Raw genomic sequence first — 47,140 nt, 5'->3', positions numbered from 1 at the left:
GGTGCTGGCGGTGGCGCCGGCGGCGGTGGTGGAGCYGSYGGTGGTGCCGGTGCGGGYGCCAGTGCCGGCGGYGGCGCGGGTGGTGGAGCAGGTGCTGGCGGCGTGGGTGCGGGTGCGGGCGTCGGCAGTTCCAATGGCGGTGGTGCTGGCGGTGCGCCGGCAGGAAACGCCGGCGGCAACGGCGGCGCCAACGTGGGCACGGGCAACAACGGCAATGGCGTAGGCAACACCGGCCTGGGCAACCAGGGCAGTGGCCCCAACGCGGATACCGCGGGCAACGCCTGCTGCGGCAACCCCGGTAACGGTGGGAATGGCGGCGGCACCGCTGGTGGTGGCGGCACCGCTGGTGGTGGTGGCACCGCTGGTGGTGGCGGCACCGTCGGAGGCGGCGGCACCGTCGGAGGCGGCGGCACTGTCGGCGGGGGCGGCACTGCCGGTGGCGGCGGCACGGCCGGTGGCGGCGGCACGGCCGGTGGCGGCGGTACCGTCGGTGGTGGCGGCACTGTGGGCGGTGGCGGCACTGTGGGCGGTGGCGGCACTGCAGGCGGTGGCGGCACTGCAGGCGGTGGCGGCACTGTCGGTGGCGGAAGCACTGTGGGCGGCACCGGCACCGTTGGAGGTGGCGGCTCGGTCGGTGCTGCGGGAGGAAGCACCGGCGTGACGGCTCCGGCGGCGGTTGCACCCGTGGCGATCACGCCGGCTATCCGCGGCCCCGGCGCCGGAACGGCTGCAGCAGGCGCGGCTCCGGCGAGCGTGACCGCGCTCGGCGGGCCTGCGGCGACTGCGGGCCTCCTCGGCGCGAACCTCGGCTCCGGAGCGACCGGCAGCAGCGCGCTTGGCAGCGGGTCCACGGCCAGCAACGGCAGCAGCGCGGGCAATGGATCTGCCCTGGGAGCCGGCCCGGCACGCCGCCCCAAGGCCGACCGCAACTGAGCGTTCCGGCAACGAAAAAGCGGCCCGCAGGGGCCGCTTTTTCATGGCGCGTGGAAGCTGCTCAGGCTGTCACTTCCTTCGCCGTCTCCGCGTATTCGGCGATCTGGTCGAAGTTCAGGTAACGGTACACCTTGTCGCCGTCCTTGTTGATCACGCCCATGTCGGCGTGGTATTCGCTCACCTTGGGGATGCGGCCCAGCTTGGAAGCGATCGCCGCCAGTTCCGCCGACGCCAGGAACACGTTGGTGTTCTTGCCCAGGCGGTTCGGGAAGTTGCGGGTGGAGGTCGACACCACGGTGGCGCCCTCCCGCACCTGCGCCTGGTTGCCCATGCACAGTGAGCAGCCGGGCATTTCGGTCCGGGCGCCGGCGCCGCCGAAGTTGGCGTAGTGGCCTTCCTTGGTCAGCTGCTCGGCGTCCATCCGCGTCGGCGGGGCGACCCAGAGCTTCACCGGGATGTCGCGCTTGCCTTCCAGCAACGTCGACGCCGCGCGGAAGTGGCCGATGTTGGTCATGCACGAACCGATGAACACCTCGTCGATCTTGGTGTCCTGCACCAGCGACAGCGGCTTCACGTCGTCGGGATCGTTCGGGCAGCACAGCAGCGGCTCGGTGATCTTCGCCAGGTCGATTTCGATCACGGCCGCGTACTCGGCGTCCTTGTCGCCTTCCAGCAGGTCCGGCTTGGCGAGCCAGGCTTCCACCGCCTTGATGCGGCGCTCCAGCGAACGCTTGTCGGCGTAACCCTGCGCGATCATGTTCTTCATCAGGACCACGTTCGACTGCAGGTACTCGGCGATCGGCGCTTCGTTCAGCTTCACCGTGCAGCCGGCGGCGGAGCGCTCCGCCGAGGCGTCGGACAGCTCGAACGCCTGTTCCACCTTCAGGTCCGGCAGGCCCTCGATCTCGAGGATGCGGCCGGAGAAGATGTTCTTCTTGCCTTCCTTGGCGACGGTCAGCAGGCCCTGCTGGATCGCGAAGTAGGGGATCGCATGCACCAGGTCGCGCAGCGTGATGCCGGGCTGCATCTCGCCCTTGAAGCGCACCAGCACCGACTCGGGCATGTCCAGCGGCATGACGCCGGTGGCGGCCGCGAAGGCCACCAGGCCGGAACCCGCCGGGAAGCTGATGCCGATCGGGAAGCGCGTGTGGCTGTCGCCGCCGGTGCCGACGGTGTCTGGCAGCAGCAGGCGGTTCAGCCAGCTGTGGATCACGCCGTCGCCGGGCTTGAGCGCCACGCCGCCGCGGTTGCTGATGAAGGCGGGCAGTTCGCGGTGCGTCTTGACGTCCACGGGCTTCGGATACGCCGCGGTGTGGCAGAAGGACTGCATCACCATGTCGGCGGAAAATCCGAGGCACGCCAGGTCCTTCAGTTCGTCGCGCGTCATCGGGCCGGTGGTGTCCTGGCTGCCGACGGTGGTCATGCGCGGCTCGCAATAGGTGCCGGGGCGCACGCCCTTGCCTTCCGGCAGGCCGCAGGCGCGGCCGACCATCTTCTGCGCGAGGGTGAAGCCCTTGCCGGAATCGGCGGGCGGCTTCGGCAGGCGGAAGGTGGTGGAGGCGCCCAGGCCCAGGAAATCGCGCGCGTTGGCCGTGAGCGACCGGCCGATGATCAGGTTGATGCGGCCGCCGGCGCGCACCTCGTCCAGCAGCACGTCGCTCTTGAGCGCGAAGCGCTCGACGACGGCGCCGTCCTTCTCGATCGTGCCTTCGTACGGGAAGATGTCGATCACGTCGCCCGTCTCCAGCTTCGAGACGTTCACTTCGATCGGCAGCGCGCCGGAGTCTTCCTGCGTGTTGTAGAAGATGGGGGCGATCTTGCCGCCCAGGGTGACGCCGCCGAAGCGCTTGTTCGGCACGAACGGGATGTCCTGGCCGGTGGCCCAGATCACGCTGTTGGTGGCGGACTTGCGCGAGGAACCGGTGCCGACCACGTCACCGACGTAGGCAACCTGGTGACCCTTGGCCTTGAGGTCCTCGATGAACTTCATCGGGCCGCGCTTGCCCTCTTCTTCCGGCTGGAAGGCCGTGCCGGGACGGCTGTTCTTCAGCATCGCCAGCGTGTGCAGCGGGATGTCGGGACGCGACCAGGCATCGGGCGCGGGGGACAGGTCGTCGGTGTTGGTCTCGCCGGGCACCTTGAACACGCTGACCGTGATCTTCTGCGGCACTTCGGGGCGGCTGGTGAACCATTCGGCCTCCGCCCACGACTGCATGACTTCCCTGGCGAACGCATTGTTGGCCCGGGCCTTCTCCGCGACGTCGTGGAAGTAGTCGAACATCAGCAGCGTCTTCTTCAGCCCGTTGGCCGCGATCTGCGCGACCGCCGCGTCATCGAGCAGGTCGATGAGAGGCTTGACGTTGTAGCCGCCGACCATGGTGCCGAGCAGCTCGGTCGCCTTGGCCTTGGAAATCGCCGGGACCTGGAGGTCCCCATGTGCAACGGCCGCGAGGAAGCTCGCCTTGACCTTGGCCGCGTCGTCCACGCCCGGCGGCACGCGGTTCGTCAGCAGGTCCAGCAGGAAGGCTTCTTCCTTGGCCGGGGCCGCCTTGATCAGCTCGATCAGGTCGGCGGTCTGCTTGGCGGACAGCGGCAGCGGGGGGATGCCGAGCGCGGCGCGCTCGGCAACGTGTTCGACGTAGGCTTGCAACATGGGGTTCTCCGTTCAATAGGGCGTCATTTCGCCGGTGCGCCTGGAGCGGGCTCCAGGATGTTCACGGGCGGGCGGTTCTTCATTTCCTGGGCGAAGGCAACCTGCTCCGGGCTCTGGCACTCGTCGGCCAGGCGCTTGCCTTCCTTCTGGTTCATCAGCATCGACTTGTTGCCCAGCTGCAGCCACAGCGCGCCGCGCGCCGGGTCTTCCAGGCGGATGGCGCCGGTGCGGCTTTCCACCGGGTGCATCACGAAGCGGTTGACGCCGCGCGAGACGAGGAAGTAGCCCTCGCGGCGCAGCGGCTTCACGGTGACCTTGGCGCCGAGTTCGCAGGCGATCTCGCCGGTGTACACGCGCTTGGAAATGGCCACTTCCGCTTCGGTGAGCTTGTCGGCTGGGTTGTAGTCCTCCGTCGGCGTTGCCTCCTCGACCGCCTGGCGCTTGTTCGCCGCGGGCGACTTCTTCGCGTCCACCGGCTTGGTGGACTTGGCCGCGGGCTTGGCGGGCTTTTCCGCCGTCTGCGCGGAGGCAGTGGCGGCAAGCGTTGCGATCACGATGCTGGCAAACACGATTTTCATGACGTCTCTCCTCTGGACTTAGGGACGCGCGCCGGAAAACCAGGCGCGCGCTTCTTCGGGGAGCGGCCTGCCGGTCTGGTGTGCCCTCTCCAGCACCTGCCAGTAATAGCGGTAGCTCGCCCTGTCCTCGAGTTTGCCGTCGAAGCTGATCGGCGCCCAATTCGCGGCTTCGGCGCCACGAAGAATCTGTGACGCCTTGTGAATTTCGTCAGCGCTGGGAGCAAACACTTCCACGATCGTCCTGATCTGGTCGGGGTGGATGCTCCACATGCGCGTGTAACCGAACTCGTTGGCCGCACGCGACGCCGCCGCCCGGAAAGCGGCCTGGTCCTTGAATTCCGTCACCACGCCATGCGACGGCACCTTGCCGTGGGCGTGGCAGGCGGACGAGATCTCCAGCTTGGCGCGCACCACCAGCGGATGCGTGAACTGGCCCTGCACGCCCATGCCGTGCGAGGGGATGGCCCCGCCATGCGCCGACACGAAGTCCATCAAGCCGAAGCTCAGCGACTGCATGCGGGGATGCGCCGCGATGTCGAAAGCGCGATGCACCGCCGCGGGTGATTCGATCAGCCCCTGCAACGGCAGGTCGCGGGCGCCGGCGGCATCGAGCGCGCGCGCCGCACGCTCCACGTCCTCGGGCCGCTCCACCTTGGGCAGCATGACGTGGACGAGACGGTGGCCGGCCTTGCCGGCGATGGTGGCGATGTCGCTGTCGAAAGCGGGATGGTCCACCGGATGCACGCGCACGGCGACGCGCGCGTCGGGCTTCGCATTCAGCGCGAGTTCGACGACCAGAGCAGCATGCTCCGCCTCGCCGCCGACCGGCGCGCCGTCCTCGCAGTCGAGCGTGACGTCGAAGACGCAGGCACCGAACTCCTGCGTCATCTCCTCCTGCAACTGCAGGCTCTTGCGCATGCGCGCCTCGACGCCGCTGTAGTGGTCGCACACCGGCAGCGCGCCGGTGCGCGCCTGGGCACCGAGGAGGACTTCGCGGGGATGCGCCACGGCAGCCGGCTTACAGGAGGTGCGCCACGCCCTGCTGCTCTTCCTGCAGCTCGTTCAGCGTGAGGTTGATGCGTTCCTGAGAGAAGGCGTCGATCTCCAGGCCTTCGACCAGCTTGTATTCGCCGTTCTGCGTGGTGACCGGGAAGCCGAAGAGGATGTCCTTGGGGATGCCGTACTGGCCGTCCGACGGGATGCCCATCGTGACCCACTTGCCGTTGGAGCCCAGGGCCCAGTCGCGCATGTGGTCGATGGCCGCATTGGCCGCCGACGCGGCGGAGGACAGGCCGCGCGCCTCGATGATCGCGGCGCCGCGCTTGCCCACGGTCGGCAGGAACACGTTCTTGTTCCATTCCTGGTCGTTGATCAGGTCCTTGACCGACTTGCCGTTGACGGAGGCGAAGCGGTAGTCGGCGTACATGGTGGGCGAGTGGTTGCCCCAGACCGTCAGCTTCTCGATGTCGGCGACCTTGGTGCCGGTCTTGGCGGCGATCTGCGACAGCGCGCGGTTGTGGTCCAGGCGGAGCATCGCGGTGAAGTTCTTGCGCGGCAGGCTGGGCGCGCTCTTCATGGCGATGTAGGCGTTGGTGTTCGCGGGGTTGCCGACCACCAGCACCTTGACGTTGCGGGACGCCACCTTGTCGAGGGCCTTGCCCTGCGCCGTGAAGATCTGGGCGTTGGCGGACAGCAGGTCCTTGCGTTCCATGCCGGGGCCGCGCGGACGGGCGCCGACCAGCAGCGCGTAGTCGGTGTCCTTGAAGGCGGTCATGGGATCGGAGTGCGCTTCCATGCCGGCCAGCAGCGGGAACGCGCAGTCTTCCAGTTCCATCATCACGCCCTTGAGCGCCTTCTGGGCCTTCTCGTCGGGGATCTCCAGCAGCTGCAGGATCACGGGCTGGTCCTTGCCCAGCATCTCGCCGGAAGCGATGCGGAACAGCAGGGCGTAACCGATCTGGCCAGCGGCACCGGTGACGGCGACGCGAACGGGCTTCTTGCTCATGGAAATCTCCGAAGGAAGTGGATGCGAAATGGGGAGTCGGCGTGGGTGCGAGCGGAGGCGTTGGAACCTGGAATCGCCCTGCGTGGACAGCGCGGGAGTTTACCCGTAGAAACCCGCAGGGTCAATTTGTCTTATGTCTTATATAAGATATGATTGAGGTCAAAGATGGTGCAGAAAGCACCGTCCCGCCCATGGCCACCTCCAACCCCATCACCGCCGATGCCGCCACCGCCGAACCGGCGCCGTCGGCGACCCCGGCGTTCAGTCCGCTTTACCAGCAGATCAAGGGGCTGATCCTGCAGAGCCTGCAGGCCGGCGAATGGAAACCGGGAGAGGCGATCCCCAGCGAAATGGACCTCGCCGCGCGCTTTCGCGTGAGCCAGGGCACCGTGCGCAAGGCCATCGACGAGCTGGCTGCCGAGAACCTGGTCGTGCGCCGCCAGGGCAAGGGCACCTTCGTCGCCACCCATTCCGAGCAGCACGTGCGCTACCGCTTCCTGAAGCTGGTGCCCGACAGCGGCGACGAGGGACCGGCGCAGCGCACCATCCTCGACTGCCGCCGGGTGCGCGCTTCCGCCGAGGTGGCGCGTGCACTGGCACTGCGCACGGGCGACTCGGTCGTGCAGGTGCGGCGCGTGCTGTCCTTCGGCAGTGTCCCCACCATCCTCGAGGACATGTGGCTGCCCGGAAATACCTTCCGCGGGCTCACCGCGGAGCAGATGGCGAACCAGCAGGGTCCCACCTACGCGCTGTTCGAACTGGAGTTCGGCGTGCGCATGGTGCGCGCCGAAGAGAAGATCCGCGCCGTCGCGGCCGACGCGCAGCAGGCGCAGCTGCTGTCACTGGAACCCGGCGCGCCGCTGCTCTCCGTCGAACGCCTTTCCTACACCTACAACGACGAGCCGATGGAGTTGCGCCGCGGCCTCTATCGCACCGACACACACCACTATCGCAACGATTTGAGTTAGCGCAATGGGACGGGCCGCGGGGCTCTGTTTTGCAAACCCGGTGTCAGCTTGTTGCGTTGAAATAGAATTTAGGGTTGTCCCTTAGTGGCAATCACTTCAAAGCGCAGCCCTCCAAGAAAGAAACACGCCATGACAGTCGCACACAAGCGGCCGGAATTCCGCAACATCAACGCCTTCAAGGACCTGCCCGGCTACCGCTGGCCGGTCGCCTCCCTGGTCTCCGGCATGCACCGCGCCAGCGGCGTGCTGATGCTGGCGCTGTTGCCCCTGATCATCTGGATGTTCGACACCTCGGTGTCCTCAGAGATCTCCTTCGCGCGCTTCCGGGCGGCGTTCAACACCGGCGCCTCCGGCGTGCTGCTCAAGCTGGTCGCGCTCGCCCTGCTCTGGGCCTACCTGCACCACTTCACCGCCGGCCTGCGCCACCTGTGGATGGACGTGAGCCACGCCGCCGTCAGCAAGCAGCGCGGCGCCCTCACCGCCAAGGTCACGCTGGCCATCAGCCTCGTGCTGACGGTGATCCTGGGCGCGAAGCTGTTCGGTCTGTACTGAGAAAAGCAACAGAGGAGTCCAAAACATGGCAGTCAATTACGGCTCCCGGCGCACCGTCGTCGGCGCCCACTACGGCACGCGCGACTGGCTCGCGCAGCGCGTCACTGCGGTCCTGATGGCGTTGTTCACACTGGTGGTGCTCGCGCAGGTCGTGTTCTCCCGCGGCCCGATCGGCTACGACAGCTGGGCCGGCATCTTCCACCCGCAGTGGATGAAGATGCTGACCTTCGCAACCATCCTCGGCCTCGTGTACCACGCCTGGGTGGGCGCGCGCGAGGTGCTGATGGATTACGTGAAGCCCGTGGGCATCCGACTCGCCCTGCAGATCCTGGCCATCGTGTGGCTGGTGGGCTGCGCCGGCTGGGCGATCCAGGTGCTCTGGAGGGTTTGAGGAACATGGCATACACCAAGAGCAACATCACGACGCGCAAGTTCGACGTCGTCATCGTGGGCGCCGGCGGCTCCGGCATGCGCGCCTCCCTGCAACTGTCCCTGGCGGGCCTGAACGTGGCCGTGCTGTCGAAGGTGTTCCCCACCCGCTCGCACACGGTGGCGGCGCAGGGCGGCATCGGCGCGTCCCTGGGCAACATGTCCGAGGACAACTGGCACTACCACTTCTACGACACCGTCAAGGGTTCCGACTGGCTCGGCGACCAGGACGCGATCGAGTTCATGTGCCGCGAGGCGCCCAAGGTCGTGTACGAGCTCGAGCACTTCGGCATGCCGTTCGACCGCAATCCCGACGGCACGATCTACCAGCGCCCCTTCGGCGGCCACACGGCCAACTACGGCGAGAAGCCGGTGCAGCGCGCCTGCGCAGCGGCCGACCGCACCGGCCACGCCATGCTGCACACGCTGTACCAGCAGAACGTCAAGGCCCGCACCAGCTTCTTCGTCGAGTGGATGGCCCTGGACCTGGTCCGCGACGCCGAGGGCGACGTGGTCGGCGTGACCGCGCTGGAGATGGAAACCGGCGACCTGCACGTGCTGCACGCCAAGACCGTGCTGCTGGCCACCGGCGGCGCGGGCCGCATCTACCAGGCATCGACCAACGCCTTCATCAACACCGGTGACGGCCTGGGCATGGCGGCGCGCGCCGGCATCCCGCTGGAAGACATGGAGTTCTGGCAGTTCCACCCGACCGGCGTGGCCGGCGCGGGCGTGCTGCTGACCGAAGGCTGCCGCGGCGAAGGCGCGATCCTGTTGAACAGCAACGGCGAGCGCTTCATGGAGCGCTATGCGCCCACGCTGAAGGACCTGGCGCCGCGCGACTTCGTCTCCCGCTCCATGGACCAGGAGATCAAGGAAGGCCGTGGCTGCGGTCCCAACAAGGACTACGTGCTGCTCAAGCTCGACCACCTGGGGGCCGAGACCATCCACAAGCGCCTGCCCTCGGTGTACGAGATTGGCGTGAACTTCGCCAACGTCGACATCACGCGCGAGCCGATCCCGGTGGTGCCCACCATCCACTACCAGATGGGTGGCATCCCGACCAACATCAACGGCCAGGTCGTGATCCAGAAGAACGGCAGCGACAACGAGGCGCTCAACGGCCTGTACGCCGTGGGCGAATGCTCCTGCGTCAGCGTGCACGGCGCCAACCGCCTGGGCACCAACTCGCTGCTGGACCTGCTGGTGTTCGGCAAGGCCGCCGGCAACCACATCGTCGAGTTCGCGAGCAAGACCAAGTCGCACAAGCCGCTGCCCGCCGACGCGGCCGAGCGTTCGTTGGAGCGCCTGAACCGCCTGGACAACACCACCTCCGGCGAGTACGCGCAGGACGTCGCCAACGACATCCGCTCCTCGATGCAGAAGCATGCGGGCGTGTTCCGCACGCAGGCCGCCATGGACGAAGGCGTGCGCCAGATCGCGGCGATCCGCGAGCGCGTGGGCGCGATCGAGCTGAAGGACAAGTCGCGCGTGTTCAACACCGCCCGCATCGAGGCGCTGGAAGTCGAGAACCTGATCGAGGCCGCGCAGGCCACCATCGTCTCGGCCGCCGCCCGCAAGGAATGCCGTGGCGCCCACACCGTCAGCGAGTACGAGCGGCCGGCCGATGATCCGGTCGCCCCGCTGGGCCGCGACGACGCCAACTGGATGAAGCACTCGCTGTGGTACAGCGAAGGCAGCCGCCTGGCGTACAAGCCGGTCAAGCTCAAGCCCCTGTCCGTGGACTCCGTGCCTCCCAAGGTCCGGACCTTCTGATTACGTAGTTCTGCGCACCGCAACAGCGCCTAGATTCACAGAGACGGAACCTCCATGCAAAAGCGCACCTTCCATATCTACCGCTACGACCCGGACAAGGACGCCAAGCCGTACATGCAGACGGTGGAGATCGAGCTGGAGGGCAACGAGCGGATGCTGCTCGATGCCCTGATGAAGCTCAAGGCAGTCGACCCCACCATCGCCTACCGCCGCTCCTGCCGTGAAGGCGTGTGCGGATCCGATGCGATGAACATCAATGGCAAGAACGGCCTGGCCTGCCTGACCAACCTGCTCACGCTGAAGGACCCGATCGTCCTGAAACCGCTGCCGGGCCTGCCCGTGATCCGCGACCTGATCGTGGACATGACCCAGTTCTTCCAGCAGTACCACTCGATCAAGCCCTACCTGGTCAACGACAGCATCAAGCCCGAGAAGGAGCGCCTGCAGTCGCCGGAGGAGCGCGAGGAGCTCAACGGCCTGTACGAGTGCATCCTGTGCGCCAGCTGCTCGACCAGCTGCCCCAGCTTCTGGTGGAACCCCGACAAGTTCGTGGGTCCGGCCGGGCTGCTGCAGGCCTATCGCTTCATCGCGGACAGCCGCGACCAGGCCACGGCCGAGCGGCTGGACAACCTGGAAGACCCGTACCGCCTGTTCCGCTGCCACACGATCATGAATTGCGTGGACGTGTGCCCCAAGGGCCTCAACCCGACGATGGCCATTGGGAAGATCAAGGAATTGATGGTGCGCCGCGCGGTCTGACCGCACAGCGCGGACACTGCAAGGGAAAATGGACGACGTTCTGCTCGACGAGCGAGGTCTCAGCAAGCTGCGGTGGCGCTGCCGCCGCGGGCTGCTCGAGAACGACCTGCTCATCGAGAAGTTCTTCGACCAGTACGCGTCCAGCCTGACGGTCCGTCAGGCCGAGGCGCTGGCGGAGCTGATGGACCTGGCCGACAACGACCTGCTGGACCTGCTGCTGAGGCGCAAGGACCCCGCGGACGAACTCGATCGGCCGGACGTGAGACAAGTGCTGGAGATGCTGCGCAAGCCGGCGTCGACGGGACCTGGGCATTCAACCTGATTAGGACTAGCTATGAAACTCGCAGACAACAAGGCCACGCTGTCTTTCAGCAACGGCAGCCCCAGCGTCGAGATGCCCGTGTACCACGGCACCATCGGCCCGGACGTGATCGACATCCGCAAGCTCTATGCGCAGACCGGGATGTTCACGTACGACCCCGGCTTCATGTCCACGGCTTCCTGCCAGTCCGCCATCACCTACATCGACGGCGACAAGGGTGAGTTGCTGTACCGAGGCTACCCCATCGAGCAGCTCGCCACCAACTGCGACTTCCTCGAGACCTGCTACCTGCTGCTGTACGGAGAGCTGCCCAACCCGGCCCAGAAGGACAACTTCGTCTCGCGCGTGACCAACCACACGATGGTCAACGAGCAGATGCAGTTCTTCCTGCGCGGCTTCCGGCGCGACGCGCACCCGATGGCGGTGATGACCGGCCTGGTCGGCGCGCTGTCGGCCTTCTATCACGACAGCACGGACATCAACAACCCGGAGCACCGCGAGATCTCGGCGATCCGCCTGATCGCGAAGATGCCGACGCTGGTGGCCATGGCGTACAAGTACACCGTCGGCCAGCCCTACATCTATCCGAAGAACTCGCTGAGCTACACCTCGAACTTCATGCGCATGATGTTCGCGACGCCGTGCGAGGAGTTCGAGCCCAACGACGTGCTGGTGCGCGCGATGGACCGCATCTTCATCCTGCATGCCGACCACGAGCAGAACGCCTCCACCTCCACGGTGCGCCTGTGCGGATCCTCCGGCACCAACCCGTTCGCGGCCATCGCGGCGGGCGTGGCCTGCCTGTGGGGCCCGGCACACGGCGGCGCCAACGAGGCGGCCCTCAACATGCTGGAAGACATCCAGAAGATGGGCGGCGTCGCCAAGATCGGCGAGTTCGTGACCAAGGTGAAGGACAAGAACAGCGGCATCAAGCTGATGGGCTTCGGCCACCGCGTGTACAAGAACTACGACCCGCGCGCCAAGCTGATGCGCGAGACCTGCCACGAAGTGCTGGCCGAGCTCGGGCTGCAGAACGACCCGCTGTTCAAGCTGGCGATGGCGCTGGAGAAGGTGGCGCTGGAGGACGAGTACTTCGTCTCGCGCAAGCTGTACCCGAACGTGGACTTCTACTCCGGCATCGTGCAGCGCGCGATCGGCATCCCGGTCAGCCTGTTCACGGCGATCTTCGCCCTGGCCCGCACGGTCGGCTGGATCGCCCAGCTCAACGAGATGATCGGCGACCCCGAGTACAAGATCGGCCGCCCGCGCCAGCTCTTCGTCGGCTCCCCCAAGCGCGACGTGATGCCCATCGGCCAGCGGTAAGCGCATCGCGCCCTGCAAAAAGGCCCGCGTCGCGGGCCTTTTTGCTTTCCGGGCAGCGCGGGCGCCAGCCCTACCGGGCCACTTCGTACTTCGGCTTGTCCTGGTTGCCCACCATCAGGTAGTTCACGACGCCCATCACGTCATCGACCAGCAGCACGGATTTCTCCATCTGCTCGGCCTGTTCCTTCGTCTTCACGCAGCCCATCAGCGTCACGATGCGCCGCTCACCGAGCACCCAGACCGAGGTGTCGTCGAAACGGCCGTCCATGCGGATGTATTGCTGGACGCGGGGAATGATTTCCTTGTCGTAAAGGTAGGAATTGGGCAGGCGGCAGCGGCCGACGCGGTAGCAACTGGTGCCGTGCTGGGCGCGCACGTGCGCCTCCTTGCGGATTTCCTCCTCGGTGAATCCCGGGGGTCGCGGCGCCGGGCATCCCCGCAGCGCGGCAGTGACCGGCAGGAAGGGGTCATCGAAGACGTTGCGACGCGGCTCGTCAGCGGCGGCAGTGCTCGCCAAGGCGCCCAGCAGAAGCACGGAAATGCGCATGGCCGCGGATGCTCGCGCAGGAATGCCCCGGACGGCAAGGCCGCCATCGCGGATGGCGATGGCAAGATGGCATTTGACAAGGGAAAATAGCGTCCTGGCATCGCAGCCCGCGATGCCCAACCCCATGCGCCCGACCGAACGCTCTTTCGCCCGCCGGATCGACCTCACCTCGCTGCAGCTCTTCGTGGCTGTCTGCGAGCTGGGTTCCATCGGTCGCGCAGCGGAGCGCGAGTTCATCGCGGCCTCCGCCGTGAGCAAGCGCCTGTCGGACCTGGAGGCAACGCTGGAGACGCCGCTGCTCTATCGCCACACCCGGGGCGTGAAGCTCACGCCCGCCGGCGAAAGCCTGCTGCACCACGCGCGTTCGGTGCTCTTCAGCCTGGAAAAGATGCAGGCGGAACTGTCCGAATACGCCGACGGCGTGCGGGGCCACGTGCGCATCCACGCCAACATCTCCGCGATCGTTCAGTTCCTGCCGGAGGACCTGGGCAGCTTCAGCGAGCAGCACCCGCAGGTGAAGATCGACCTGGAAGAACACCTGTCGACCGAGGTGATCCGCGCGGTGCAGGAAGGCGCGGCGGACCTGGGGATCTGCAACGTCGCGGCCGCGCCGGGCCACGAACTGCAGACGCTGGCCTACCGCCAGGACGAACTGGTGCTCATCGTGCCGCGCGGCCACTTGTTGACCCGACGGAAGTCGATCGCGTTCGAGGACACGCTGGACCTCGACCACGTGGGCCTGCATTCCAACAGCTCGATCTACCTGGCCATGCGCGAGGCCGCCGCGGCCGCCGGGCGGAACATCCGGTTGCGCATCCACGTGACGGGCCTGGATGCGATGTGCCGCATGATCCACAACGGCCTGGGCGTGGGCTTGATGCCGCGCCGCGCCTTCACGCTGATGCACGGCGTGGGCGACCTGGAATGCGTCCGCCTCACGAATGCCTGGGCGACGCGCGACATCCGGCTCGTCGCGCGCGACTTCTCCACCCTTCCGCTCACCGCGAGGCTGCTGGTCGACCACCTGCGCAGCCGTGCCGAAGAGCAGGAAGCCCTTGCCGCATAGAATTTCACGCCTGAGGAAAGCCCCATGGGACGCACGCTGTACGACAAGATCTGGGACGAGCACGTCGTCCATTCCGAAGAGGACGGCACCGCCATCCTCTACATCGACCGCCACCTGGTGCATGAGGTGACCAGTCCGCAGGCCTTCGAAGGCCTGCGGGAAGCGGGCCGCAAGGTCTGGCGCATCAGCTCCGTGGTGGCCACCGCCGACCACAACACGCCGACGACGGGCTGGGAGCGCGGCTACGACGGCATCACCGACCCGATCTCGAAGGAACAGGTCACGACGCTGGACAAGAACATCGCGCAGTTCGGCGCGGCGGCCTACTTCCCCTTCCTGTCCAAGCGCCAGGGCATCGTGCACGTGATCGGCCCGGAGTCCGGCGCCACGCTGCCGGGCATGACCGTGGTCTGCGGCGACTCGCACACCTCCACCCATGGCGCGTTCGGCGCGCTGGCGCACGGCATCGGCACATCGGAGGTCGAGCACGTGCTCGCCACGCAGACACTGCTGGCGAAAAAGGCGAAGAACCTGCTGGTGCAGGTCGACGGCAAGCTCGCGCCCGGCGTGACCGCCAAGGACATCGTGCTGGCCGTGATCGGCCGCATCGGCACGGCCGGCGGCACCGGCTACACGATCGAGTTCGCCGGCTCCGCGATCCGCGGCCTCTCGATGGAAGGCCGCATGACGGTGTGCAACATGGCCATCGAGGCCGGCGCGCGCGCCGGGCTCGTCGCCGTGGACGAGAAGACGATCGAGTACGTCAAGGGCAAGCCGCTCGCGCCCACCGGCGTCGAGTGGGACCAGGCGGTGGCCTACTGGCGCACCTTGCGCTCGGACCCGGACGCGAAGTTCGACGCCGTGGTCAAGTTCGATGCGACCGAGATCATGCCGCAGGTGACCTGGGGCACCTCGCCCGAGATGGTGACCTCCATCGACGGGCGCGTGCCGGATCCCGACAAGGAAAAGGACGCCAACAAGCGCGGCGCGATCGAGCGCGCATTGAGCTACATGGGCCTGCAGCCGGGCAAGCCCATGAACGACGTCTACGTGGACAAGGTGTTCATCGGCTCCTGCACCAACAGCCGCATCGAGGACATGCGCGAAGCCGCCGCCATGGTGAAGAAGCTGGGCCGCAAAGTCGCCCCGAACATCAAGGCCGCCCTGGTCGTTCCCGGCTCCGGCGTCGTCAAGGAGCAGGCCGAGCGCGAGGGCCTGCATGAAATCTTCAAGGCCGCGGGCTTCGAGTGGCGCGAGCCCGGATGCTCCATGTGCCTGGCGATGAACGCCGACCGGCTCGAGCCGGGAGAGCGCTGCGCGTCCACCAGCAACCGCAACTTCGAAGGCCGCCAGGGCGCCGGCGGCCGCACGCACCTGGTGAGCCCCGCCATGGCGGCCGCTGCCGCCGTCCATGGCCACTTCGTCGATGTCCGGCAGTTCGTCTGAGGAGAAATAGACATGGACAAGTTCACCGTACACAAGGGCATCGTCGCGCCCATCGACCGCGAGAACGTCGATACCGACGCGATCATTCCCAAGCAGTTCCTCAAGTCCATCCGGAAGACCGGTTTCGGCCAGAACCTGTTCGATGAGTGGCGCTACCTGGACCATGGCGAGCCGGGACAGGACCCGGCCAGCCGCAAGTCCAATCCCGACTTCGTGCTGAACCAGCCGCGCTACAAGGGCGCTTCGGTGCTGCTCGCGCGCAAGAACTTCGGCTGCGGCTCCTCGCGCGAACACGCGCCCTGGGCGATCCAGCAATACGGCTTCCGGGCGCTGATCGCCCCCAGCTTCGCCGACATCTTCTTCAACAACTGCTTCAAGAACGGCCTGCTGCCCATCGTGCTGCCGGAGTCCACCGTGGCGAAGCTGTTCGACGACCTGCTGGCGTTTCCCGGTTACGAGCTGACCGTGGACCTGCAGCGCCAAGTGGTCGTGAAGCCGCAGGGCGAGGAGATCCCCTTCGACGTGCAGCCCTTCCGCAAGTACTGCCTCCTCAACGGCTTCGACGACATCGGCCTGACCCTGCTGCAGTCCGACAAGATCAAGGCCTTCGAGGCCCAGCGCCTGGCGACCAAGCCCTGGCTGGCCCACACCCTGCACGGTTGAACGAGAAGAACACACCATGAAGATCGCAGTCCTGCCGGGCGACGGCATCGGCACCGAAATCGTCGACGAGGCCGTCAAGGTCCTGAAGGTCCTGGACCTGAAGTTCGAGCTGGAATTCGCCGACGTCGGCGGCTTGGCCTATGACAAGCACGGCCACCCGCTGCCGGAGGCCACGCTCACGTTGGCCAAGGCTGCCGATGCCGTGCTGTTCGGCGCCGTGGGCGACTGGAAGTACGACAAGCTGGAGCGCCAGTTCCGTCCCGAGCAGGCCATCCTCGGGCTGCGCAAGAACCTGGGCCTGTTCGCGAACTTCCGTCCGGCGATCTGCTACGAGCAGCTGACCCACGCCTCCAGCCTCAAGCCGGAGCTGGTGTCCGGCCTGGACATCCTGATCATCCGGGAGCTGACCGGCGACATCTACTTCGGACAGCCGCGGGGACGGCGCACTTCGCCCGACGGCAATTTCCCGGGCGCCGAGGAGGCCTTCGACACCATGCGCTACACGCGTCCGGAGATCGAGCGCATCGCCCACGTCGCCTTCCAGGCCGCGCGCAAGCGTGGCAAGAAGGTCACGAGCGTCGACAAGGCCAACGTGCTGGAGACTTTCCAGTTCTGGAAGGACGTGGTGACCGAGGTGGGTCAGCAGTATCCGGACGTGAAGCTGGACCACATGTACGTGGACAACGCCGCCATGCAGCTGGTGAAGCAGCCCAAGTCCTTCGACGTGGTGGTCACCGGCAACATGTTCGGCGACATCCTGTCCGACGAGGCGGCGATGCTGACCGGCTCCATCGGCATGCTGCCCTCGGCCAGCCTGAACGCATCCAGCCAGGGGCTGTACGAACCGTCCCACGGCAGCGCTCCGGACATCGCCGGCAAGGGAGTCGCCAACCCGTTGGCTACAATATTGTCTGCCGCCATGATGCTCCGCTTCACCCTCAACCAGCCCCAAGCCGCCGACCGGATCGAGTCCGCGGTGAAGGACGTGCTGTCGCAGGGCCTGCGGACGGCGGACATCTGGTCCGAAGGCACCCGCAAAGTCGGCACGCGTGAGATGGGCGACGCGGTCGTGGCTGCCATCACCAAGAAGACGATTACCAAGAGCTAGCAAGCTCCGGTTCGTCGCGCCCTCCTCCGGCACAGACGAGCCGGGGGACAACGGATTCCACTGAATCACATTGAAAGGCGCGCACCGATGAAACTCTCGAACGGACAACAACCGCTGGTCGGCCTCGTCGGCTGGCGCGGCATGGTCGGCTCGGTCCTGATGGACCGCATGCAGGCCGAAGGCGACTTCGGCCTGATCGAGCCGGTCTTCTTTTCGACGTCCAACGCCGGCGGCAAGGCGCCCGCGATGGCGAAGAACGAGTCCACGCTTAAGGACGCCTTCGACATCGAGTCGCTCAAGAAGTGCGACATCGTCATCACCTGCCAGGGCGGCGACTACACGACCGAGGTGTTCCCCAAGCTCCGCGCGGCGGGCTGGAACGGGCACTGGATCGACGCGGCCTCCACGCTGCGCATGAAGGACGACGCGATCATCGTGCTCGATCCCGTGAACATGCCGGTGATCAAGAACGCCCTCACCAGGGGCGGCCGCAACTGGATCGGCGGCAACTGCACCGTCAGCTGCATGCTGATGGGCGTGGGGGCCCTGTACAAGGCGGGCCTGGTCGAGTGGATGACCAGCATGACCTATCAGGCGGCATCGGGCGGCGGCGCGCAGCACATGCGCGAGTTGCTGACGCAGTTCGGCACGCTGAACGGCGAAGTGCGCGCCCTGCTGGACGATCCCAAGTCCGCAATCCTGGAGATCGATCGCAGGGTGCTGGGCCGCCAGCAGTCCATGAACGCCGAGGAGACCACCAACTTCGGCGTGCCCCTGGGCGGCTCGCTGATCCCCTGGATCGACAAGGACCTGGGCAACGGCACTTCGCGGGAGGAGTGGAAGGCGGGCGCCGAGACCAACAAGATCCTGGGCCAGGGCGAAGGCTTCGGCACGAAGGCCGTCCCGGTGGACGGTTTCTGCGTGCGCATCGGTGCGATGCGCTGCCACAGCCAGGCACTCACCTTCAAGCTGAAGAAGGATGTTCCGGTCGCGGACATCGAGGCGCTCATTGCTGGCGACAACGCCTGGGCCAAGGTGGTCCCGAACACGCGCGAGGCGACCCTCCAGGGCCTCACGCCGGTGGCCGTGACCGGCACGCTGAACATCCCGGTGGGCCGCATCCGCAAGCTGGCGATGGGACCGGAGTACGTGGGCGCCTTCACGATCGGCGACCAGCTGCTTTGGGGCGCGGCCGAACCGCTGCGCCGCATGTTGCGCGTGCTGCTGGACGCGTGAGGCTAGGGGGATCCACGGCATCGCGCCTCGGATTCCCGCATGCATGTATCGCCGCGTTACAGCACGTTGTCGCTCGGCAACAAGGGAGCATGCGTCAAGCTGTGTGCAAGCGTTCCACGGACGTTAAGAGGTGTCTCAGCTTGTCAGTCTAAGACGTTGCTGTTATGGTCCTTTTTCGCATTTAGCCTCGAGGCAATGGGCCGCATGAAGAGAAAAAGACTGCCTTCCCAGCGAGGAGTGGGGACCCGCTTACAGACCAGCCAGCCGAAGCTTCGGCTGTCCGCTCTGGCGCTCGCCACGGCCCTCACCTTCGGCTTTGCCTCCCCCGATGCGCTCGCGCTCGCGCTGGGCCGCGTGACCGTCCAGTCCGCCCTGGGCGAGCCCTTGCGGGCTGAGATCGACGTTCCCGAGATCTCGCCGGAAGAAGTCTCCTCGCTGCGTGCAGCCATAGCGCCCCCGGCCACCTTCCGCAGCCAGGGACTCGAGTACAGCTCTGCCCTCAGCAACGTGACGATCACCCTGCAGCGACGTCCCAGCGGCGGTTACTTCCTGCAGCTCTCCAGCGACCGCCCGGTCAACGAACCCTTCGTCGACGTGGTGCTCGAGGCAACCTGGGCGTCCGGACGGGTGCAGCGCGATTTCACGATGCTGTTCGACCCGCCGGCATTGCGCCAGCCGGGCGCGCCGGTCACGGCGCAGGTCGCGCCGTCCACCGGAACCCAGCGCAGCGCCCCCGCCGCGGTATCACCTGCTCCGGCTCCCGCACCAGCAGCTGCCCCGCGTCCGGCACCCGCGCCAGCGCCGTCCGCCGCGACGAGCCGGGCGCCCGCACCCGCAGCTGCGCCGGCAACCCCTCCCAGATCTGCCTCCACGCCTTCTTCCGGCGAGGGCAAGCGCGTCACCGTGCAGTCCGGCGACACGGCCGGCAAGCTTGCGGCTGCCAACAAGCCGGCCACCATCTCGCTGGACCAGATGCTGGTGGCGCTGCTCCGTTCGAATCCGGATGCCTTCGTCAATGGCAACGTCAACCGCCTGAAGTCCGGTGCGGTGCTGGAGATTCCCTCGAGCGAACAGGCGGGCTCCATCCCTGCCGACGAGGCGCGCCAGACCCTGGTCGCGCAAAGCCGCGACTTCAACGAATTCCGCCGGCGGCTGGCCGAAGGCGTGCCCACCACGGCGACCCCGGGCGCGGACCGCCAGAGCTCAGGCCGCGTGCAAGCGCAAGTCGAGGACAAGAAACCCGCCGCAAACGCCGCGGACCGGCTCTCGCTGTCGAAGGGCGCGGTCCAGGGCAAGGGTTCCAATGCCGACCAGATCGCGCGCGATCGCCAGGCCAAGGAACAGCAAACGCGCGTCGCCGAGTTGAACAAGAACCTGGCGGACCTGAACAAGCTCACGGGCAGCGCGCCAGGCTCCGCCGGCGCCGGAACGGGCAGCAAGCCCGCTGCGGGCGTCTCCGCGCCTCCGGGCGTGACGCCTCCGGCAGCGTCCGCCGCGCCCGCATCGGCCCCGGTTCCCTCCGCGGCCACGACCGCAGCGGCGAAGCCCGCATCGGCACCGACGGCCACGCCGACGCCGGCTGCGTTGCCGACGCCGGCTGCGACGGCATCCGCCGCCAAGACCGCCGCTTCGACTCCGGCTCCCGCGCCGGCCGCCACGCAGGTGGCACAGGCACCTGCGGTGTCGCCAGTCCCCGCCCCCACGACGCCCGCGTCCCCGGCTGGTCCGGCCGCCAGCGCAGCCAACGCAGCGCCGTCTTCCACGGCTGCTTCCGCCGCACCCGCTGCCGCCGCCGCTTCTGCGACGCCCGCTGCTTCGGCCGGTCAGCCCTCGAGCACGGCCGCCGCCGTTGCTGCGGCCAAGCCGGCACCGAAACGCCCCGCGCCGCCCCCGCCGCCGGAACCCAGCGTGATGGACGACGTCCTCGAGAACCCGCTGATTCCCGCGCTGGGCGTCGGCCTGCTCGCGGTGCTTCTCGGTTTCGGTTTCTACAAGATGCGGCAGAAGCGCAAGACGGCTGCCGTCGACAGCTCCTTCCTGGAAAGCAGGCTGCAGCCCGACTCCTTCTTCGGCGCCAGCGGCGGCCAGCACATCGACACTGCGGAGACCAACAATCCGACCGGCTCGTCGATGGTGTATTCGCCCAGCCAACTCGATGCGGCGGGCGACGTCGACCCGGTTGCGGAAGCGGACGTCTACCTCGCTTATGGACGTGACCTGCAGGCCGAGGAAATCCTGAAGGAAGCCCTGCGGATCAACCCGCAGCGCGTGGCCATCCACGGCAAGCTGCTGGAGATCTACGCCAAACGCCGCGACGTGAAGGCGTTCGAAGCCGTCGCCGCCGAGGCCTACAACCTGACGCACGGGGCGGGTCCGGAGTGGGAACACATCTGCGACCTGGGCCGCGACCTGGATGCCTCCAATCCGATGTACCGCCCCGGCGGCCAACCGGGTGCCGCCGCCGCGACGGCCGCTGTCGCCGGCGCCGCCGTGGCCTCCGCTGCCCGCGCATCGACGCCGGCTCCGGCACCGGCGCCGCAGGCTCCGCCCGCCGCCCTGCCCGCGGCCGACGACCTCGACCTCGACCTGGACTTCTCGCTCGGTGACGAGCCGGCAGCACCCGCAGCGCCGGCAGTCGTGCCGCCTGCTGCGCGTCCGATAGCGGCAACCGCTCCGGCTGCGGCCGCCCCGGCCATCGAGCTGCCGCCCATGGCCATGGACTTCAGCGCACCGCCCGCGGCCGCTCCGAAGGCCCAACCGGCGCAGCCGGAAGCGCCTTCGCACGCCGGCAACAGCCTGGACTTCGAGCCGGTGGTGCCCGCCCCCAGCACGCAGGCTGCCGCGGCCCCCGCGCCTGCCGCCACCAAGGGCGACATGCTGGAGTTCGACCTCGGTGGCTTGTCGCTCGACCTGCCGGGCAGCAATGCCGCCGCACCAGCCGCGGCCGCCAAGCCGGTGAAGAACCTGGACGCGCCCTCGCTCAGCCTGGACGCGCCTCCGGTTTCCACCGGCCCGGTCGATCCCGACAGCCCGCTGGCGACCAAGCTGGCGCTGGCGGAAGAGTTCAATGCGATCGGCGACGCCGACGGTGCGCGCAGCCTGGCGGAAGAAGTGCTGGCGGAGGCCTCGGGCGACCTGAAGTCGCGCGCCCAGCGGCTGCTGGCGGAGATCGGCTGATCTCCCCTCCCCTGTGAGCCTGCCCATGCGGCTGGCGCTCGGCATCAGCTACAACGGACAGGCCTACGACGGCTGGCAGAGCCAGCCGTCCGGCCGCACCGTGCAGGACCATGTCGAGTCCGCACTGGAGCGCTTCGCGACCGTCCCCTTGTCCACCGTGTGTGCCGGCCGCACCGACGCCGGCGTGCACGGCCTCATGCAGGTGGTCCACTTCGACACGGACCTGCAGCGGGAAGACTTCTCCTGGGTGCGCGGCACCAACACCTTCCTGCCGGCCGACATCGCCATCCAATGGGCGCACCCCGTTCCCGACCAGTTCCACGCCCGCAACAGCGCCCGGGCGCGCCGCTACGCCTATGTGCTGCTGGAGGCACCCGTGCGTCCCAGCGTCGAGGCCGGACGGGTCGGCTGGGTGTTCCGACCGCTGGACGCCGACGCAATGCGCCAGGGTGCGGCGCACCTGGTCGGCGAGCATGATTTCACCTCGTTCCGCGCTTCGTCCTGCCAGTCGCCCACGCCGGTGAAGCGGCTGGCGCCGGTCCGCATTTCCCGCCGGGGCCCTTACTGGCGCTTCGAATTCGAGGCCAACGCCTTCCTGCACCACATGATCCGCAACATCATGGGAACCCTGCTGGCGGTGGGCCAGGGACTGCATCCGCCGGAGTGGATCCAGGAGGTGCTGCAGGCGAGGAGCCGCGACGCGGCGGCGCCGACCTTCTCCCCCGACGGCCTGTACTTCCTGGGGCCGGTGTACGAGCCGCACTGGGGGCTGCCGAGCCAGGCGGCTGCGTATGATTGGCTGCCATGAGCCTGCAGCCCCATGCTCTTCGCACACGCATCAAGATCTGCGGGCTGACCCGCGAGCAGGACGTGGACGCCGCCGTGGAAGCCGGTGCGGATGCAATCGGGTTGGTGCTCTATCCCCAAAGCCCGCGCTATGTGAGCGCCGAACGCGCGGCGCGACTGGCCCGCCGCCTGCCGCCCTTCGTCACGCCGGTCCTTTTGTTCGTGAACGAATCCCTGGCCGCCGTGCGTGCCGCAAGTGAGCTGATCCCCAACGCCATGCTGCAGTTCCATGGCGATGAGTCGCCGGCGTACTGCAGCCAGGCGAGCGGCGGCCATCATCCCTACATGCGGGCCGCCCGAATCCCCCTGGACGAGGCGCAGCCCTTCGACTTGCTAAAATTCGCGGCAGACTACCCAGAGGCGCAGGCCCTGCTGCTCGACGCGCATGTCGAGGGCTACGGCGGCGCCGGCAAGACATTCCCTTGGTCACGCCTTCCTCCAAACGCCAGCTTTCACGCCGTTTTGTCTGGTGGGCTCACACCTGCAAACGTGGCCGATGGCATCGTGCAAGTGCGGCCGCGTTTCCGGACGCTGGCCGTTGATGTGAGTTCGGGCGTCGAGGCCTCCGGTACCGGAGGGGCCTCGATGAAAGGCGTCAAGGACGCATCCAAGATCCATCAGTTCGTCGCCGCGGTGCGTTCCGCCGACGAACGCCTTGCAAGGTCACCCCATGTCCAGTTACCAGCAGCCTGACGCCACCGGCCACTTCGGCATCTACGGCGGCAGCTTCGTCAGCGAGACGCTGACCCATGCGATCGAGGAACTGCGCGACGCCTACGCGAAGTACCAGCACGACCCGGAGTTCCAGCGGGAGTTCGAGTACGAGCTGAAGCACTTCGTCGGCCGCCCCTCGCCCATCTACCACGCCCAGCGCATGAGCCGCGAACAGGGCGGCGCGCAGATCTATCTGAAGCGCGAGGACCTGAACCACACCGGCGCGCACAAGATCAACAACGTGATCGGCCAGGCGATGCTCGCGCGGCGCATGGGCAAGCCGCGCGTGATCGCGGAGACCGGCGCAGGACAGCACGGCGTGGCCACGGCGACGATCTGTGCCCGCTACGGCCTCGAGTGCGTGGTCTACATGGGCAGCAACGACGTCGTACGGCAAAGCCCCAATGTCTACCGCATGAACCTGCTGGGTGCGCGCGTGGTGCCGGTGGAGTCCGGCAGCAAGACCCTGAAGGACGCGCTGAACGAAGCCATGCGCGACTGGGTCACCAACGTCGAGAACACGTTCTACATCATCGGCACGGTCGCCGGCCCGCACCCGTACCCGATGATGGTGCGGGACTTCCAGAGCGTGATCGGCAAGGAGTGCCTGGAGCAGATGCCCGAGATGGCCGGCCGGCAGCCCGACGCGGTAATCGCCTGCGTCGGTGGCGGCAGCAACGCGATGGGCATCTTCCATCCCTACATCCCCTACGAGCAGACGCGGCTGATCGGCGTCGAGGCGGCGGGCGAAGGCCTGGACAGCGGCAAGCACTCCGCCTCGCTGCAGCGCGGCAGCCCCGGCGTGCTGCACGGCAACCGGACCTACATCCTGCAGGACCCGAACGGGCAGATCATCGAGACGCACAGCGTGAGCGCCGGCCTCGACTATCCCGGAGTGGGCCCCGAGCACGCATGGCTGAAGGACACGGGCCGCGCGGAGTATGTCGGCGTCACCGACAAGGAAGCGCTGGAAGCCTTCCACTACCTGTGCCGCACCGAGGGCATCATTCCCGCGCTGGAATCGAGCCACGCGATCGCCTATGCCATGCAGCTCGCCAAGACCATGAAGACGGACCAGAGCATCCTGGTGAACCTCTCCGGCCGCGGCGACAAGGACATCGGCACGGTGGCCGATCTCGCCGGCGTCGAGTTCTACGACCGGCCATCCATGCGCGGCCTCTCGCTCAAGGGAGGGCCCAAGCTGTGAGCCGCATCCAGTCCACCTTCGAGCGGCTCGCGCGCGAGCAGCGCAAGGCGCTGATCCCCTACATCACCGCCGGCTTCCCCTATGCCGACATCACGCCGGAACTGATGCACGCGATGGTCGCCGCCGGCTCCGACGTGATCGAACTGGGCGTCCCCTTCTCCGACCCCATGGCCGACGGCCCCGTGATCCAGAAGGCCGGCGAAAAGGCATTGGCCTTCGGCGTCGGCCTGGCGCAGGTGTTGGCCATGGTGAAGGACTTCCGCCAACGCGATGCCACGACGCCGGTCGTTCTCATGGGCTACGCCAATCCGGTCGAGCGCTACGAGCTCGCGCACGGCAAGGCCGCCTTCGCGCGTGACGCGGCTGCCGCCGGCGTGGACGGCGTGCTGATCGTCGACTATCCGCCGGAGGAGTGCGAGGTGTTCGCCGGCGAGCTGAAGAAGAGCGGGCTTGACCTGATCTTCCTGCTGGCGCCCACCAGCACTGACCGGCGCATCCAGCAGGTCGCACGCGTGGCCAGCGGCTACGTCTACTACGTGTCCCTCAAGGGCGTGACCGGCGCCGGCCACCTGGATACGGACGCCGTGGAGGACGCCCTGCCGCGCATCCGCAAGCACGTGAAGATCCCCGTCGGCGTGGGCTTCGGCATCCGCGATGCGGCCACCGCCAAAGCCATCGGCCGGGTCGCCGATGCCGTCGTGATCGGCACCAAGGTGATCCAGGTCGTGGAGGACCAGCCGCGCGAGCGGGTGCTTCCCGCCCTGACCGCCTTCCTGCGCGAAATCCGCGCCGCGCTAGACTCGAAGAATCCCTGAGGAGCATGCACACATGAGCTGGTTGGAGAAACTGCTGCCGCCGAAGATCCAGCCCACGGATCCGAACGAACGCCGCAGCGTGCCGGAAGGCCTGTGGATCAAGTGCCCCAGCTGCGAGACGGTGCTGTACAAGACCGACCTCGAGCAGAACCAGAACGTCTGCCCGACTTGCAGCCACCACCATCGCATCGGCGCGCGGGCGCGCCTGAACGGATTCCTTGATCCCGAGGGCCGCTACGAGATCGGCCAGGAAGTGATCCCCGTGGATCCGCTGAAGTTCAAGGACAGCCGCAAGTACCCCGAGCGCCTGAAAGAGGCCCTGGAGAACACGGGCGAGACCGACGCCCTGATCGTCATCGGCGGCTCGGTGCACAGCATCAACCTGGTCGCAGCGGCATTCGAGTTCGACTTCATGGGCGGCTCGATGGGCAGCGTGGTGGGCGAGCGCTTCGTGCGCGGCGTCGAGACCGCCATCGAACAGAAGGTGCCCTTCCTGTGCTTCACCGCCACCGGCGGCGCGCGCATGCAGGAGGGCCTGCTCTCGCTGATGCAGATGGCCAAGACCAACGCCGCGCTGACGCGCCTGGCGAAGAAGGGACTGCCCTACATCAGCGTGCTCACGGACCCCACCATGGGCGGCGTGAGCGCGGGCTTTGCCTTCGTGGGTGACGTCGTGATCGCCGAACCCAAGGCGCTGATCGGCTTCGCCGGCCCGCGCGTGATCGAGTCCACCGTGCGCGTGAAGCTGCCGGAAGGTTTCCAGCGGGCCGAGTTCCTGCGGGAAAAGGGCGCCGTCGATTTCATCTGCGACCGGCGCGAACTGCGCAAGACCGTCGCCAGCGTGCTGGCCATGCTCACCCGCCAATCGGCCGACGCGGTCGACTGATCAGCGCAGCAGCGCGTCCTGCAGGTTGGCGACGATGATCGCCGCCACCTGCAGCAGCACCAGCAGCGCCAGCGGCGACAGGTCGAAGCCGCCCACCAGTGGGATCATCCTGCGGAAAGGCCGCAGCATCGGCGCCGTCAGGCGCCCGATCACGTCCGCGATCGGTGAATCCGCCTGCACCCAGGACAGGATCGCATACACGATCACCAGACCGATCACCCCCGAGATCGCCAGCCGGACCAAGCCGAAGATGGCGAGCAGCGGCACGTAGCCGTACCCGCGCCCGATCATGAGCGCGAGGATGCCGAACTGCGCCAGCTCCAGCAGATAGGCCGCGATGAGGCTCGACAGATCCCACTTCTTGTAGGCGGGCAGCACCTTGCGCAGGGGCAGCACGATCCAGTCCGTGAGCGCGAAGATGAAGCGCCCCACGGGGTTGCCGAAAGGGACGCGCTGGTACTGCATGTACATCCGCAACAGGCAGGCGCCGCCGAGCAGTCCGGCGGCGACGTCGAGCAGGAAGGAGGTGATCTGGATGAACATGGCTCAGGTGGAGTCGTGGGATGATAGCGGCAGCGACTGGAATCCCTCGTGCCGGCCACCCTGACCCTGCAGTCCCTCCCCCTGTTTCCCCTGAGTACCGTGCTGTTTCCGGACGGCCTGCTGTCCTTGCGCGTGTTCGAGGTGCGCTACCTCGACATGATCGCCAAGTGCCGCAAGGCCGGCGCGCCCTTCGGCGTGGTCTCGCTCACCCAAGGCAACGAAGTACGGCAGCCGGGCATGCAGGAAGCCTTCTCCCGCGTCGGCACCATCGCCACGATCGAAGACTACGAGCAGCCGCAGCCCGGCCTCATGCTGGTGCGCGCCAGAGGCACCCACCGCTTCCGCATCACCTCCAGCGACCAGTTGAAGCACGGTCTCTGGGTCGCCGACGTCGAGCGGCTCCCCGCCGACCTGCCGGTGCCGATCCCGGAGGACCTGCAGCCGACCGCCGTGGCCCTGCAGCGCCTGATCCAGTCGCTGCAGACGAAGCCCGCCGAGGGCGAGCCGCTGCCCCTGCTGCCGCCGTGGAAGCTGGACGACTGCGGCTGGGTGTCGAACCGCTGGTGCGAACTGCTGCCGGTGCCGGTCGCACTCAAGCAGCGCCTGATGGAACTGGACAACCCGCTGGTTCGCCTGGAGCTGGTGAGCGACGTGCTCACCCGCACCGGCATCATGTCCTGAGCGCGTCCTTGCGCGGCGCGTACTCCGGCACCTGCGCCACCAGCCAGCTGCGCAGCGCGCCGGACTCGGGCAGCGCTCCCGCCCCGTCGATCCACCGCACCACGGCTGAAACGTCCGGCAACGGGCTCGCGGCCTTGGAGATGCGCAGCTTGGCATGGGGCGTCGGCTCCGTCGTCTCGTCGTCGGCCAGCAGTTCCTCGTAGAGCTTCTCGCCCGGGCGCAGGCCACTGAAGGTGATCGGCACCTCCTGCTCGGTCTTGCCGGACAGGCGGATCAGCATGCGCGCGAGTTCGACGATCTTCACCGGCTCGCCCATGTCCAGCACGAAGATCTGCCCCGACTTCCCGACCAGGCCGGCCTGCAGCACCAGCTGCGCCGCCTCCGGGATCGTCATGAAGTAGCGCACGATCTCGGGATGCGTCACGGTCACGGGACCACCGGCTTCGATCTGGCGCGTGAACAGCGGCACCACCGAGCCGCTGGAGCCCAGCACGTTGCCGAAGCGGACCGACACGAACTGCGTGCCCGGCTCCTGCGCGGCGACCGCCTGCACCATCAGCTCCGCCAGGCGCTTGCTCGCGCCCATCACGTTGGTCGGATTGACCGCCTTGTCGGTCGAGATCATCACGAAGCGGCGGGCACCGCAGGCGGCCGCCGCGCGCGCCGCGTTGAGCGTGCCCAGCACGTTGGTGCGCAGCGCCTCGACCTCGTTGAGCTCCTCCATCAGCGGCACGTGCTTGTATGCCGCCGCATGGAACAGCACGGTGGGCCGATGCTGGCAAAGGATGGCCTGCAGGCGCTCGTATTCGCGCACGTTGCCGGTGTAGTACACGCCCTGCATCTGCGGATGCGCCTGGCGCAGTTCCTGTTCGAGCTGGTAGATCGCGTACTCGGAGAAGTCGATGCACACCAGACGGCCCACGCCGAACCGCGCGATCTGGCGGCACAGCTCCGACCCGATCGAGCCGCCCGCACCGGTGACCGCCACCACCTGGCCGGAGAACAGTTCCGCCAGCCCCGCCACGTCCAGTGCCACGGGGGCGCGCCCGAGCAGGTCTTCCAGTTCGATCTGGCGGGGACCGCTGCTCTCCGCCGTCAGCCATTCGTCCGGACGCGGCAGCGTCAGCAGGGTGATGTGCGCCTCGGCCGCCAGCAGCAGTGCCTGGCGGCGCTCGTCGGAACCGGGAGGGCTTGCCAGCAGCGCGGTCGAAGCGTCGGCCGCCGCGCACACGTCGGGCAGGTCGTCGATGGCGCCCAGCACGCGCACGTCCTGCAGCGTGCGCCCGCGCTCGCCCGCCAGCGGCGAAACGATGCCGACGGGGCGCCAGCGCTGCGAACCCTTCAGCGCGCGCAGCGCACCGGCCGCATCGTTCAGCGAGCCGACGATCACCACCGGCCGACCGCCCTGCACCTGCTGGCGCCGCTCCGCAAAGCTGCGCCACGCGCCCCGCGCGGCCCCCATCAACAGGAAGGCCAGCACGGGCTGCAGCAGCAGCACGGAGCGGGGAAAGTCGGGCAGCCGCAGCATCAGCACGGCGGCTGCGGCGAACACGCTGCCCAGCACCACGCCGCCGGCGAGCTGCCGGAATTCCGCCAGGCCGATATAGGTCCACACCTGGCGGTCCACGCGCCGCAGCACCAGGCCCGCGGCCATGCCCAGCGCGCACCAGGGACTGGACACGCGTGCCAGCCGCGCGAATTCGGGCGGTACGTCGAGGTTGAAGCGCAGCCAGAACGCGACCCACCAGGCCAGCAGGCCCAGCGCCACGTCCAGGGCGAGGAGCGGCAACGCGCTCCTAGACAGCAGCCGCACCCAGGGCCTCCGCGCGCCCGAGGGCACGCCGCAGATGATCGATCACGCGGGCGAGCTGGTCGTCCGCCATGTTCGATCCGGACGGCAGGCAGATGCCGGCTTCGAACAGCCGCGCCGACACGTCCTCGCCCTCGGCATGCGGAAAGTACTCCGCGCCGCGGAACAGCGGCTGCAGGTGCATCGGCTTCCACACGGGACGCGCCTCGATCGAATGGCGCTCCAGGCTGCGCATCACGTGGTTGCGCCGCTGCGCGGCGTCGCGGCCGGGAAGCAGCATGCAGGTGAGCCAGCGCGTCGAATGCATGCCCGGCGGCTCCGGCATCCATTGCACGTCGGGAACGTCCGCCAGGGCCACCCGGTAGGTCTCGAAGACCTGGCGGCGCCGCTCCACGCGTTCCGTCAGCACCCGCAGCTGCCCGCGACCGATGCCGGCCAGCACGTTGCTCATGCGGTAGTTGAATCCCACTTCGACGTGCTCGTAGTGCGGCGCCGGCTCCCGTGCCTGGGTCGACAGCTTGCGGGCGCGCGCCACCAGGTCGGCATCGTCCGCCACCAGCATGCCGCCGCCCGACGTGGTGATGATCTTGTTGCCGTTGAACGAGAACACGCCGATGCGCCCGAAGGTCCCGCTCGCGCGCCCCCGGTAGCTGGCGCCCAGCGATTCCGCGGCGTCCTCCAGCACGGGGACGCCGTAGCGGTCACAGATGGGCAGCAGGGTGTCCATGTCGGCGCTCTGCCCGTACAGGTTGACCAGCACCACGCAGCGCGGCAGCCGGTTCTCGCGCTGCGCCCACGCGAAGGCGCGCTCCAGCGCCTGCGGCGACATGTTCCAGGAGCCCGGCTCGGAATCGATGAAGACCGGCCGCGCGCCGCAGTAGAGGATGGGATTGCAGCTCGCCACGAAGGTGAGCGACGAGCAGAACACGGTGTCGCCCGGCCGCACGCCCAGCAGCAGCAAGCCCAGGTGGATGGCGGCGGTGCCGGAGCTCAGCGCCGCCGCATGGCCGATCCCCACGTAGGCAGCCAGTTCACGCTCGAACCCGTCGACGTGCGGGCCGAGCGGAGCGATCCAGTTGGTGCGGAACGCTTCTTCGACGAACGTCGTCTCTTCCACGCCGAGGTGGGGAGAAGACAGCCAGATGCGCTGCGACAGTTCGCGGCGCAGCACCAGGTCCACCGGGCGCCCCTGCCCGTCCACCACCGGGAGGTGATCGATCTGATGCTGGTCGAGCAGCGTGAGCGCACCACCGACCGGCTCCTGTTCGCCCACCGTCACCGGTGGCTGCCCCGGCAAGGTGGCGATGAAGGCGGACTCCGGCACGTGCGCGAGCACCGCGCGGCGCAGGTCGCCGTCGGTCAGCGTGCGACTCAGCCGGCCCGTGCTGTCCAAGACCAGCAGGATGCCCTTGCCGGTGCGCTCCAGCGCGTCCAGCGCATCGCGCACCGTGCCGGTGGCCGGGATGCACAGGCTCTTGAACTGCTGTTCGTTCAACGCACCCTCCTTGCGGGCACGCCGGCGTACACGCCCGCCACTTCGAGGTCTTCGCGGACGACGGCGCCCGCGCCGATGACGATGTCGTCGCCGACGCGCACGCCGGGCAGCACAACGGCCCCGCTGCCCACCAGCACGCGGCTGCCGATGCGCACGCCGCCGCCGAGCGAAACGAGCGGAGCGATGTGCGTGTAGTCGCCGACCTGCACGTCGTGATCGATCACCGCCCCGTGGTTGACGATGACGGAGGTGCCCACGCGCGCGCCGGGGGCCACCACGCTGTGCGCGGTCAGCAGGCAGCCAGGGCCCACCTGCGCATGCGGCGAGACGCTGGCGCGCGGATGCACGAGGGTTGCGAGCGGCAAACCCAGCGCACGAGTCTCGCGCTCCCGTGCGGCGGCGGACCCGATGGCCACGTGGACGACGGTGCTCCGGGCCACGGCGTCGTCGATCGGCAGGACGGGCACTCCGGGCAGCAGGTCAGGCCCGCAACGCGCGGGGTCGCGATCGCTCGCCACCACCGCCTGCCATCCCTCGGCCAGCGCGACGTCGGCCGCCACGCGGCCATGGCCGCCGGCTCCAAGGATGAGAAGTCTTGCGAGGGGGGTGGGCATCAGTAGCGGTTGGTCTTTTCGAGCACACCGGGGTCCAGCGGCAGGCGCGCGAGAAGCTGTGCGATGCGCTCGCCGGCGCGGCCATCGCCCCAGGGATTCTCCCACGGCCATGCACCATGGGCCCGTTGCGACCGCAGGGCCTGCTCGATGGCCCCGGCCTCGGCCGGCACGTCCAGCACGTTGGGGCCGTGCTCGCGCAGGTGCTGGCGGCTGCCAATGTTCACCACCGGCGTCCCGAAGCTCGCGGCCTCGATGATCCCGGCGGATGAATTGCCCGCCATCACGGCGCAGTGGCGCATGGCGCTCACGAACTGCGGCCGCGGCAGGTGGCGCAGCCGGCGCGAGCCGGCAGGCAGGTGCTCGCTGTCCAGCGCCGCGAGGATGCCGCGCGATCCGGCGTCGGCGTTCGGTTCGAGCCAGAGCACCGGCAGGCCCAGCCGGTCCAGCGCCTGCAGGAGGGCGCGGGTCTGCTGCGCGGCTTCGTCGGCCTGCTGCATCACCGGGTGGAAAAGCGCGAGCGCGAAGTCCTGCTCCGGCAAGCCCAGGGACCGCAGGCTGTCGCCGCGCGAAGCGTTCGCCAGCGTGTCCAGTCCGTCCAGACCCGGTGCGCCGGTGAGGAAGATGCGGTCGTCCGCCTCGCCCATCTGGCGCAAGCGCTCGCGGGCGCCCTCCGTGGCGACGAAGTGGTAGCTCGCGAGCTTGCTGATGGCATGCCGCACCGGTTCGTCGACCGTGCCCGATCGCTCGCCGCCATGCACGTGCACCACAGGCACCCCGATGTGCAGACCTGCGATCGCGGCGGCCAGCATCTCCCCGCGATCCCCGAGGAGCAGCAACGCGTCGGGACGGTCACGTTCAAGCAAGCCGGTCATGCCACGCACGACATCGGCGATCGCCAGCGCCATGCTGGCGCCGGTGCGCGTGAGCACGTCCACCGGGATTTCCGCTACGACGGCCAGGCCGCTCGCCCGCACTTCCTCGATCGTGTGGCCATGCGCGGGGCTCAGGTGGGTGCCGGTCACGGCGATCCGCACCTGCAGGCCCGCCGTCGCATGGAGGCGCTGCAGGGTGGACTGCATCAGGCCGAAGTCGGCCCGCGTTCCGCTGAGGTACAGGATGCGCCGCGTGGCCATGTCAGTCCTCCGCGGAAGCCAGCTGCACCCACTGCAGGATCGTACCCGCGGCGATCGCCGAGCGCGCCGTCGCGCCAATCACGCGATCCCAGTCGCGCGGCGCAATGCCGGTCGCGGGACGTCGGCATGCAAGCATGGCGGCGCCGAGTTTCGCGCCCGCCGGGATGTCGACGGCGGCGACGATGCTGCGGCGGGCCACCCGCGCCGCATCCAGCTCCTGCGGCCGGGGAGCCTTGACGCCGTCGCCGAGCATCTGGCCGATGCGGCGGATCCCGCGGACCATGGCGCCAAAGTCCGCGGGTTCCAGCGAAGCGGCGTGGTCGGGGCCCGGCAGGGAGCGGTCGAGGGTGAGGTGCTTCTCGATCACCGTGGCCCCCAGGCTCACGGCCGCCAGCGCCGCCTCGATGCCCACGCTGTGGTCCGAATAGCCGATCGGCAGGTTCAGCTCCTGGCGCATCGTCGTGATCGCTCGCAGGTTGAGCGCCTCGTCCGGTGCGGGATAGGCGGAGGTGCAGTGCAGCACCGAGATTCCCTGAAGCGACCCGCGCGTAGCCCTGGCCCAGTCCAGCGCCTCCCGGAGTTCGGCCATCGTCGCCATGCCGGTGGACAGCAGCACCGGCAGCCCCGTCGCGCAAGCGTGTTCCACCAGAGCACGGTGCGTGAGTTCTCCCGAGGGCATCTTGATGCGCCGCACGCCCAGCGCCACCAGCAGGTCCACCGCCGCGGTCGAAAACGGCGTGGAAAAGAATTCGATGCCGATGCGCACACAGTGGTCACGGATGCGCTCGTGCTGTTCCGGCGACAGCTCCAGCTTGCGCAGCATGTTGAACTGGTCCTGCTCGCCGGTCTGGCGCTGCTGGTATTCCGCCGTCGGCGCACCGGGCACCACGAGGTCCTCGGCCCGGAAAGTCTGGAACTTCACCGCGTCCGCGCCGGCCGCCTTCGCGGCATCGCACAGGGCGAGCGCCATCGCCAGGTCGCCGTTGTGGTTGACGCCCGCTTCCGCGATGACGAACACCGGCTCCATCACCACACCGTCCAGCCGCCATCGACCACCAGGTTGTGGCCGTTCAGGTAGGACGACGCGTCACTCGCCAGGAACAGCATGCCGTTGACGATGTCCTGCCGTTCGGCCATGCGGCCCAGCGGCACGCGCTGCGAGTAGTTGCGGACGAAGGTCTCGTTCTGTCCGCTGAACACGCCGCCGGGGGTGATGGCATTGACCCGCACGCCCTGGCCGCCCCAGTAGCTCGCCAGGTATTGCGTCAGGCCCCAGAGGCCCGCCTTGCTGGCCGAGTAGATCGCCGGCGTGTTGATGGGACGGCCGAGGTACTCCGAGCCTTCGTAGATGCGCTGGTCCGGAGCGACGATGCCATAGATCGACAGCGTGTTCACGATCGCTCCGCGGCCGCGTTGCGCCATCGGTGCGCCGAAGGCCTGGGCGCACAGCATCGCGCCCGTGAGGTTGACCGCCATCACGGCGTTCCAGTCCGCCAGCGGAAACTCCTCGAAGGGCGCGAAGAAGTTCTCGCTCTTCGTGGCCGCGTTGTTGAACAGCACGTCGGCCACGCCCCACTGCGCATGCAGGCGGTCCGCGGCGGCGCGCACGCTCTGCGGATCGCTCACGTCGGCGGCGATCTTCAGGAGCCGGTCGCTGTCCGGCCCGAGCCGGTCCAGGTCGGACGCGCTGCGGTCCAGGGCGCAGACGCGCGCGCCGGCCTCCAGGAAAGCTGCAACGGCGCCCTGCCCCAGGATGCCGGCCGCGCCGGTCATCGCGATGGTCTTGTCGTCCAGGCGGAAGTTCGTGCTGGCCATGTCAATTGAACTGCCGGAACACCGGCTTGATGGCAGGCCCCTGCAGGAAGCGCTCGACGCCGCCCTCCAGTGCCTGCGCGTACACGGCAAGCGCCTTGCGGGCGGCTTCCAGGGTGCGCTGCAGTTCCGACTCGCCGTGCGCGAAGCTCGGCGCGATCCAGGGCATCAGCACGCCGTGGCGGATCATTTCCTGGGAGAACAGCGTGCGCAGCGGCAGGCTCGTCTGGCCCTGCGCGTCGTAGGTGAGGTAGTTCATCGAGATCGCGTTGCCCTGCAGCTGGAACGCGTCGCCGACACCGGCGCCGCGTGCGGCATCCTCCAGGCCGGTCATGAGCTTCGCGCCGAAGTCCCACAGGTGCTTCACCACGTCCTGTTCCTCGTACACCGCCACGGTTTCGAGGAAGGCCGCCAGGCTGGCCATCTCGCCGCCATGGGTGGTGGAGACCAGGAAGGTGCGCTCCTGTCCCGGCTTGTTGATCGCGCCGACTTCCATCACCTCGCGGCGGCCGACCAGCGCCGCCACCGCGAAGCCATTGGCCATGCCCTTGCCGAAGGTGCTGAGGTCCGGCTGCACGTCGAACAGCTTCTGCGCGCCATGCAGGTCCCAGCGGAAGCCGGTGATCATCTCGTCGAGGATGAAGAGTGCGCCATCACGCCGGCACAGGTCCTGCACGTGCTTCAGGAAGTTGCCGCTCCAGTGCGCGACGTCCGCGGTGGGCGGGCGCAAGCGGTCGTAGCCGGGCGCCTGGTCGCACGGCCCAACCGTGGTGGCGGGCTCCAGCATCACGCCCGCGATCTGGCCGGGGTGCTCGGCGAACAGCTGCTGCAGGCTCGCGAGATCGCCGTAGTCGAACACCAGCGTGGTGGCGTGGTGCACCGCGGGGATGCCGCGCTTGAGCGCCGTCGCACCGATGAACCAGTCGTCGAAGGAGAAGAAGGGGTGCTGCCGCGGCACGCAGACGAAGGTGCGGCCGGTGTAGGCGCGCGCCACCTTGGCCGCGGCCGTCGTGACGTTGGAGCCGTTCTTGGCGAACTTCACCATGTCGGTGCCGGCCAGCTCCACCATCTTCTCGGCGGCTTCCAGCTCGATCACGGAGGCGCGTGTGAGGTTCACGCCGAGCTCCATGCCGCGGATCGCTGCGCGGTTGATGCGCTCGTCGGCATAACCGAGCGTGACGGCACGCAGGCCCATGCCGTAGTCCAGCAGGGTGCGGCCGTCGCCCGTGGCGACGTAGGCCCCCTTGCCGCTGACCAGGATGTCGGGCGCGTTGGACGGGTACTGGTCGTCGCCGCGCGAGTAGGTGTGGGCGCCGCCGGGGATGACGCGATGCAGGCGCTCGCTGTAGCTCGAAGTCATGGGCAAGGTCTCCGCGTCAGGACCCCGCCTCGATCGCTTCGAGCAGCGCGAGCACGCGGATGTCGTCCGACAGCGTATGGGGAAAGGTTCCGCGGCGTTGGGCCGCGGCAAGGAAGCTGCCGATCTCGGCAACGTACATCGCCTCGCCGATGTTCTGGTGGTAGCCCGCATGGGCCGTGCTGCGCGGCTGGTGGAAGTCCACCATGCGGGCCGTGTCCGCTTCGTGGACGCGCACGGTGCCGCTGTCCCAGTCCCAGGCCAGGGAGGCGCGCTCGAAGTTGAGGGTCAGCTTGCGCACGGCCTGCCGGGCGACGACGTCCACGAGGATGCTGCCGACGAAGCCGTCGAAGTGCAGCAGTGCCGCGTAGGTGTCGTCGATGGGAGCGCCCACGTCGGTGGTGCGCAGCTTCGCGCCCTGCACTTGTTGCGGCCAGCCGAAGGCGTCGACCATCCACGTCAGCTCGAACGGCACGATCTCGCGCGCGCCGCCGGTTGCGGGATTCGACACGTAATAGTCGCTGACCTTCTCCCACGGATGCCAGTCCGGCAGGTACTGCCCGCAGTGGTAGGAGAAGTTGCACACCTTGCCGTAGCGGCGCGACTGGACGATCTGCGTGATGTCGCGGATCGCGGAATGGAAGCGCAGGGTGCACGAGGGGGCCACCAGCACGCCGTGCGCGCGCGCGCGTTCGTCCAGCGCCGGGAGCGGCGCGCGGATCACGCTGGCCTCGACGAAGCAGGGCTTGCCGGCGGCGATCGCCCAGTCGATGGCGGTGTGGTGCTGGTCGGGCGGGGTGGAGATCACCACCACGTCGAAGTCGCGCAGGTCGGCGGCCGCGAGTTCGCCGCGCGTCTCGATGCCGTAGTCCCGGGCCGCCTGCTCGCGCCGGTCGGCGCGGGGGTCGTAGCCGGCGACGGACTGCACGCCGTGCTGCTGCAGGCAGCGCACGCGGCGGCGCCCCATGGAACCGAGACCGATCACCAATGCCTTCACGGCAGCCTTCCCTTGAAATGTTGCATCACGGCTTCCACGCAGAGGAAATCGAACAGGTCGTCGACCTCGTAGTTCTGCCAGCGTTCGATTGTGTACCCGAGCACGCGGGGCGGGTAGAAGGTGCGGAAGCGCTCCAGCGCCTCCGTCTTGACCGCATAGGCCACGCCATAGGGGAACCAGGCGGCAGGCGGTTCGCCCGCGCCGAGCGCGTCCGGCCGCACCCAGGGAGCCAGGCGGCCGTCGGCATCCATCTGCTTCATGATCGCGGGCTGTTCCAGCTGGACGCGGCCCACCGAAACGACGGCGTCGGTCTCGTTCCAGCGCCGCGTCAGCAGTTCCGCGACGCCAGGCAAGTCGGTGCTCGCGCGCAGCGGCGAGGTCGGCTCCAGCAGGATCACGGCGTCGTAGCTGCGGCCTTCCTCCTCGCGCAGATACGCCAGCGCATGCAGCGCGGCGTCCGCCGAGGTGCTGGTGTCGCCGGCGATCGCGGGTGGCCGCAGGAAGGGCACGCGGGCGCCGTGCTCGCGCGCGACGTCGGCGATGGCCGCGTCGTCCGTCGAAACGACGACGTCCTCGATCGCCGGGCAGGCTCGCGCCGCAGCGATGCTCCAGGCGATCAGGGGCAGGCCCGCCAGCGGACGGATGTTCTTGCCCGGCAAGCGCTTGCTGCCGCCGCGCGCGAGGATGAGTCCGAGGATGCGGGGCGCTTTCATGCGCGGGGTCCTTCCGGCCGGCCAGCGGCCAGCCGTGCAATTTCACGCGCCACCCGCTGCGCCGCGCCGGCGCGCGGCTCGGCGGGCGGAGTACCGAGACGAGCGGCCGCAAGTGCTTGCTCGAGCAACGCGGGCACGGAAGCGAGGTCCTGTGCCGCCACGCCCATGCCCAGCTGCCCATAGTCCATCCCGGAGCGTCGCACCAGCGGTGAAAAGGCCAGGCCCAGCACCTGCTTGCCGGCCGCATGCGCCTGCGCGCCCACGGTGGTGGCCTGCACGATCACCACGTCGGCGGCCGCCAGCACAGGCGGCAGGCCCTCGCGGTCCGGCTGGCTCCAGTGCACCCGCGCTTGCTCCGGAGGCGGCTCGAAGCGGTGCCATTCGTTCGGGTGGTAGCGGATGGCAAGGCAGGCGTCGTCGTGCGCGTCCCGCCACTGGAGCAGCATCCGCTGGACCGCGTTGCCCAGTGCGGCGCCCGCCCAGCGGGTCTCGGCGTCGTCGGGTTCCATGTGGCCGGCCCACAGCACCACGGGACGATCGCCCCAGCCATGCTTCGCGCGAAAGCGATCCGCGGCACTCTTCGCATCGGCACCGGCCAGGGCGTCGAACGCCGGGTTGCCCGTCACGACGATGCGATCCGACGGAACACCCCCTTCGAGCAGGTTGTGCCGGGTGGCCTCGGACAGCACGGCGATGCGGTCCGCGTGCACGCTTCGCGCCCGGTAGGGATCCCCCGGCAATGCGAACAGGTCGACCATCGACAGCGTAGCAATGCCCAGCGTGTGCGCAGCTTCCAGGGCGGCCTGCTCGCTGCGCGGCGAATTCGTCGCGACCACCACGTCCGGGCCAAGTTCCAGCAGGATCCGCTGGAACAGCCGGACCGGATGAAAGCCCTGGCGGCCCTGCTCCCGCCAGCGCTGCCAGGCGCCCGCCTCGCCGAGGTCGTGCACCCACTCGAGGAAGTTGAGCCCGAGGTAGGCCAGGGACTCCTCCCGGTCGACATCCGGATGCTGCTGGTCGCCGATCAACTGTGCCCCGTACCCGAGCGCGCGCTGGCCTTCTGCGCCGCGGCAGAAATCGCGAAAACCCAGCGGCTGCTCGCCGGCGCGGCGCGCCACCCCGGCCGCCGTGGTCAGCGCCAGCACTTGCACCTCACAGGCCGGCGCCAGAGCGCGCAGGGCTTGCATGACGGGCAGGCACATCTCCACGTGGCCGCCGCCATAGGTGACGAACAAGACTTTCATCGCTGGCCGTCCCACAGGGCGATCGCCGCCAGCGCGCGCAACTCGCGCGTGAAATTGGCGCTGCCGTCGCGGTGCCGGGCCAGCATGCGCTCGACCTCCGCTGGCGCGAACAACTCCTGTACCAAGCCGCTGCCCGCGAGCAGTTGCTGCAGCCATCCGTGGCTTTCCTTGCGGAACCACTCGCCGACGGGCACCGTGAACATCTGCTTGCGCCTGTACGCGAGGTCCTCGCCGATCAGGGGCGTGACGGCGCGCTTGTACCAGTGCTTCTTGTCGCCGTCCGCGGCCAGCTTCGTCCGGCCCGGCGCGCGGAAGGCGAACTCCATCATTCGCCAGTCCAGGAAGGGCGTGCGCGCCTCGATGGACACCGCCATGCCCATGCGATCGGGCTTGACCAGGTTGTTGCCGGACAGCAGCAGTTGCATGTCGAGGTACAGCGCCTGGTTGATGCGGTCGAAATGCGCCGCCTCCTCGAACCAGGGCCGCGCCGCGACTTCGAAGCTGTCGAGGCCGCGCAGGCGGGCCGCCGTTTCGGGGCGGTACAGCGCCCCCTTCGCGGCCGGCGTGAACAGCGAGATCGCATCGAAGTAGCTTCTGCGGAAGATTTCGTCGTCCTGCGTCAGCGCATCGGGGCGTGCGAAGAATTCCGCGTACTTGTCGTAGCCCGCGAAGAGTTCGTCTCCGCCGTCGCCGGTCAGCACCACCTTGACGTGCTTCGCCGCAAGCTCGCTCACGCGCAGCGTGGGCATGAACGACGCGTCGCCGTGCGGCTGGTCCAGGTGGTACAGCACCTGCGGCCAGCGGTCCAGCATGTTCAGCTCCGCGATCTCGCTGGTGTGGTCGCAGCCGAACCGCTGCGCGGCCTGCGCCGCGTACGCGGATTCGTCGAAGCGCGGGTCGGCAAAACCGATGCAAAAGGTGCGCACCGGCTGCTGCACGTGCCGGGCCATCAGCGCCACGATGGTGCTGGAGTCCACGCCGCCGGAAAGGAAAGCGCCCCAGGGCACGTCGGCGCGCAGGCGGATGCGGGTGGCGTCGTCGAGGATGGACAGGAATTCCCGCGACCACCCATCGAAGTCCTGCTCGCTCTCGCGCTGGTCGGCCAGGTTCCACCACCGGCCCTGCTCGATGCCCTGGCGCGTGAACTTCATCCAGCAGCCCGGCATCACGTGCCGGATACCCTGCCACACGGTCCACGGCGCCGGAATGTAGTTGAAGCTGAGGTAGTGGTGGATGGCTTCGAGGTCGATCGCCGGTGCAGAGGGCAACGCCTTCAGCAAAGCCTTGATCTCGGAGCCGAACAGGTGGCGCTCGCCCTGCTGCGCCACGTACAGCGGCTTCACGCCGATGCGGTCGCGCACCAGGATCAGCGCATCCTCCCGCGCATCGTCGATGGCGATCGCGAACATGCCGTTCAGCCGCTGCACGAAGTCCAGGCCTTCGCGCTCGTACAGGCGCAGCAGCACTTCGGTGTCGGAGTGGGTGTCCAGCCGCACCCCTTGCGCGCGCAGCTCGTCGGCGAGTTCGACGTAGTTGAAGATCTCGCCGTTCTGCACGATCGCGATGCGGCCGTCGTCGGAGACGAAGGGCTGGTGGCCGCCGGCCAGGTCGATGATCGACAGGCGCCGGTTGCCGACGGCCACACCGCGCTGCGGGTCGTGGTGGATGCCTTCGTCGTCGGGCCCGCGATGGACCAGGCTGCGCGCCATCGCGGCGAGTGCCTCGCCTGCCAGCGGGCGCCGTTCGCGGTCCCAGTAGCCGAAGATCCCGCACATGGCTAGTTGCTCCCCCGGCCCGCCAGTCGGCCCACGGTCCAGGCCATGATCTTCAGGTCCAGCCACAGGTTGCCTTCGCGCACGTACCGCAAGTCGAGTGCGCGCCGGTCGTCCTCCGTTCCTTCCGAGCGCAGCAGGGCTTGCGCCAGCCCGGTGATGCCGGGACGCACGCTGCAGCGCAAGGCCCAGTCCGCATCGCTGTACAGGGAACGCTGCACCGGCAGGTCGGGACGCGGGCCGACCAGGCTCATGTCGCCCTTCAGCACGTTCAGCAGTTGCGGCAGTTCGTCCAGGCTGGTGCGCCGGATGAACCGGCCTGCGCGGGTGATGCGAGGATCGCTTGCGGCGGTGTTGAAGGGGCCAATGGCCGCGGCGTTGCGCACCATGCTGCGGAACTTGTACATGCCGAAGGTGCGGCCCGAGCGGCCCACGCGCACCTGGCGGAAGAAGACGGGAAAGCCGCTGTCGATCGCGACGGCCGCCGCGGTGGCCAGCAGCAACGGGCTCAGCAGCAGCAAGGCCAGCGCCGACAGCACGATGTCCACCACGCGCTTCATGGGCGGGCAGCGGGCCCCGCGGCCGTGGCGCGGATGCTGTCGGCGATGCGCCGCGCATCCGCCAGCACCTGTTGCGGCGTGCGCTGGCCGAGGGCCCGCTCGGCCTCGCGCAACGCGCCGACTTCGCGCTCGAAGTCCATCGCGTTGTCGCGATGGAAGGTGCGCGAGAGGATCACGGAGCCGGATCCGAGCCGCAGGTGTTCGGCCAGCACGTCGCGGCCGGGCAGCAATCCCTCGTCGAGCCGGGCGATGCCGCCGAAGCCGAAGCGCAGGCCGTGCGCCTGGGCGACCTGCGCCACCCGCTCGACGCTGCCGTCGGCCAGCGGCTCGAACATGAAGCGGCAGCCCAGGGACAGGTGCAGGTCGTTCAGGCCGACGAAGATCTCCTCGAGGCCGGGCGTGCCCGCCCAGGAGGCGACGGATTCGAGCGCCGCAGCGGTCTCCATCAGCGGAACGATGGGCGCCCGGCCAGCCACGATGCCGGAAAAGGCGCGCAGTTGCTCGCCGCCAGTGAACATCGGCAGCATCAGCAGGTCGGCGCCCTGTTCCAGCACCGCATCGACCTCGGCGCGGGTGCCGGCGTGCAGGGGATTCACTCGCACCATCAGGCGGGACTGCCGCAGCACCGCGCGCACGCGGCCGACGTCCTGCAGCTGGTGGGCGCTGATGAAGGTGTTGCGGCCGGCCTGGCGCTCGGCCTTGCCCATGCGCTCCAGGTCGACGAACAGGCGGAAGCCGCCCAACGCATCGCAGCGCTGGGCAAACGCCGGGTCGTTGGTGATCTGGATCAGTTCGAGCATGCCCGGGCGGATTATCGCGCCAGCGCCGAGCGCAGGTCCTCGCTGGCCCAGCAGGCGAAGCCCAGCAGCCCCGCCGCGGCCGCGATCGCCGCCAGCCACTGCAGGCCGAAGGAAGCGGGGATGCCCAAGAGCAGCACCAGCGCCTGCAGCAGCACCAGCCCGCCGCCGCCGGCGGCCAGCGCGCGCCAGGGAAGCCAACGGCGCAAGTCCGGACCGAGCGCATACAGCAGCACCAGCGCAATCGCGGCCCACAGGCAATCGAGCCAGACCATCAGCACGGCGCCCTGCCTGGGCGCGGCGAGCAACAGCACCAGCAGCGCGCCGCCATGCGCCAGGACGGCAACGCGCAGTCGCTGCTGCGCCGCCAGTGCGGCGAGCGCGATGGCGACCAGCGCCTGCGGCAGCAGGCTCCAGCCACCAATGCGCCCCCACTGCGCGACATCCGCAAGCGCGCCCTGCTGCATGCGGCCCCAGCCGAACAGGAGCTGGGCCACCGCCGGCGCCGCCAGCAGCAAGCCAGCGGTGCAGGCACAGGCCAGGGTCCACGCCAATGCGAAACCGCGGCGCATGGGCGCGGCGGCGTCCTGCGGCGTCGCGGCTCCGCGCAAGGCCTGGGAGATCGGCCCCAGGGCCAGCGTGCCCACCAGCTGGATCGCCAGCACCAGGGGCAGCTCCACCAGCTTCCAGGCGTAGTTGAAGGTCGCGAGCGCGCCGGGCGCTTCGTGCGAAGCCAGCGAGCGGGCAGCAAACGGCAGGGCCAGGGGCAATCCGGCCGCCGCCGCGGCCCAGAGCCAGACGGAGGCAGCCGGCAAGGCGGCTTCGTCCGCCGGCGTGCCGGCCCCGCGGAAGGGACGCTTGCGCCAGTGCAGCCAGGCCAGGCGCGCCAGCATCGCGAGCACCAGGCCCACGCCGAGCACGGTGACATCGGCGGCAGGCGCGCGGAAGGCCTTGGCCGCGACCCATAGTGCCCCGATCAGGAACACATTGACCACGAGATTGGCGGCGTACATGCCGACGAAGTCCCGCTCGTGCTGCAGGCGCGTGACCCACAGTGCGGCCAGCAGCGCCAGCGGCACCGCCACCGCACTCCAGGCGAGTCCCAGCCCAGCGGGGCCCCGCAGGTCCGCCGGCAGGCCGGCGGCCAGCCAGCTGGCGATGGGATGGCGCGCCAGCAGCATCAGCGCCGCCAGCAGGACACCGCCCGCGAGCAGCAGGCGCGCCACGCGCCGCTCGCTCGCCGCGATGCGCGCGGACTCCTCGTGCGCCCACGCGGGCAGCAGCACGTAGGCGAGCGCGCCGGCCGCGAGCACGCCGGTGAGCCAGTCGGGCAAGGTGAGCATCAGGACCGCCAGGTCGCCCATGCCGCTGGCCCCGAAGGCCGCGGCCTGCGCGGATTCGCGCACCAGTCCCAGAACGCGGCTGGCGAGGAGCAATGCAAGGGACAGGACGCCGGCCCGGAGAAACATAGCCGGGCATTATCGGTGGCGCACGGCCGGGCTCCGCGCCGAAACCTACAATGGAGGGTTACGTCCCCTGCTGTGCACTCCGCCCCCGGCCCCATGTCCCAAGACCAGACCACCCCACCCACCGACGAGAACCAGCTGATCGCAGAACGCCGCGAGAAACTCAAGGCCCTGCGCGAAGCCCATCGCAACGGCGGGGCTCCGGCCTTTCCCAACGACTTCAAGCCGGGGAACCACGCGGAACAACTGCACCAGCACCATGGCGGCAAGAGCGCCGAGGAACTGGAGGCCGCGGGCGCGACCGCCAGCATCGCCGGCCGCATGATGCTCAAGCGGGTCATGGGCAAGGCGAGCTTCATCACCGTGCAGGACCAGACCAGCCGCATCCAGGTCTACGTGACCCGCGATGCGGTGGGCGAAGAGGTCTATGCGGCCTTCAAGCACTGGGACCTGGGCGACATCGTCGGCGCCGAAGGCCGGATGTTCAAGACGCGCACCGGCGAACTGTCGCTGCACGCCACCTCCATCCGCCTGCTCACCAAGAGCCTGCGGCCGATGCCGGACAAGTTCCACGGCGTCGCGGACCAGGAAGTGAAGTACCGCCAGCGCTACGTGGACCTGATGATGGACGAGGAGGCCCGCAAGCGCTTCGTCGCGCGCAGCAAGGCGATGTCCGGCATCCGCGAGTTCATGGTGGACCACGCCTTCCTGGAGGTGGAGACGCCCATGCTCCACCCCATCCCCGGCGGCGCCAACGCCAAGCCCTTCATCACGCACCACAATGCGCTGGACCAGGAGATGTACCTGCGCATCGCGCCGGAGCTGTATCTCAAGCGCCTGCTGGTGGGCGGCTTCGAGCGCGTGTTCGAGATCAACCGCAACTTCCGCAACGAAGGCATCTCGGTCCGGCACAACCCGGAATTCACGATGATGGAGTTCTACGCGGCGTACTGGAACTACCAGGACCTGATGGACTTCACCGAGGCGCTGCTGCGCGATGCGGCGCAAAAGGCCGTGGGCACGCTGCAGCTCACGTACGGCGGCAAGGAAGTGGACCTGGCGAAGCCGTTCGAACGGCTCACCATCCCCGAGGCGATCGTGCGCCACACCGACGCGGGCGACAACGTCGCCAACCGCGACTGGCTGGTCAACCAGCTCAGGAAGCTGGGCATGAGCGAGGAAAAGGAACGGCTGTCCGCCCGCTCGCTCGCCTCGCTGCAGGTGCTGTTCTTCGAGGAGAAGGTGGAGGAGAAGCTGTGGCACCCCACCTTCATCATGGAGCACCCGACGGAGATCTCGCCGCTGGCGCGCGCCAACGACCAGCGCCCCGAGGTGACCGAGCGCTTCGAGCTGTACATCACCGGCCGCGAGATGGCCAACGGCTTCTCGGAGCTGAACGACGCCGAGGACCAGGCCGCGCGCTTCCAGGCGCAGGTGAGCGCCAAGGATGCGGGCGACGACGAAGCCATGTTTTATGACCACGACTTCGTGCGCTCGCTCGAGTACGGCATGCCGCCCGCGGGCGGCTGCGGCATCGGCATCGACCGCCTGATGATGCTGCTGACGGACAGCCCCAGCATCCGCGACGTGATCCTGTTCCCCGCCCTGCGCCGCGAAGGCTGACCCTTCCCCCAAAGAAAAAGCCATCGGGCTCGCGCCCGATGGCTTTTTTCATTTGGAGCGCAGTGGCTTAGCGCGAGCGGCCGCCGAAGCCCCGGTCCCGCTGCTGCTGGCCGCCGAAGCCGCCGCCTTCGCGACGCGGGCCGCCGAAACCGCCTTCACGGCGCTCGCCTTGCGCGCCCTCGCGGCGGTCGTTGATGGCACGTCCCTCGTGGCCGCCGAAGGTCTTGGCGCCGAAGCCGGAGTGCTTGCCGTAACCGTTGCCGTTGGCCGGACGACGGTCACCCGGGCGGCCCGGCTTGCCGCCGAAGCCCGTACGGGCCGGCGGCGGCGCGAAGCGCTGCTTGGGCTCCAGGCCGGGAATCGTCTCGGCGTTGAAGCGCTGCTTGCTGTAGTGCTCGATGTCGCCGATCTTGCGGCGGTCGCGGAACTCGGCGAAGGTGATGGCCAGGCCGTCACGGCCCGCGCGGCCGGTGCGGCCGATGCGGTGCGTGTAGTCCTCGCTCTTCATCGGCAGGCCGAAGTTGAACACGTGCGTGATCGTCGGCACGTCGATGCCGCGGGCGGCGACGTCGGTGGCCACCAGGATCTGCACCTGGCCGCGGCGCAGCGCCATCAGGCGGCGGTTGCGCAGGCCCTGGGACAGGGCGCCATGCAGCGCCACGGCGCTGAAGCCGACCTGCTGGAGTTCCTCGGCCAGGCCGTCGCATTCGATCTGCGTGCTGGCGAACACGATCGCCTGGTCGATGCTGTTGTCACGCAGCCAGTGGTCCAGCAGCTGGCGCTTGTGCTGGGGGTTGTCCGCCCAGAACAGCTTCTGCTCGATGTTGGCGTGCTTTTCCTGGGGCGAGTCCACCTGGATGTGCTGCGGGCTGCGCATCACGCGCGCGGCCAGCTGCTGCACGCGACCAGCGAAGGTGGCGCTGAACATCATGGTCTGGTGCCGGTTGGCGGTGAGCTGGTGCACTTCCGCCAGGTCCTCGGCGAAGCCCAGGTCCAGCATGCGGTCGGCCTCGTCCACCACCAGGAACTGCACCTGGTCCAGCTTGATCTGGCCGGAACGCTGCAGGTCCAGCAGGCGGCCGGGGGTGGCCACCACCAGGTCGGCGTTCTGCAGGCGGGCGATCTGCATCTGGTAAGGCATGCCGCCCACCACGTTGGCGATGCGCAGGCCGCGGGTGTGCTTGACCAGGTCGATGGCGTCGCTGGCCACCTGCTGCGCGAGTTCGCGCGTGGGGCACAGCACCAGGGCGCCGGGCACGGCGGCCTTGAAATGGCGCGGGTTCAGCGGGTTCTTGCGGGCGCGCTTGGGGGCGGCTTCGCCGCGGGCGACGGCGTCGTCATACGCCTTCTGTTCGGCGGCGGCCTGGTCCGCCTGCTGGCGGATCAGCGTGTTGAGCACCGGCAGCAGGAAGGCCGCGGTCTTGCCGCTGCCCGTCTGGCTGGAGACCATCAGGTCGTTGAAGGCCGCACCGCCGGCGTCCTGCGCCATGGCACGGCCGATGGCCTGCTGCTGCACCGGCATGGGTTGGGTGAAGCCCAGTTCGGCCACGGCGGCCAGCAGTTCGGGGGCGAGGCCCAGCGCGGCAAAGCCGTTGGCCACGGGGGTGGCTTCCGCCACGGGGGTTTCTTGAATGTTTTCGGTCATGAAAAGTCCACGCGACGCAACCCAGGGCGGGTGCGCCGTCATCGAAATGGTTTGGAAACATCAACCATTCCAACGACAAACAGGACTTGCGGCCTGCGGCCCAAATTGCTTCCGTGACGGAGGCGGGCCAGTGCGAGAAGGCGGATGCGCGATCAAGCTGCCTGAAAGCAGCAAGCCTGCGATTATGACAGGTTTCGGGTTTTCCCGCACCTGCCCGATTCAGGCGAGCTTCAGGAAGTGCTCGCGGTAGTGCACGAGCTCGTCGATGGATTCGTGCACGTCGGCCAGCGCCGTGTGCAGCTGGCGCTTCTTGAAGGAGGTGTAGACCTCCGGCCTCCAGCGCCGCGCGAGTTCCTTCAGCGTGCTGACGTCGAGGTTGCGGTAGTGGAACCAGCCTTCCAGCGCCGGCATGTACTTCACGAGGAAGCGGCGGTCCTGGCCGATCGTGTTGCCGCACATGGGGCTGCCCAGCTTGGGCACGTACTGGCTGACGAAAGCCAGCACCTGCCGCTCCGCCTCCGCTTCGCTGAGGGTGGACGCGCGGACCTTGTCGGTCAGGCCGCTCTTGCCATGGGTGCCCTTGTTCCACGCATCCATCAGGTCCAGCTGGGCGTCGGACTGGTGGATCGCGAGCGCCGGGCCTTCGATGCGCGGTTCGAGGTTGGGACCGGTCACCACGACCGCGATCTCGATGATCCGGTCGCGCTCCGGGTCCAGTCCCGTCATTTCACAGTCGAGCCAGACGAGGTTCTGGTCGCTCTTGGCCAACGGGATGGTCTCGGAAGCGGGGGTCTCTGCCATCCAGCGATTGTCGCTGATGGCCTAACATTGCAGGAATGGATCCCTCCTCCGCCCTCACCCTGGCGTTC

At 68.5% G+C, this 47,140-nt stretch carries 45 protein-coding genes (1 of these 45 cut by a window edge); 23 read left to right on the top strand and 22 right to left on the bottom strand.

Features of this window, described 5'->3' with window-relative positions:
• The coding region (locus AC1DSA_RS12580; RefSeq protein ID WP_477889570.1) for a hypothetical protein at positions 1 to 223 on the top strand (223 nt) is incomplete at its 5' end.
• 87 nt (positions 224 to 310) lie between these two features.
• Entirely contained in the window at positions 311 to 661 is a 351-nt protein-coding gene (locus tag AC1DSA_RS12575; RefSeq protein WP_477889568.1) for a hypothetical protein, read from the top strand.
• Positions 662 to 994: 333 nt separating this feature from the next.
• Here the strand turns inward: AC1DSA_RS12575 and AC1DSA_RS12570 are convergent, their stop codons facing one another.
• From AC1DSA_RS12570 to AC1DSA_RS12555, 4 genes are read right to left on the bottom strand one after another with little or no spacing between them, the layout of a single operon-like run.
• Positions 995 to 3,586 carry a bifunctional aconitate hydratase 2/2-methylisocitrate dehydratase gene (locus AC1DSA_RS12570; protein ID WP_477889566.1) on the bottom strand — a complete coding sequence of 864 codons (2,592 nt, stop codon included), beginning with the start codon at positions 3,584 to 3,586 and terminating at the stop codon, positions 995 to 997.
• A 23-nt stretch (positions 3,587 to 3,609) separates the two neighbouring features.
• The gene (locus tag AC1DSA_RS12565; RefSeq protein WP_477889564.1) at positions 3,610 to 4,164 is read right to left on the bottom strand and encodes a hypothetical protein; all 555 of its coding nucleotides are present in this window, start codon (positions 4,162 to 4,164) and stop codon (positions 3,610 to 3,612) included.
• An 18-nt stretch (positions 4,165 to 4,182) separates the two neighbouring features.
• Positions 4,183 to 5,172: an HpcH/HpaI aldolase/citrate lyase family protein gene (locus tag AC1DSA_RS12560; protein ID WP_477889562.1), complete on the bottom strand. Its 990-nt coding sequence runs from the start codon at positions 5,170 to 5,172 to the stop codon at positions 4,183 to 4,185.
• Positions 5,173 to 5,182: 10 nt separating this feature from the next.
• Positions 5,183 to 6,169 (bottom strand): malate dehydrogenase, encoded by a 987-nt coding sequence (locus AC1DSA_RS12555; protein WP_477889560.1) that lies wholly within the window; start codon positions 6,167 to 6,169, stop codon positions 5,183 to 5,185.
• A 191-nt stretch (positions 6,170 to 6,360) separates the two neighbouring features.
• On the opposite strand from AC1DSA_RS12555, the gene AC1DSA_RS12550 reads away from it, so the two are divergent.
• The 7 genes from AC1DSA_RS12550 (at position 6,361) to AC1DSA_RS12520 (ending at position 12,298) form a co-directional block, all read left to right on the top strand.
• Positions 6,361 to 7,137, top strand: coding sequence for a GntR family transcriptional regulator (locus AC1DSA_RS12550; protein WP_477889558.1), 777 nt, complete (start codon positions 6,361 to 6,363; stop codon positions 7,135 to 7,137).
• A gap of 129 nt (positions 7,138 to 7,266) precedes the next feature.
• The gene (gene sdhC, locus AC1DSA_RS12545) at positions 7,267 to 7,689 is read left to right on the top strand and encodes a succinate dehydrogenase, cytochrome b556 subunit (RefSeq protein ID WP_477889556.1); all 423 of its coding nucleotides are present in this window, start codon (positions 7,267 to 7,269) and stop codon (positions 7,687 to 7,689) included.
• Between the two features lie 25 nt (positions 7,690 to 7,714).
• The gene (sdhD, locus tag AC1DSA_RS12540; RefSeq protein ID WP_477889554.1) at positions 7,715 to 8,080 is read left to right on the top strand and encodes a succinate dehydrogenase, hydrophobic membrane anchor protein; all 366 of its coding nucleotides are present in this window, start codon (positions 7,715 to 7,717) and stop codon (positions 8,078 to 8,080) included.
• A gap of 5 nt (positions 8,081 to 8,085) precedes the next feature.
• Positions 8,086 to 9,894: a succinate dehydrogenase flavoprotein subunit gene (sdhA, locus tag AC1DSA_RS12535; RefSeq protein WP_477889552.1), complete on the top strand. Its 1,809-nt coding sequence runs from the start codon at positions 8,086 to 8,088 to the stop codon at positions 9,892 to 9,894.
• A 54-nt stretch (positions 9,895 to 9,948) separates the two neighbouring features.
• On the top strand, positions 9,949 to 10,653 hold the full coding sequence (locus AC1DSA_RS12530; protein ID WP_477889550.1) for a succinate dehydrogenase iron-sulfur subunit: 705 nt from the start codon (positions 9,949 to 9,951) through the stop codon (positions 10,651 to 10,653).
• Positions 10,654 to 10,681: 28 nt separating this feature from the next.
• On the top strand, positions 10,682 to 10,975 hold the full coding sequence (locus AC1DSA_RS12525; RefSeq protein ID WP_477889548.1) for an FAD assembly factor SdhE: 294 nt from the start codon (positions 10,682 to 10,684) through the stop codon (positions 10,973 to 10,975).
• Between the two features lie 12 nt (positions 10,976 to 10,987).
• Positions 10,988 to 12,298, top strand: a complete 1,311-nt coding sequence (locus AC1DSA_RS12520; protein ID WP_477889546.1) for a citrate synthase — start codon at positions 10,988 to 10,990, stop codon at positions 12,296 to 12,298.
• Between the two features lie 70 nt (positions 12,299 to 12,368).
• Here AC1DSA_RS12520 and AC1DSA_RS12515 read toward each other — a convergent pair whose 3' ends face one another.
• A complete protein-coding gene (locus AC1DSA_RS12515) occupies positions 12,369 to 12,971 on the bottom strand; it encodes a BON domain-containing protein (RefSeq protein WP_477889544.1) in 603 nt (200 codons plus the stop codon).
• Here AC1DSA_RS12515 and AC1DSA_RS12510 point away from each other — a divergent pair.
• The 11 genes from AC1DSA_RS12510 to accD all read left to right on the top strand — a co-directional run bounded on the left by AC1DSA_RS12510 (position 12,970) and on the right by accD (position 26,009).
• Positions 12,970 to 13,911, top strand: a complete 942-nt coding sequence (locus tag AC1DSA_RS12510) for a LysR family transcriptional regulator (protein WP_477889542.1) — start codon at positions 12,970 to 12,972, stop codon at positions 13,909 to 13,911. The two genes, AC1DSA_RS12515 and AC1DSA_RS12510, sit on opposite strands and share 2 nt — an antisense overlap.
• A gap of 24 nt (positions 13,912 to 13,935) precedes the next feature.
• Positions 13,936 to 15,357 carry a 3-isopropylmalate dehydratase large subunit gene (gene leuC / locus AC1DSA_RS12505; RefSeq protein WP_477889540.1) on the top strand — a complete coding sequence of 474 codons (1,422 nt, stop codon included), beginning with the start codon at positions 13,936 to 13,938 and terminating at the stop codon, positions 15,355 to 15,357.
• Between the two features lie 12 nt (positions 15,358 to 15,369).
• Positions 15,370 to 16,020 (top strand): 3-isopropylmalate dehydratase small subunit, encoded by a 651-nt coding sequence (leuD, locus tag AC1DSA_RS12500; RefSeq protein ID WP_477889538.1) that lies wholly within the window; start codon positions 15,370 to 15,372, stop codon positions 16,018 to 16,020.
• A 16-nt stretch (positions 16,021 to 16,036) separates the two neighbouring features.
• On the top strand, positions 16,037 to 17,128 hold the full coding sequence (gene leuB / locus AC1DSA_RS12495; RefSeq protein WP_477889536.1) for a 3-isopropylmalate dehydrogenase: 1,092 nt from the start codon (positions 16,037 to 16,039) through the stop codon (positions 17,126 to 17,128).
• 87 nt (positions 17,129 to 17,215) lie between these two features.
• The gene (gene asd / locus AC1DSA_RS12490; RefSeq protein WP_477889534.1) at positions 17,216 to 18,364 is read left to right on the top strand and encodes an aspartate-semialdehyde dehydrogenase; all 1,149 of its coding nucleotides are present in this window, start codon (positions 17,216 to 17,218) and stop codon (positions 18,362 to 18,364) included.
• A gap of 237 nt (positions 18,365 to 18,601) precedes the next feature.
• Positions 18,602 to 21,541 (top strand): motility hub landmark protein FimV, encoded by a 2,940-nt coding sequence (locus AC1DSA_RS12485; RefSeq protein WP_477889532.1) that lies wholly within the window; start codon positions 18,602 to 18,604, stop codon positions 21,539 to 21,541.
• Between the two features lie 25 nt (positions 21,542 to 21,566).
• The gene (truA, locus tag AC1DSA_RS12480; RefSeq protein WP_477889583.1) at positions 21,567 to 22,349 is read left to right on the top strand and encodes a tRNA pseudouridine(38-40) synthase TruA; all 783 of its coding nucleotides are present in this window, start codon (positions 21,567 to 21,569) and stop codon (positions 22,347 to 22,349) included.
• On the top strand, positions 22,346 to 23,080 hold the full coding sequence (locus tag AC1DSA_RS12475) for a phosphoribosylanthranilate isomerase (RefSeq protein ID WP_477889531.1): 735 nt from the start codon (positions 22,346 to 22,348) through the stop codon (positions 23,078 to 23,080). Before truA ends, AC1DSA_RS12475 begins: the two co-directional genes overlap by 4 nt.
• Positions 23,058 to 24,308 (top strand): tryptophan synthase subunit beta, encoded by a 1,251-nt coding sequence (gene trpB, locus AC1DSA_RS12470; RefSeq protein ID WP_477889529.1) that lies wholly within the window; start codon positions 23,058 to 23,060, stop codon positions 24,306 to 24,308. Before AC1DSA_RS12475 ends, trpB begins: the two co-directional genes overlap by 23 nt.
• The gene (gene trpA / locus AC1DSA_RS12465) at positions 24,305 to 25,123 is read left to right on the top strand and encodes a tryptophan synthase subunit alpha (RefSeq protein WP_477889527.1); all 819 of its coding nucleotides are present in this window, start codon (positions 24,305 to 24,307) and stop codon (positions 25,121 to 25,123) included. The genes trpB and trpA overlap by 4 nt, the downstream gene beginning before the upstream one ends.
• Positions 25,124 to 25,136: 13 nt before the next feature.
• Positions 25,137 to 26,009, top strand: coding sequence for an acetyl-CoA carboxylase, carboxyltransferase subunit beta (gene accD, locus AC1DSA_RS12460; RefSeq protein ID WP_477889526.1), 873 nt, complete (start codon positions 25,137 to 25,139; stop codon positions 26,007 to 26,009).
• Here accD and AC1DSA_RS12455 read toward each other — a convergent pair whose 3' ends face one another.
• Positions 26,010 to 26,552 carry a YggT family protein gene (locus AC1DSA_RS12455; RefSeq protein ID WP_477889525.1) on the bottom strand — a complete coding sequence of 181 codons (543 nt, stop codon included), beginning with the start codon at positions 26,550 to 26,552 and terminating at the stop codon, positions 26,010 to 26,012.
• A gap of 48 nt (positions 26,553 to 26,600) precedes the next feature.
• Between AC1DSA_RS12455 and AC1DSA_RS12450 the strand changes: the two genes are divergently transcribed.
• Positions 26,601 to 27,233, top strand: a complete 633-nt coding sequence (locus AC1DSA_RS12450) for an LON peptidase substrate-binding domain-containing protein (RefSeq protein WP_477889524.1) — start codon at positions 26,601 to 26,603, stop codon at positions 27,231 to 27,233.
• Here AC1DSA_RS12450 and AC1DSA_RS12445 read toward each other — a convergent pair.
• Genes AC1DSA_RS12445 through AC1DSA_RS12380 form a run of 14 tightly spaced genes read right to left on the bottom strand, consistent with a single transcriptional unit; the run spans position 27,223 to position 43,006 of the window.
• The gene (locus AC1DSA_RS12445; RefSeq protein WP_477889523.1) at positions 27,223 to 29,022 is read right to left on the bottom strand and encodes a polysaccharide biosynthesis protein; all 1,800 of its coding nucleotides are present in this window, start codon (positions 29,020 to 29,022) and stop codon (positions 27,223 to 27,225) included. The genes AC1DSA_RS12450 and AC1DSA_RS12445 overlap by 11 nt on opposite strands.
• 7 nt (positions 29,023 to 29,029) lie before the next feature.
• The gene (locus AC1DSA_RS12440) at positions 29,030 to 30,538 is read right to left on the bottom strand and encodes a DegT/DnrJ/EryC1/StrS family aminotransferase (RefSeq protein ID WP_477889521.1); all 1,509 of its coding nucleotides are present in this window, start codon (positions 30,536 to 30,538) and stop codon (positions 29,030 to 29,032) included.
• The gene (locus tag AC1DSA_RS12435) at positions 30,535 to 31,152 is read right to left on the bottom strand and encodes an acetyltransferase (RefSeq protein WP_477889519.1); all 618 of its coding nucleotides are present in this window, start codon (positions 31,150 to 31,152) and stop codon (positions 30,535 to 30,537) included. Before AC1DSA_RS12435 ends, AC1DSA_RS12440 begins: the two co-directional genes overlap by 4 nt.
• Positions 31,152 to 32,285 carry a UDP-N-acetylglucosamine 2-epimerase gene (gene neuC / locus AC1DSA_RS12430; protein WP_477889517.1) on the bottom strand — a complete coding sequence of 378 codons (1,134 nt, stop codon included), beginning with the start codon at positions 32,283 to 32,285 and terminating at the stop codon, positions 31,152 to 31,154. Before neuC ends, AC1DSA_RS12435 begins: the two co-directional genes overlap by 1 nt.
• Position 32,286: 1 nt before the next feature.
• Positions 32,287 to 33,312 carry an N-acetylneuraminate synthase gene (gene neuB / locus AC1DSA_RS12425; protein WP_477889515.1) on the bottom strand — a complete coding sequence of 342 codons (1,026 nt, stop codon included), beginning with the start codon at positions 33,310 to 33,312 and terminating at the stop codon, positions 32,287 to 32,289.
• On the bottom strand, positions 33,312 to 34,100 hold the full coding sequence (locus AC1DSA_RS12420; RefSeq protein WP_477889513.1) for an SDR family oxidoreductase: 789 nt from the start codon (positions 34,098 to 34,100) through the stop codon (positions 33,312 to 33,314). Before AC1DSA_RS12420 ends, neuB begins: the two co-directional genes overlap by 1 nt.
• A 1-nt stretch (position 34,101) precedes the next feature.
• The gene (locus AC1DSA_RS12415) at positions 34,102 to 35,457 is read right to left on the bottom strand and encodes a glutamate-1-semialdehyde 2,1-aminomutase (RefSeq protein ID WP_477889511.1); all 1,356 of its coding nucleotides are present in this window, start codon (positions 35,455 to 35,457) and stop codon (positions 34,102 to 34,104) included.
• Between the two features lie 16 nt (positions 35,458 to 35,473).
• The gene (locus AC1DSA_RS12410; RefSeq protein ID WP_477889510.1) at positions 35,474 to 36,451 is read right to left on the bottom strand and encodes a Gfo/Idh/MocA family protein; all 978 of its coding nucleotides are present in this window, start codon (positions 36,449 to 36,451) and stop codon (positions 35,474 to 35,476) included.
• Positions 36,448 to 37,164 (bottom strand): acylneuraminate cytidylyltransferase family protein, encoded by a 717-nt coding sequence (locus AC1DSA_RS12405; protein ID WP_477889508.1) that lies wholly within the window; start codon positions 37,162 to 37,164, stop codon positions 36,448 to 36,450. The genes AC1DSA_RS12410 and AC1DSA_RS12405 overlap by 4 nt, the downstream gene beginning before the upstream one ends.
• Positions 37,161 to 38,408, bottom strand: coding sequence for a UDP-glycosyltransferase (locus AC1DSA_RS12400; RefSeq protein WP_477889506.1), 1,248 nt, complete (start codon positions 38,406 to 38,408; stop codon positions 37,161 to 37,163). Before AC1DSA_RS12400 ends, AC1DSA_RS12405 begins: the two co-directional genes overlap by 4 nt.
• The gene (asnB, locus tag AC1DSA_RS12395; RefSeq protein WP_477889504.1) at positions 38,405 to 40,183 is read right to left on the bottom strand and encodes an asparagine synthase (glutamine-hydrolyzing); all 1,779 of its coding nucleotides are present in this window, start codon (positions 40,181 to 40,183) and stop codon (positions 38,405 to 38,407) included. Before asnB ends, AC1DSA_RS12400 begins: the two co-directional genes overlap by 4 nt.
• Positions 40,184 to 40,185: 2 nt before the next feature.
• On the bottom strand, positions 40,186 to 40,740 hold the full coding sequence (locus tag AC1DSA_RS12390; protein ID WP_477889502.1) for a sugar transferase: 555 nt from the start codon (positions 40,738 to 40,740) through the stop codon (positions 40,186 to 40,188).
• On the bottom strand, positions 40,737 to 41,540 hold the full coding sequence (locus tag AC1DSA_RS12385; protein WP_477889500.1) for an aldolase/citrate lyase family protein: 804 nt from the start codon (positions 41,538 to 41,540) through the stop codon (positions 40,737 to 40,739). The genes AC1DSA_RS12390 and AC1DSA_RS12385 overlap by 4 nt, the downstream gene beginning before the upstream one ends.
• 11 nt (positions 41,541 to 41,551) lie before the next feature.
• Positions 41,552 to 43,006 carry a lipid II flippase MurJ gene (locus AC1DSA_RS12380; protein ID WP_477889498.1) on the bottom strand — a complete coding sequence of 485 codons (1,455 nt, stop codon included), beginning with the start codon at positions 43,004 to 43,006 and terminating at the stop codon, positions 41,552 to 41,554.
• Between the two features lie 93 nt (positions 43,007 to 43,099).
• Between AC1DSA_RS12380 and lysS the strand changes: the two genes are divergently transcribed.
• Complete coding sequence (gene lysS / locus AC1DSA_RS12375; protein ID WP_477889496.1) at positions 43,100 to 44,626, top strand: lysine--tRNA ligase; 1,527 nt, start codon at positions 43,100 to 43,102, stop codon at positions 44,624 to 44,626.
• A 67-nt stretch (positions 44,627 to 44,693) separates the two neighbouring features.
• Here the strand turns inward: lysS and AC1DSA_RS12370 are convergent, their stop codons facing one another.
• Positions 44,694 to 46,271 (bottom strand): DEAD/DEAH box helicase, encoded by a 1,578-nt coding sequence (locus AC1DSA_RS12370; protein WP_477889494.1) that lies wholly within the window; start codon positions 46,269 to 46,271, stop codon positions 44,694 to 44,696.
• 219 nt (positions 46,272 to 46,490) lie between these two features.
• Positions 46,491 to 47,072: an oligoribonuclease gene (orn, locus tag AC1DSA_RS12365; protein WP_477889492.1), complete on the bottom strand. Its 582-nt coding sequence runs from the start codon at positions 47,070 to 47,072 to the stop codon at positions 46,491 to 46,493.
• Between the two features lie 35 nt (positions 47,073 to 47,107).
• Here orn and AC1DSA_RS12360 point away from each other — a divergent pair, with 35 nt between their 5' ends.
• A protein-coding gene (locus AC1DSA_RS12360) for a M48 family metallopeptidase (RefSeq protein WP_477889490.1) crosses the window boundary here: on the top strand, positions 47,108 to 47,140 show its start. The gene runs 1,239 nt beyond the window's last position; the window shows 33 of its 1,272 coding nt (coding positions 1-33); it begins with the start codon at positions 47,108 to 47,110; the stop codon falls past the right edge of the window.

It is taken from the genome of Ramlibacter sp. P4_H7, assembly GCF_056400765.1.
The sequence above is the reverse complement of the archived record's forward strand: the minus strand, read 5'-3'. Positions and strand labels throughout refer to the sequence as shown.

Coding starts and splice junctions, on each gene's coding strand:
- AC1DSA_RS12575 (WP_477889568.1), top strand. CDS start 311: ATGGCGGCGGCACCGCTGGTGGTGGCGGCACCGCTGGTGGTGGTGGCA.
- AC1DSA_RS12570 (WP_477889566.1), bottom strand. CDS start 3,586: ATGTTGCAAGCCTACGTCGAACACGTTGCCGAGCGCGCCGCGCTCGGC.
- AC1DSA_RS12565 (WP_477889564.1), bottom strand. CDS start 4,164: ATGAAAATCGTGTTTGCCAGCATCGTGATCGCAACGCTTGCCGCCACT.
- AC1DSA_RS12555 (WP_477889560.1), bottom strand. CDS start 6,169: ATGAGCAAGAAGCCCGTTCGCGTCGCCGTCACCGGTGCCGCTGGCCAG.
- AC1DSA_RS12550 (WP_477889558.1), top strand. CDS start 6,361: ATGGCCACCTCCAACCCCATCACCGCCGATGCCGCCACCGCCGAACCG.
- sdhC (WP_477889556.1), top strand. CDS start 7,267: ATGACAGTCGCACACAAGCGGCCGGAATTCCGCAACATCAACGCCTTC.
- sdhD (WP_477889554.1), top strand. CDS start 7,715: ATGGCAGTCAATTACGGCTCCCGGCGCACCGTCGTCGGCGCCCACTAC.
- sdhA (WP_477889552.1), top strand. CDS start 8,086: ATGGCATACACCAAGAGCAACATCACGACGCGCAAGTTCGACGTCGTC.
- AC1DSA_RS12530 (WP_477889550.1), top strand. CDS start 9,949: ATGCAAAAGCGCACCTTCCATATCTACCGCTACGACCCGGACAAGGAC.
- AC1DSA_RS12525 (WP_477889548.1), top strand. CDS start 10,682: ATGGACGACGTTCTGCTCGACGAGCGAGGTCTCAGCAAGCTGCGGTGG.
- AC1DSA_RS12520 (WP_477889546.1), top strand. CDS start 10,988: ATGAAACTCGCAGACAACAAGGCCACGCTGTCTTTCAGCAACGGCAGC.
- AC1DSA_RS12510 (WP_477889542.1), top strand. CDS start 12,970: ATGCGCCCGACCGAACGCTCTTTCGCCCGCCGGATCGACCTCACCTCG.
- AC1DSA_RS12515 (WP_477889544.1), bottom strand. CDS start 12,971: ATGGGGTTGGGCATCGCGGGCTGCGATGCCAGGACGCTATTTTCCCTT.
- leuC (WP_477889540.1), top strand. CDS start 13,936: ATGGGACGCACGCTGTACGACAAGATCTGGGACGAGCACGTCGTCCAT.
- leuD (WP_477889538.1), top strand. CDS start 15,370: ATGGACAAGTTCACCGTACACAAGGGCATCGTCGCGCCCATCGACCGC.
- leuB (WP_477889536.1), top strand. CDS start 16,037: ATGAAGATCGCAGTCCTGCCGGGCGACGGCATCGGCACCGAAATCGTC.
- asd (WP_477889534.1), top strand. CDS start 17,216: ATGAAACTCTCGAACGGACAACAACCGCTGGTCGGCCTCGTCGGCTGG.
- truA (WP_477889583.1), top strand. CDS start 21,567: ATGCGGCTGGCGCTCGGCATCAGCTACAACGGACAGGCCTACGACGGC.
- AC1DSA_RS12475 (WP_477889531.1), top strand. CDS start 22,346: ATGAGCCTGCAGCCCCATGCTCTTCGCACACGCATCAAGATCTGCGGG.
- trpB (WP_477889529.1), top strand. CDS start 23,058: ATGTCCAGTTACCAGCAGCCTGACGCCACCGGCCACTTCGGCATCTAC.
- accD (WP_477889526.1), top strand. CDS start 25,137: ATGAGCTGGTTGGAGAAACTGCTGCCGCCGAAGATCCAGCCCACGGAT.
- AC1DSA_RS12455 (WP_477889525.1), bottom strand. CDS start 26,552: ATGTTCATCCAGATCACCTCCTTCCTGCTCGACGTCGCCGCCGGACTG.
- AC1DSA_RS12435 (WP_477889519.1), bottom strand. CDS start 31,152: ATGCCCACCCCCCTCGCAAGACTTCTCATCCTTGGAGCCGGCGGCCAT.
- neuC (WP_477889517.1), bottom strand. CDS start 32,285: ATGGCCACGCGGCGCATCCTGTACCTCAGCGGAACGCGGGCCGACTTC.
- neuB (WP_477889515.1), bottom strand. CDS start 33,312: ATGGAGCCGGTGTTCGTCATCGCGGAAGCGGGCGTCAACCACAACGGC.
- AC1DSA_RS12420 (WP_477889513.1), bottom strand. CDS start 34,100: ATGGCCAGCACGAACTTCCGCCTGGACGACAAGACCATCGCGATGACC.
- AC1DSA_RS12415 (WP_477889511.1), bottom strand. CDS start 35,457: ATGACTTCGAGCTACAGCGAGCGCCTGCATCGCGTCATCCCCGGCGGC.
- AC1DSA_RS12405 (WP_477889508.1), bottom strand. CDS start 37,164: ATGAAAGCGCCCCGCATCCTCGGACTCATCCTCGCGCGCGGCGGCAGC.
- AC1DSA_RS12400 (WP_477889506.1), bottom strand. CDS start 38,408: ATGAAAGTCTTGTTCGTCACCTATGGCGGCGGCCACGTGGAGATGTGC.
- asnB (WP_477889504.1), bottom strand. CDS start 40,183: ATGTGCGGGATCTTCGGCTACTGGGACCGCGAACGGCGCCCGCTGGCA.
- AC1DSA_RS12390 (WP_477889502.1), bottom strand. CDS start 40,740: ATGAAGCGCGTGGTGGACATCGTGCTGTCGGCGCTGGCCTTGCTGCTG.
- AC1DSA_RS12385 (WP_477889500.1), bottom strand. CDS start 41,540: ATGCTCGAACTGATCCAGATCACCAACGACCCGGCGTTTGCCCAGCGC.
- AC1DSA_RS12380 (WP_477889498.1), bottom strand. CDS start 43,006: ATGTTTCTCCGGGCCGGCGTCCTGTCCCTTGCATTGCTCCTCGCCAGC.
- lysS (WP_477889496.1), top strand. CDS start 43,100: ATGTCCCAAGACCAGACCACCCCACCCACCGACGAGAACCAGCTGATC.
- AC1DSA_RS12370 (WP_477889494.1), bottom strand. CDS start 46,271: ATGACCGAAAACATTCAAGAAACCCCCGTGGCGGAAGCCACCCCCGTG.
- orn (WP_477889492.1), bottom strand. CDS start 47,072: ATGGCAGAGACCCCCGCTTCCGAGACCATCCCGTTGGCCAAGAGCGAC.